A 51,347-nucleotide genomic window follows, 5' to 3' on the forward strand; every position below is an offset into this window, starting at 1 on the left:
CGTTCACCGTCGATCCGTTATTAACGATTTATAAGCGAGCGGCTGGGGCTTCGGAGGCGTTCACCGTCGACCCGTCGTCGACAATTTATAACCGAACGACGTCTCAGACGCTCCCTCGCTCAACACCTTTTCACGCCTCGTACAGACCGAACCTATTCCGGCGTCGCTCCCGTACGTCGACTCGATGAAGGTGGGGCTCATCTCGGACGTCCACGCGAACCTCCCGGCGCTCGAAGCGGTCCTCGACGACATGCCCGCGGTCGACCGGATCGTCTGCGCCGGCGACGTGATCGGGTACAACCCGTGGCCGGCCGAGTGCGTCGAGCGCGTGCGCGAAGTCGCGGCGATGACGGTCAGGGGGAACCACGACCGCACCGTCGAGTCCCCCGAACGCTACCGCGCGAACCGCATGGCCGAGGCCGGGCTCGAACACGCGAAAGCGACGCTCTCCGACGACCAGCTCGCGTGGCTCGACGGGCTCCCGCGCGCCGAGACGTTCGCGGGCGGGCGGTACCTGCTGGTCCACTCGCACCCGGCGGCCGGGCGCGAGGACGCCTACGTCTACCCCGAGGAGTTCCCGAACCTGGACCGCCACATGGGCGACTACGACGGGATCGTCCTCGGGCACACGCACGTGCAGGGGAAGCGGTCGGTCGCCGGCGGCGTCGTCGTCAATCCCGGCAGCGTCGGCCAGCCGCGCGACGGCGACCCGGCCGCCGGGTACGCCGTGCTTGACGCGGCGACGGACGACGTCACGCTCGAACGGGTCCCGTACGACGTCGACCGCGTGAGCGAGGCGATCGCCGACGCCGGGCTCCCGGAGCGCACCGCCGAGCGACTGTATCAGGGGAAGTGAGGTCCGGACGGGCCGGCCGCCCCGGAGGGAGCGCCCCGCGTCACGGCCAGAGCCCGACGAGGAGCAGGACGTTCCGCGCGGCGGTCGCGAGCGAGAGGAGACCGACGCCGGCGCACATCAGCGTCGCGACGAGCCGCCGGGTCCCGCCCGCGACCGCGACGGGGATCCCGATGACGACCATCCCCGCGGCCTTGGTGAGGAGCATCCCGGGAACGAGTCCGAAGGCGGCGATGAGGGCGGCGCCGACCGGGGAGCCCTCGACGTACTGGCCGCCGCCGATCGCGACGTACGTGGACGCCACGTCGGCGGCGACTCCGACGGCGAGGAGGACGAGAGCGGCGGCGAGTCGCGATGGCACTGGCACACCGGAAGCGACGGACGATAATAAGCTTCCGGGAGTCCCGGGTATTCGGGCGACGCGAACCGGGTAAGCGATGCCTACCGGGCTGGCCGCGGACCGCGCACAGCACGACTTCATTTAAACCGACGCGTCGCCTAACACCTGTAATGAGTTCGTCCGACGACGAGTACGAGATCGCTGTGGTCGGCGGCGGGCCGGCCGGGCTGACGACCGCGCTGTACGGGGCCCGACTGGGCCACGAGACGGTGCTCATCGACAGGGGCGGCGGCCGCGCGGCGATGATGGCGGACACCCACAACGTGATCGGGATCACCGAGGAGACCTCCGGCAACGAACTCCTCGCGACCGGCCGCGAGCAGGTCCAGTCGTACGGCGGCACCTTCGAGCGCGGCTTCGTCACCGACGCGGTCGAGACCGACGACGGCCGCTTCCGGCTGACGACGAGCGACGCCGAGATCGTCGCGGACCGCGTCGTCCTCGCGACCGGGTTCTCCGACGAGCGCCCCGACCCGCCGCTCCCGCGGAACGCGAAGGGGCTCCACTGGTGTCTCCACTGCGACGCGTACATGTTCGTCGACGAGCCGGTGTACGTGATGGGCCACGGCGAGGCGGCGGCCCACGTCGCGATGATCATGCTGAACGTGACCGACGACGTGGACCTCCTGACCCGCGGCGCGGAGCCGACGTGGAGCGAGGAGACGGCGGCCCGACTGGAGGCCCACCCGGTTGACGTCGTCCACGAGGACGTCGCCGGCGTCGAGAACGACCCCGACTCCGGCTGGCTGGAGGCGATGGAGTTCGAGGACGGGACCCGCCGCGAGTACCGCGGCGGCTTCCCGATGTACGGCTCCGACTACAACACCGCGCTCGCGGAGGGGCTCGGCTGTGACCTCACGGATGGCGGCGAGGTCGACGTCGACGACCACGGGCGCACGAGCGTCGACGGCGTCTACGCGGTCGGCGACGTGACGCCCGGTCACAATCAGGTCCCCGTCGCGATGGGACAGGGCGCGAAGGCCGGGATCGCGCTCCACAAGGAGCTCCGCGAGTTCCCGCGCTCGACGGAGGAGATCGCCCGCGACGGCCCCGTCGACGCCGACGAGGTACCCGCCATCTCCCCCGACCTCATGGCGACCGCGGTCGCCCACGAGGGACACGCCGGCGGCCCGCGCGAGGACCCGGGCCGCGAGGTCGAGCCCGAGGCGACCGCGGCCGACGACGACTGAGTCGGTTCGGCCGGGGATCCCCGGGGGCGACCGGGGCTCCCCGGAGGTCCCCGAGGCTCCCGTGGCTCCTCGGAGGTTCCCGTGAAGAGTCGTCGCTCGGGATCCCGCGATACCGATCCTTTTTGATCCGCAGCACCGGACGGCCAGTATGGGAACTATCGACGCGGACTTCGCCGACGAGACGGTCGTGGTCACGGGCGGATCGAGCGGCATCGGCCGCGCGGTCGCGACCGCGTTCGGCGACGCGGGCGCGACCGTGATCAACGCCGACGTCCGGAAGGATCCGAAGGACGTCGGCGCCGAGACGCCGACGCACGAGGCCATCGAGGAGCGCGGCGGGATCGCGACGTTCGTCGAGACCGACGTCTCCGACCCCGCCCAGATCGAGACGGTGATCGAGGCGGCCCGCGAGTTCGGCGGGGTCGACGTGATGGTGAACAACGCCGGCGTCCACCGCAGCCGCGAGTTCCTCGACGTCACCCCGGAAGACTTCGATTTCGTCCACGGCGTCAATCTCAAGGGCGCGTTCTTCGGCACGCAACTGGCGGCACGGGACATGATCAATCGCGGCGCCGAGGGAACGATCGTGAACACGTCGTCGACGACGGCCGAGCGCGCGGAGCGCGATCACTCGCACTACGCGGCGACGAAGGGCGGCATACAGATGCTCACCCGAAGCGCGGCGCTCGAACTCGACGGCTACGGGATCAGGGTGAACGCGGTCGCGCCGGGGCCGATCGCCACCGAGATCCGGGAGGGCTGGGCCGACGAGGCGCGCGACATCGACGGATCCGGCGGCCTCCCGTCCCGCGCCGGCACGCCCGCGGACCTGCGTGACGCGTACCTCTACCTCGCCTCCGAGGGGGCGAGCTACGTGACCGGCGAGACGGTCTGGGTCGACGGCGGAGCGAGTCTGTGATCCGCGCCCGAGCGGCGCCGGGTCGACGCGCGGTCGGCGGGCCTCTACCCCGCTCGAATGCCGCCTGACCGCGCGTCTGAGCGGCTCTCGTCCGGCGGCCGTCGACGGGATCAAACTCTTGTCCGGGAGGGTCCAACGCGGAAGTGATGAGCGCCACCTCCCCGCTGTCCGGGCCGCTGCTCTCCACGGAACAGACCCTCTGGGTGCTGATCGCCGCCGGGTGGTTCGTCATCGGCGGCGTCGCCCTAGTCGACGGGCGGCGGCTGTTCGGGGCCGCGTGGCTCCTCCTCGGGCTCGGGAGCGCCTATCGGATCTTCAGGACTGACTGAGCGGGTCGCGTAGACATCGGCAGGTCGCGTAGACATCGGCAGGTCGCGTAGACACCGGCGGGTCGCGGAACACAACGTATAGGCCGATCGCGGTCCGACATCGAGACATGCAGTGGTCCTCCGAGCGCAGCGGTTCCCTCCGGTGGGCGGGGCGGTCGCTCGCCGGACTCGTCGGCGCGATCCTGTGTCTCGACGTGCTGCTCCTGCTGGTCCCGGCGTCCGGCGGAACGGTAGAGGCGGTTCGAGTGATCCTCGCGGTCGCCGCGGCCCTGACGGTGCCGCTCGCCGTGGGGCTCGGCCTCGCGTACAGACCGATCTACGCGATCGGTGGCCTGCTGGCGGCGCCGCTCGTCGCGGTGTACGTCGTGTCCGGGCTGTTGCTCCCGTGGAATCAGCTCGCGTTCTACACGGGTCAGCGGACGCTCGAAGCGTTGCTGGCCGTCCCGGCGGTCGGCGACCGGCTCGCCGCGGCCGCTTTCGGCGGCTTTACACTGTCGCAGCGGTCGCTCCGACTCGCGTTTCGCTACCACTACGCCGTCGTCGGGCTCGCCGCCGCGCTCGGTGGAGGCGTCTACGTCGCGGAAACTCGACGGGCGACCGGCGAGTGAGCGGTTCGACGGCGTCGTCCCTCGAGACGATGCGAGGGAATCGATCGAGAGATATGCGCCCGCGCGAATGACGAGCGTTCCGACGCGTCCGAGAGCGGCGAGCCCGCTCGGTTCGTCGGGTCGACAGCAGCGAGGGTGCGTCCGTTACGGGGCCCGGAAATCCGAACGCATTAATCGCCACGGGGGTCGGATGAGGCGGTCACCCGACCCGTGTACGCGGACCGCCGCGGGCTGTCGTCAGCGCGAGAGGTCGCCGACCGTGTAGTTCACCCTCACTTTCCCCGGATGTCGATGACGCTCGCCGTACCCGGCGCTCACGTCGACTCGTCGCTGAATTTCGACAACACCCGCGAAGCGATCGTATCCAAGGTGACGAGCGCCACGTTCACGTAGAGTCCGACTAAGAACGCGAGGCCGGAAATGAGTCCGGTGGCAGTCGTAGCGCTGTCGGTGAAGAGGAACGAGAACATGTAGAGACCCGCTGCCAGCAACAGCGCCGCGGGCACGCGGATGCCATTCTGCAGGAGGGAGAGGAGACTCCTGTCGAACTCTCTGAACAGCGTCGTGAAGAGGTAGCCCAGCGACCCCAGCAACGCGTACAGGTAGACGTACGACGGAACCGGCTCCGCGACCGGCCCCACGAACGGGAGTACGTTCTCGCCGAGCGATGTGACGACGCCGATAGCGAGCAGCACCAGTCCGAGTCCGAACAACAGGAGACTTCGACGGTCGCGGTACCAACGGGGTTCGTCGGGTCGTCTTCCCGCAGGGAGGATACTGAACGGTTCATCGTCCGTTGTCGCTGCCGACTCGCCGTTGCTTTCCTCGGTCAAGCTAAGCATCTGTTTGGCGACCGTCCCGAGGACCTGATAAACGCGCTCCACGTAGAAGCCCGCAACGAAAGCGAGCCCGGCGAATATCGCGTCCGGTGAAGCGAGAGTAAAGGAGAGTGCGTCGTCCACCGCGCCGTGAGCGAGATAGATCCCCGCGGCCAGACAGAGCGCCCCAACCGGACGGAGTCCCAAGCGCACGACTTGGATCCACGACCGGTGAACGTACGCCACGTCGTCCGTGTCCGGGTCGACGTCGGTGACGAAAGCGAGGAGGGACCTGGCCATCGCTCCGAAGAATCCGTACAGGTACACGTCGAACGGAACGCCGACACCCTCCGCGATCAGGTTCAGGCTCTCTATTGAGGCAGTGACGGCCGAAAGCGTGAGGAAGACGCCGCTCACGACGATCGCTTGTCCGACGGATACACTGTACCACGTGTTCGCGTACGCCTCGACCTTACTCAGTTTGCCCGCCTCTTCGACGTCCTGATCGACTGGTCCGCTCTCCTCGCTCTCGGTCGCGCCGTTCCCCTCAGTATAGGTTGCCATATGCTAACATGTTACGTAATAACATAACAAAGTTCTTCTCGAAAACATGAATGAATTGACGAAGCGACCATCGGCGGTAGCCGGTGGTATGCTGCGGATGGACGCTGCTTCGACTCGTATCGACGTGCGGCCCAGTGTCGTAGAACCGTGGCCAGCGATTGTGAAGAGGGGTTACAAATTAATGATATGAGGTTATTGGTAACAAGTGTTAGTGTCAGCGGACGAGCAACCAGACCGGCTCACAACACGATATGTCGAACGTCACGATTCGGCAGCCCGTCAGGGCGGCCGAGCTCACCGAACTCGATAGCACACCCGAGGACGACGGCGGTCTGACGGAGGCCGAACCCGCCGACGTGTTCCCCCAGTCGGTAGCCAGCGGTGGTCCGACCCCGGAGTCGGTCATCCTCTGGACTCGAATCAATCCCGAGCGATACGACCCGTCGGAATCGCTGTGCCTCGAGGTCGCGACTGACCCGTCTTTCGAAGACGACCCCAGGGTATTCGAGTTCGACGGCCCGGGGGTCAAACCGCCCGACAACTACACCGTTCGCGTCGACCTCGATCACGACGCCGTCGACGCGGACTCGGTCTATTACTACCGGTTCGTCTACCGCGGAGTGCGGAGCAACACCGGTCGGTGTCGGACGCTGCCGGCCGAGGACGGCGAACCCGAATCAGTTCGGTTCGGAGTGCTGAACTGTCAGGACTACCAGAACGGCTACTTCGGCGCGATGGCGCGGCTCGCGGAGACGGACGTCGACTTCGTGTTGCATCTCGGCGACTACATCTACGAACACGTCGCCGAGGGCGACCCGGGGGGCGTCGGTGGCCCGTACCCGGACCGACGGATCGAGCTCCCGGACAGCGGCACGCGCCCGATGAGTCTCGACGACTTCCGGCGCATCTACGAGACGTACAAGACCGATCGCCACCTCCAGCGACTTCACGAGCGCCACACCGTGATTCAGACGTGGGACGATCACGCCATCGCCAACGACCGGTACTGGGACTACGACGCCGGCGCACCGGTGTTCCCCGACCACCCGTGCGGCGACGTCCCGGAGTTCACGCGGTACCTCACCGCCGTCGGGATCCAAGCGTGGTGGGAGTTCGTCCCCGGACGCATCGAGTACGACCCGAGCGCGGACCGCCTTCACGAGTCGTTCGACCTGTATCGGAGCCTGCGGTTCGGCGACCTCGTCACGCTCGCGCTGACGGACGAGCGGCTTTTCAGAAGCGAACCGCGGTCGTGGCCGGCGGAGCTGCTCGACCCGTGGTCCGAGCCGGACACCTCGCGGACGATGCTCGGGGAGGCCCAGCGCGGGTGGCTGCGCGAGACCTTCCGCGAGAGCGAGACGGTGTGGACGGCGTGGGCCAACGCGGTGCTGTTCAAACGACTCTACTTCCTGGGCAAGGGGTTCATCTTCTGGGAAGACGCCTGGAGCGGGTTCGAGTCCGAACGACGGGAGATCGTCGACACCCTCACCGCGGTCCGAGAACGGGGTGACACGAACGTCGTGACGCTGACCGGGGACATGCACATGACGCTGGCCGCTCGCCTCCGGAACGAACGGCAGGGCGACACGCCGGTCGGCGTCGAGTTCATGACGCCGAGCGTGACGAGCGTCAATCCCCGCGAAAGAGCCACCGAGATCGGGCAGCGGGTCGGACTGGGACGCGAGTTCGGACGGTTCGTCTCGTGGCTCGTCAGGAGCGTGTCGACGTCGCGGGCGGCCGACTACCTGTCCGCTACCGGATTCCTCCCGGAGTTCGCGCTCTCCGACGGCTCCCACTGGGGGTTTTCCGTCATCACGTTCTCGCGCGAGTCCTGTCGATGGGACGTGTACTGGGTGGACAAGACGGACGATTCGGCGACCAGCGAGTGCCGGTCGGCCTATCGCGTTTCCGTCCCGGCGGGCGAGTATACGATTCACGAACGTCGTGAAGCGGGTCCAGGTCCTGACGGCGATGCGATCGGTACCGAGCGAAGCAACCCCGACTGATAGGGTTCAAACCCCTTTCGGCGATTTCTCTCACTTCGTTCGAGAAATGCGCCGGCCGGGATTTGAACCCGGGCCATGAGCTTGGAAGGCTCAGGTCCTACCACTAGACCACCGGCGCGCGTGGGTGCGTCCGTCGCTGACGCGTGTAGACGTAGGCCGAACGAATCCAATAAACGTTCCGTGTTCCCGACGCCGGACGGATATCTCGGGGCCCGATGTGGTTCCGAGCGGCAGATAGTACTTAAAACACCACAATATCGCGGGCCGTTCCCGTACGCTTAGAACGCTTTTCAGGGAGTTAGAAGCCGGTTGGGGGAATATACGGGCTTCCACTCAACGTACATCCGTGAGGTGAGCACGATGTCATACCAATCAGGAAATCCACTGGTCGACGAGGTCGAGTTCGCGCTTGACGGTCCGTGGGCGGCGTACTGGATCGCCTTCCTACGCGTGGTGACCGGATGGTGGTTCTTCCACGCCGGCGTCACGAAACTCATCGAGGACGGGCTGTCATACACCTACGGCCCGATGTACATGCAGGAAATGACCGACACCGTGTTGGGCGGCATCCCCGTCTGGATGGGGAGCAACCTCGCGTGGCTCATCGAGCCGGGCGTGCCCCTGTTCGAGACGCTGATCGGGCTGGCGCTGATAGCGGGCGCGTTCACTCGGCTGGCCGCCTTCGGCGGGGTCATCTTCATGGTCCTGTTCTGGGTCGGCAACGCCGGCTTCGGTCACGGGCTGGTCAACAGCGACTTCATGGGGCTGCTGCTGTTCATCACCGTGATCATGCTGTCGGCCGGGCGCTACTACGGCCTCGACGCGCTCATCGAGAAGCTCGACGTCGTCAAGCAACACCCGAAACTCCGCTACCTGCTCGGTTAAGAGGTGACACCCAATGACTGACATCATCGATAAGGCGGCGATGGCGCTGAGCGCGGGACTGATGCTGCTCGGACTCGTCGGCATGGGGATCGTCGAGATCCTCGCCGGCGCGCCCTACAGCCCCGTCCCGATCACTAACGAGGCGGGCGAGGTCGTGGCGACGCCGCTGATCTCGCCGCAGATTCGGACGGGCGTCGTGCTGGCCGGCATCGCGGTGCTCGGCCTCTACGCGGCGTACAAGATCGCGACGCCGCTCGCGGACGACGCGGAGGCCGGCCACGAGACCGTGGCCGACTGAGCCGTGAGCCGAGCGTCGCGGTAACCGGCGCGATTACTCTTCTGCGTTCGCGTTCAACGATCCGTCAACGAGCCCCGGCTCCCTCGCCTCGTCCGTCCCTCCGTCGGCGCTCACCGACTGGCCGGAATCGGTCATCCCGAAGTCGAAGTCGGTGTCGGCGTCGCGGTCGCTGTCGGCGTCGCGGTCGCTGTCGTCGAATACGCCGAGATCGGTCTTCCCGTCGCCGACGTCGCGCTCGCCGTCCACCTCGAACCCCTCGGTCATCCGGCGCAGGTCCCGGGCGCGCTCGGTGAGCGCGTGGGCCTGCTCGGAGACGTCGCCGAGCGTTGCGGCCTGCTCCTCGGCGGTCGACGCGACCGTGGTCGCCTCAGCGGTCGTCTGCTGGCTGACGCCGGCCAAGTCGTCGACGGCGCCGGTGACCTCGTTGACCGACGACGCCTGCGCGTCCATCGCGCCGGAGATCTCCTGGACGCCGTCGTCGGCCTCGGCCACCCGCGTCGCGACCTCGCTCAGGGCGTCGTCCGCGGTCTCGACCGTGTCGACGCCGGCGTCGACCCCCTCGCGGATCCGCGACATCTCCGCGACGCTCTCGTCGGTGCGCTCGCGGAGCCCGTCGATCAGCGTCTCGACCTCGGCCGCGGACGACTGCGTCTCCTCCGCGAGCGCCTTCACCTCCTCGGCGACGACGGCGAAGCCGGAGCCCGCCTCGCCCGCCCGCGCCGCCTCGATCGACGCGTTCAGCGCCAGCAGGTTCGTCTGGTCGGCGATCTCCGAGATCGTCTCGACGATCGCGTCCACCTCCGCCATCTCCGCTTCGAGGCGCTCGATCGTCTCGGTCGCCGACTCCGAGCGCTCCTCGACGTCGTGCAGCTCCGCGACCGCCGCGGCCGTGGCCTCGCGGCCCTCCTCGGTGACCGCGTTCGCCTCTCTGGAGGTGGTCGCGACCTGATCGGCGGAGGCGGCGACCTCCTCGACCGTGGCGGACATGTCCTCCATCTCGCCGGCGACCTCCGAGAGCCGCCGGCTCTGTCGCTCCGCGCCGGCCGAGATCTCGTCGACCGCGTCGCTCGTCTCCCGGCCCGCCGCGGCGACCTCGTCCGCGCCGTCGGTGACCGCCTCGCTCCGGGCCGCGACCTGCCCGGCGAAGGCGTCCACCTCCGCGATGGCCCCCTCCAGCTCGTCCATCGCGTCGTTGAACCCGTCGGCGATGTCGGCGAGCGCGTCCGGATCGTCGGGCTCGACGTCGAGTCGGGCGGTGAGGTCGCCGTCGGCGCAATCGTCCATCGTCGCGCCGAACGCCGCCGCGCGCGACTCCAGCCGCTCCGCGAACGCCTCGCTCTCGGCCTTGGCGTCCTCGGCCCGCCGCTTCTGCGTCTCGGCCGACTCGATCTGCTCGCCGAGCGAGTCGCGCATCGTCGAGAACGCGCCGTAGAGGTCGCCGAACTCGTCGCGGCGCTCGGTGTCGAATCCGACGTCGAGGTCGCCGCTCTCCAGCGCCCGCGCCTTCCGAGTGAGTCGGTTCAGCTCCGCGACGGTGCCGCGGCCGAGCGTCGCGCCCAACAGACCGAGCCCGACGACCGCGACGCCGACGATAAGCAGCAGGTTCCGGCCGATCATCCCGGAGAGCGCGTACGCCTCCGCGAGGGGGACGTGGACGGCGACGTACCAGTCCTCCGAGGGGACCGGTGCGTACGCGACGAAGTACTCGGCGTCGTCGGCGAACTCGAAGGTCGCCGACGACACGTGACCGACCGCGGAGCCGGAGATCATCGCGTCCCGCACCTCGTCGGCGTACGGTTCGGCCACGGTCCCCTCGCGGTCGCTGGCCCCGATCACGCCGTCGGACTGGACGATAGTGGTAAACGAGCCGTCGGTCGGCTGCCGGAGGTCTCCGACGATCGACGCGAGCGACACCTCCATGACGAAGTAGTTGCGCCGCGGCGTGTACGCGACGTACGAGACGTGCCGCTCGTCGTCCACCTCGTACGTCGGCGACGTGTAGGTGTCCTCGCCGATCAGGAGACCGTCGCTGAGCCAGTTCGTCTCGGTGATCGCGGTGCCGCGCTCGTGGTCGGTCGAGGCGATCAGCGTGCCTTCCTGCCGGTTGACGTAGTGGAAGGCGACGATCTCGTCGGGCTGCCACGAGAGCTGCGAGGTGAGATAGCTCTCCACCTCTTCGGGCTCTCTCGTGAACCCGAAGGCGTCGCTGTCGGCCGTCTCTCTGGCGATCGAGCGGTGATCGCTGGTCCACACGTCGATCTCCGTGGCGCTCAACTCAGCGACCGCGGTGTAGTCCTGCTGGGCGTTGGCCTCCAGGCGGTCCGTCGTCTCCGCGTAGGTGACCGCGCCGACGGCGCCGATGGCCAGGACGACGAGGATCACGACGACCGCGAACTTGGCGAGGTAGCTCCGAGTGATCGCGCCTGGACTCAGGCGCCGGAGGAGGCGATCGAGGCGAGTCGAACTCATTGACTCGACGGCCGCGGCACCGATGCTTTAAACCTCTCCCCGCGGTATCCGTCGTGATAATTAGGGGCGAGGTCCCGTGACCACGGCGTAGCAGTTCCCGCTGGAGACGGTCGATTCGACGACTGAGAGCCGGCTGTTATCGATATCGGCGTCGAACTCGTCGGGCGCGTAGACGTGATAATACCGCGGGACCGTCTCGCCGCCGGGGAGCGTCCAGTCGACGGTCGTGTCGAACCCCTCCGTCCGGTCGAAGCGGTCGTGGGCGGTGCTCCACGCGCTCACGAGCGCGACCCCGCCCGGCGCGAGGACCCGCGCGAGTTCGTCGAGGCTTCGAACGCGGGCGGCGCGGGGCGAGAGGTGGTGGAGCGTGGCGACGTACGTGGCGAGCCCGACCGCGTCGTCGGCGATCGGGAGGGCGGCGGCGTCGCCGTGAACGAGGTCCAGCGCGTCGGCGAAGTCGCGCTCGCGGGCCCGCGTCGCCGCCTCGCGCAGGAGCGCTCGGCTCAGGTCGATACCGACGACCGACTCCGCGCGGGCGGCGAGCAGCTCCGCGTGGCGGCCGTTGCCGCAGCCGACGTCGAGCGCGCGCGTCGCCGACCGACCGTCCAGGAACGACTCGACCTCCGGCCACGCGTACTCGCGGGTCTTCGCGAAGTGCGCGGCGATGCGGTCGTACGTCGACTGCGGGTCCGTTTCCATGCCGGTCGGTCGGCGCCGAGCGACATAGCTCCGGTGACTGGCGGTCCGGCGAGAGAGGTCGGTCCGGCGGGGAGACGACCCGGCGAGAGAGGGCTGCCCGACGCGCGTCCCGTCACACCATGCCGATGACGGCGAAGGTGAGGAGCGTCAGCGCGAGGAGGACGACCACGTGTTTCACCCCGTCCCTGACCGAGCCCTCGCCGAGCTGGCCGGCGACGATCCCGGAGCAGACGGCCTGCACGGCCGCGGCGTGGAAGAACAGCTGCTCGTAGGCGAACGCGTCGATGTCGCCGAGACCGTCGGTGATCCCGGTCGGGCCGCTCGGCGCGCCGGGAACGGTGCCCGCCCCGCCGCCGCTCGGGATCGCGGCCTCCTCGATGGCCGGGATGAAGGAGACGGACAGCGCGGTGATGATCCCGAGGAAGACGAGGAAGGAGATGTAGATCACGATGAGGTACGTGAGCATGACCTGCCGGCGCTCCCGCCGGAGTGACCACGTCGCTCGCGACTCGTCGGCCGCGATCCGGAGCACGGGCCCGATGTCGCCGCTCGCGTGCATCGCGTTCGTCACCAGCGCCACGGCCCGGGAGGTCATCGGCGATCGGACCCGGCGCTCCAACCGGCGGAGCGCGGTGCTCACGTCGGCGCCCCAGTCGATGTCGCGGCGGGTGCGCTTCAGGTCGGCCGTCAGCTCCTCGAGGTTCGAGTCGGCGACGCGCCGGACGCTGCCGACGACGGAGGTACCGGCCTCGTTGACGCTCGCGAGGCGGTCGAGGAAGTCGGGCACCGACGACTCGATCCGGCGGACACGCCGCTTCCGGACCTCGTAGACGACCGCGTAGACCGCGAGGACGAACGCCGTCGCGACGACGATCGGCGTCTCGATCTGCGCGACCATCTCGGTCGGCGACCCGAGCGTGACCGGGAAGGCGAAGGCGAGCAGCCCGAGGACCGCGAGCGGCACGGTCAGGAGGAACGACGTCCACGGGGCCTCGACCGCGTTCTCGACTGGCGACGCGGCCCACCGTCGCAGTCGCCGGACTCGGTCGTACGCCCGGAGCCGCTCCCGGCTGACGGCCCAGCGGTCGGCCTCGCCCGCGACGCCGCCGGCGCCGCCCGGGTCGCTCTCGGTCCCCTCGGCGACGCCGCCGTCGGACCGGGCTTCGGCCGTCGCCGCGCTTCCCGCGCCGTCGGTCCCCGTGAGTCGGCCGTCGCTCTGACCGCCGGGAGCGGTTTCGCCGCCCCCGATGTCGCCGGTCACGCCGGTCGCGCTGTCGTCGGCCGGCTCCGAGAGGTCGACGCTCTCCGTTCCGCCTACCCCCTGCGTCACGCTGTCGACGTAGACGACGAACCCGAACGTCGCCAGCGGGACGCCGAGGTAGACGACGACGCGGAGCAGCGGGAGCGTGTCCTCCAGCACGAGGCCGATGACGACGAGGATGGTGATGAAGAAGAGCGGCCCGGCGACGAGGGCCGTGACGTACGCCTCCGCGAACGTCGACAGCAGCTCAAGGTAGCGCTCCTGTTTCGACTCGGCCTCCGCCTGGTACAGCTCGTACTGGTCCGCGAGGAACGCCGAGATCGACTGTCCGGTGCCGAGGACCGAGGCGAGGTTCTCAGAGAAGTCGGCCAGGTCGTCGCTCGGCGTCCGGCGCGCGGTGCGCTGGAGCGCGGTCAGGGCGTCGGTACCGAACGCGTTCATGTCGCGGACGGCGACCGACAGCTCCGTGGCCGCCTCGCCGTACACCGCCTCGTTCTCCGCGAGCGTGTCCATCACACGCGGGAACGCCATCCCCGACCGCGAGAGCGCGTACATGAACGCGACCGTCCGCGGGAGAGTGGCGTCGATCTCGGCGGCTCGGGCGTGCGCCCGTTGGCTCAGCAGCTCCCACCGCCCGTAGTAGGTGCCGGCCGCGAGCGCGGAGCCGAGCGTCGCCGAGGCGAAGGTGAGCAAGAGGAACAGCCCCGGGAGATCGAGCGTCGCCAGCCCCGCGACGCCGGCGAGGAAGGAGAGCGACCCCGGCAGCGCCGCGCGGATCGCCTCCGCGCCGACGTCGAGCGCGGAGAGGAGCGCGGCGGCCGCGTACACCCCGAGCACGCTCCCCGCGACGCCGAGCGCGCCGGCGTACAGCAGCGTCCGAGAGGCGTACGCCCGGTGGGTCCCGGCGACGTGGGCGGCGTGCAACAGGTCGCGCTGGCGCCGTCGCCGGGGGCCGTCCTCCGCGACATAGTCGCCGAACAGCGACAGCGCGACCCGAGTGGCCAACAGGTCGACGCGGCGGGAGACGACCGGTAACAGCAGCGCCGAACAGAGTCCGAGCGCGGCGAACAGCGGGAGCGAAGCGATCATCGCGGCGGGTCTCCGACTCCGGGCGACTCCGTCTCGTCCCCGGCCGGCCCCCGCCCGTCGTCCGGCGTAGTCGTATCGGCCGGCCCACGCCCGTCGTCCGGCGTAGTCGTATCGGCCGGCCCCCGCCCGTCGTCCGGCGCGGTCGCCTCGTCCGGCACGGCGGCGCCCTCGGCGTCCGCCGCCCGCTCCGTTAGCCGGTTCATCACGCGGTCGGGGTCGGCGTAGTACTCGTTGACGAGGGCCGTGAACGTCCGGTAGTCCGTGATGCCGAGCGCGCGGAGCAGCTCCAGGAAGCGCTCGCGGCGCCGGATCTCGCGGAGCAGCTCGGAGCGGGACCAGCCGCGCTCGTCGGCGATCTCGTCCATGAGCGACGAGTCGTTGCGGCGGAACTCGTCGGTCTCGGCGTCCCACTCGAACGCGGAGGAGTAGTCGAGCTCGCCGGTCCGCTGGTCGATGCCGCCGATCTCGCCGATCGTCTTCGCGCGGCGGACCCGCTGGTCGCCCGAGCGGGTCAGCGTCTGGATCGAGAGCATGTCGAGGGACTGCACCATCGCGCGCGGCACGTTGATCGGCTCGTTCTCCAGCCGGTTTATCACCGTCTCGATCGAGTCGGCGTGCATCGTCGAGAAGGTGGTGTGACCCGTGTTCATCGCCTGGAACAGCGTGATCGCCTCGTCGCCGCGCACCTCGCCGACGACGATGTACTCGGGGCGGTGGCGCAGCGCGGACCGGAGCAGGTCGTACATGTCGATGTCGGTCCCCTCGTAGCGGCGCTCGCGGGTGACCGAGGAGAGCCAGTTGTCGTGGTACAAGGAGAGCTCGCGGGTGTCCTCGATGGTGAGCACCTTCGCGCGCGGCGGGACGAACATCGACACCGCGTTCATCGAGGTGGTCTTCCCCGAGGCGGTGCCGCCGGCGAAGATGAGGCTCTTGTTGTGCTCGATACAGAGCCAGAAGTACGCCATCTGCTCGACCGAGAAGGTGCCGTACTCCACGAGGTCGATCGGCGTGAACGGGTCCTCGGCGTACTGGCGGATCGTGAACGCGGAGCCGCGGGGGGTCACCTCCTCGCCGAGCGCGAGCTCGGCGCGGGAGCCGTCCGGCAGCGTCGTCTCCACGATCGGGTCGCCGACGGAGACGTGGCGCCCGGACTGCTGGGCGAGCCGGATGACGTAGTTGTCGAGCTCGCCCTTCGCGAACGAGACGTTCGTCTCGATGTCGGTGTAGTCGTCGTGGTAGACGAAGATCGGGAGGTCGTACCCGTCACAGGAGACGTCCTCGATGTGGCGGTCGTTCAGCAGGGGGTCGACCTTCCCGTAGCCGCGGAAGTCACGGTAGAGGTAGTACGCGAGCGCGTGGAACGTCGCCATGTCGGCCTCGACGCCGTACCCCTCCAACAACGCCTGCAGCTCCTTCCGAAGCGTCTCCTCGTCGGTCTTGCCGGTCCCCTCGCGGTACAGCAGTGGATCGCGGATGTCGTCGACGACGCGGTCGAGGAGGTCGCGCTCGAACTCGTCGAGGTCCGGCTCGACCGCGTAGTACCGGTGCTCGCTCTCGGCGTCGTCGTAGGTGATCACGACGTACGCGTACGGGGCGTTCACCCAGTAGCGGTCGACCTCGCGCTCGCCCTCCGGCACCGTGAAGTCGGCGAGCGGGCCGTCCTCGCCCGGGCGGAAGGAGCGGACGTCGAGTTCCGACCCCCGCAGTATCTCCCACGTTCGAGAGAGCCGCCGCCGGAGGGCCTCGAAGCGGTCTCCGGCGTCGTCGCGAGCGTCACTCGCCATCTCGTTACGGTCCGTATGCGGCGTGGTGGTTTAAATTCCACCGAGCGATTATCAACCGCGAGGCCGGGGGCGAGAGCCCGGCGTCAGCCTCAGTCTCGGCCGTCCGCGCCGGAACCCGCCCGTTACGTTGATACGTACCGACCGCAAACAACAACATAGGCAATGCGGCGTGACTACTTCGAACTGACCGTCGAGGGCGTTGGCGACGGCGCCGACGAGCGGGCGACGCCCGTCGTCCGGATCGATTTCCACGGGCCGGAGGGACTCCTACGCGACCGGCTCTCTGACACTGAGGGCGACCTTCTCGATGCCGCCGAGGTGGACGTGGCGTTCCGTCTCCGAGAACCGCTCTCCGACACTGCCGACCCCGAGGGCGTGGTCGGCGTGACGAACCGATACACCGGGGACTTCGTGCTGGAGCTCAACGAGACCGCGACGGACGTCCTCCCGTTCATCCACGCCGCGCGCGACTCGGCCGACGACGAGGACGCTCGCTACCGCGTCGTGATCGACGTCGAGGGCGAACGGCTCGTCTCCTACGACAAGGACACGTTCCTCGTCTACGACCACGAGGGGAACCTCCTCCGCAGCGAGAGCCTGATCCCCTCCGGCGTGGAGCTGTAGCGCCGGTCCCCGCCGCTCGTTTCTCCCGCGGCCGCCCAGATACTCACGTTGTCCCCCGCGACCGCTCAGATACTCACGTTGTCGCCGACGAGCCGAACCTCGTCGCCCGGCCGCAGCTCGAACGCCCCGTCGCCGCGGCCGTCGTTGACGTCGCACTCCACGTAGCCGTGGCTCCCGATCGTGACGAGTCGGTCGCCCGGATCGACCGCGCCGAACGTCTCCGCGACGGGCGTGAGCTCGCCGTTGACTCGGATCCAGTCGCTGCCGCGGACGAGCTCGCCCGGGACGTTCGTGACGACGTTACCGAACCGGTCGATGACGAGCACCTCGCCGTCGACGGCAACGGGGTCGCCGTCCTCGTCGCGCTCGACGGTCGGCTCGGGGAACGCGATGTCGACCGGGTCGCTCGCGGGCGAGAGGTCGGCCATCGAGTCGAGGGCGGCGGCGACTCCCTCCGGACCCGCGGCCGCGGACCCCTCGTCGAGCCGAGCGCGGACCCGCGCCGCGACCGGCGCGAACACGTCGCGGCCGTGGAACGTCTGGCTCGCGGGGTCGTCGACGTCGACGGCGAACGCCTCCACGTCGGGGGCGTCGCCTCCCGCTTCCGCGCCGGCGCTCTCCGCCGCCGACCGCTCGGCGAGCGCCCTCGCGGGCGGCATCGCGAGCCCGTTGTCGGGCGCCACGAGCACGTGGGCCCCGGCGCGGACGACGAGCGCGTCCCGGTCGGTGCCGACGCCGGGGTCGACGACGGCGCAGTGGACGGCCGGCGGGAACTCCGGGAGGACGAACCGGAGCCAGAACGCGGCCGCCCGCGGGTCGCCGCGCGGGAGGTCGTGGGCGACGTCGATCATCTCGGCGTCCGTGCGGCGTCGGATCACGCCCTTCATCGCGGCGGGGTACGGCGAGCCGAAGTCCGAGGCGAGCGTTATCATACGCGATCCGAACGCCGGCTGATTCCTAAAAGGCGGCGACTACGCGTCCACCGGCGACTACGCGTCCATCGGGGGCTCGCCGTTCGTGTCGGTCTCGGCGATCCGGCGGATGCGCTCGACGCCGTCGATCTCCTCGATCACGCGACTGACGGCCTCCGGGACCAGCGCCTCCCAGTCGGCGCCGTGTATCATCCGCTCGCGGAGCTCCGTCCCTTCCAACACGTCCCGGCGGAACATGGGCGAGCCGCGCACCTCGACGCCGGCCTCCTCGAACAGCCGGACGACGAGCGGGTTGTTCGAGTAGGCCACGTCGAACCGCGGGGTCATGCTCTGGACGTGGCTCACCCACACGGAGTTGCGGTCGAGGTCCTCGATGGGCACGACGTAGGTGGTGACGTCGAGGTGCTCGACGGCCTTCGTCACCATCATCACGCGCTCGCCGGCCGTGAACGGGTTCCGAGTGGTGTGGGAGTCGCCGGCGGAACCGATCCCTAACACGAGCTCGTCGACCTCGCCGGCGATCTCCTCGACCATGTGCCGGTGTCCGTCGTGAAACGGCTGATACCGCCCGATGTAGAACCCGCGCATGGATCCACGTTGGGCGGCCAGTATTTATAAACCCCGTGGGACGCCCCAAACGGAGATATCGGTGCCTATAGCCGCTCATGGACCGTTTTCTCTGTGTCTCAACGGATCGCCCGCGGGGAGAAAGTATATCAGTAGCCGACCCTTCGTTTTTCATAGCGATATCCGATTCTATGAGCAACGAAAAGGACGCGAACGACCCGCCGACCGAGGACCCCGAGAACCCGGACGAAACCGGGTCAGAGGCCTCGGATCCGGCGGGGAACGGCGAGGACGCCCCCGACGACGTCGCTCCCGACGACGGCGCTCGCGCGCCCGGCGAGGCCGACGAGGCCGAGGAGTCGGCGGACCGCGAGGAGCCGGTGGACGGCGAGGAGCCGGACGAGGTCTGGGACGACGGGATCGTCGTCGACGACGACCCGCGCCCGGACGACGCCGAGCCGGGTCACGGGGACGAGACCGGCGTCACCCCCGAGGGTGTCACCGAACAGAGCGAGGACGGCGACATCGACGAGCTCGGGAGCTCAGTCGAGGTCGAGGGTGCCGAGATCGAAGAAGACCCGGACGAGGACGACCTCCTCGGGGGACTCAAGATCGACACCACCGCCGAACTCGAGATCCCCGACCGCCTCGTCGACCAGGTGATCGGGCAGGAGCACGCCCGCGACGTGATCATCAAGGCGGCCAAGCAGCGCCGGCACGTGATGATGATCGGCTCGCCCGGGACCGGGAAGTCGATGCTCGCGAAGGCGATGTCCGAGCTGCTCCCGAAAGAGGAGCTGCAGGACGTCCTCGTCTACCACAACCCGGACGACGGTAACAAGCCGAAGGTCCGGACCGTGCCGGCGGGGAAGGGCGACCAGATCGTCGACGCGCACCGCGAGGAGGCGCGCAAGCGCAACCAGATGCGGTCGCTGCTGATGTGGATCATCATCGCCGTCGTGCTGGGCTACGCGCTCATCATCGTCGGCCAGATCCTCGTCGGCATCATCGCCGCCGGGGTCGTCTACCTCGTCTTCCGCTACCTCAACCGCGGCTCCGACGCGATGATCCCGAACCTGCTGGTGAACAACGGTGACACGAAGACGGCGCCGTTCCGTGACGCGACCGGCGCGCACGCCGGCGCGCTGCTCGGCGACGTCCGGCACGACCCGTTCCAGTCCGGCGGGATGGAGACGCCCAGTCACGACCGCGTCGAGGCCGGGGCCATCCACAAGGCGAACAAGGGCGTGCTGTTCATCGACGAGATCAACACGCTCGACATCCGCAGCCAGCAGCACCTCATGACGGCGATCCAGGAGGGCGAGTTCTCGATAACGGGCCAGTCCGAGCGCTCCTCGGGCGCGATGGTCCAGACCGAGCCCGTCCCGACCGACTTCGTCATGATCGCGGCCGGGAACCTCGACGCGATGGAGAACATGCACCCGGCCCTCCGGAGCCGTATCAAGGGGTACGGCTACGAGGTGTACATGGAGGACACCATCGAGGACACCCCGGAGATGCGCCGGAAGTACGTCCGGTTCATCGCCCAGGAGGTCGCGAAGGACGGCCGCCTGCCGGAGTTCACGGCCGAGGCCGTCGAGGAGATCATCCTCGAGGCAAAGCGCCGGTCCGGCCGGAAGGGCCACCTCACGCTGAAGATGCGGAACCTCGGCGGGATGGTCCGCGTCGCCGGCGACATCGCCCGCGGCGAGGACGCCGAGATGACCTCCCGCGAGCACGTGCTGCAGGCGAAGGGGCGCTCGCGCTCCATCGAACAGCAGCTCGCGGACGACTTCATCGAGCGCCGGAAGGACTACGAGCTCCAGGTCTCCGACGGCTACGTCGTCGGCCGCGTCAACGGGCTCGCCGTGATGGGCGAGGACTCCGGGATCATGCTCCCGGTGATGGCCGAGGTCGCGCCCTCGCAGGGGCCCGGCGAGGTCATCGCCACGGGCCAGCTGAAGGAGATGGCCCAGGAGTCGGTGTCGAACGTCTCCGCGATCATCAAGAAGTTCTCCGACGAGAACATCTCGGAGATGGACATCCACATCCAGTTCGTGCAGGCGGGCCAGCAGGGCGTCGACGGCGACTCCGCGTCCATCACGGTCGCGACCGCCGTCATCTCCGCGTTAGAGAACGTCGGCGTCGACCAGAGCCTCGCGATGACCGGCTCGCTGTCGGTGCGCGGCGACGTGCTCCCCGTCGGCGGCGTGACCCACAAGATCGAGGCGGCCGCGAAGGCCGGCTGCACCCGGGTCATCATCCCGCAGGCGAACGAGCAGGACGTGATGATCGAAGACGAGTACAAGGAGATGGTCGAGATCATCCCGGTCTCGCACATCAGCGAGGTGCTCGACATCGCGCTGGAGGGCGAGGCCGAGAAGGACTCGCTGGTCTCCCGGCTCAAGTCGATCACCGGCTCGGCCCTGAAGGAGGGGAGCGTCTCCGGTCCCTCCAGCCCGAGCCCGCAGTAAGACCGCCTCGACACCGCACCAGATGCCGGACTGGGCGGCGTTCGCGTTCGCGACCGCTGTCCTGACGCTGTCGATTCTCTTTCTGACTCGTCGCTCGGAGCGACTGCTGGAGCGGGCCCGGATCGCCGACTCCCGGGACGAGGTCAGCGACGCTCCGAGCGACGTCGGTGACGCCGGTCGCGACCCCCGAGGGGAAGCCGACGGAAACGCCGCCGACACCGAGAGCGACCCCGACGCTCCCGGCGTCGAGGGAGCCGCCGACACCGGGGCCGGCCCCGCGATCCGCCGGCCAGACGACCGCCCGGTCCTCACGACGCGACTGCTGCTCCTCAACGCCGCCGCGTCGCAGGCGGGCGGGCTCGTCGTCCTCGCCGCGGTCGCGTGGTGGGCCGCGGTGCCGGCGGCGGCGTTCGGCGTCGGCGGGACGCACCCGACGCTCGGCGTCGGGCCAGTCGCGTCGCTGGGGACCCCCGCGCTCGTCGCGGTCGGCGTCACCGCGGGAATCGCTCTCACCACCGGCAACGAGGCGGCCGCCCGACTGGGTTCGCGCGTCGGCCTCGCGCCGTCGGACCGGCTCCGCGCAGCGATGGCTCCCGGGACGGCCGGCGAGTGGGTCCTGCTGCTCATCGTCGCGCTCCCGGTCGTCGCGGTCTTCGAGGAGGCGCTGTTCCGCGGCGCGCTGGTCGGCGCGCTCGCGGCGGGCTTCGCGGTCGACCCGTGGCTCCTCGCGGTCGGCTCGTCGGTCGCCTTCGGCCTCGGCCACGGGGCGCAGGGGCGGTTGGGAATCGTCGTCGCGGGCGCGCTCGGGCTGGCGCTCGCGGGGCTGTTCGTCGCCACGGGGAGCCTGCTCGTCCCGGTCGTCGCCCACTACGTCGTCAACGCCGTCGAGTTCGCTGTTCACGAGCGGTCGTAGCGGGTCCCGCGGTGGGAAGCGCCCCGCCCCCTTTTTATTCCACCGGCACGAACGACGGACGATGAGCGGGAAACCGACCGTCGGCGAGTACATGACCCGCGACGTCGAGACCGTCAGCCCCGACGAGACGGTCGGCGAGGTCGCGCGGCGGATGGCCGAGAGCGACGGTCACAACGGGTTCCCCGTCACGCAGGGGCGGACCGTCGAGGGGTTCGTCTCGGCCGCCGATCTGCTGCTCGCCGACGACGAGGCCCCCGTCTTCACCGTGATGTCCGACGACCTCATCGTCGCGCACCCGGACATGAAGGTGACCGACGCCGCCCGGGTCATCCTCCGCTCCGGGATCCAGCGGCTCCCCGTCGTCGACGACGCCGACAACCTCGTTGGGATCATCTCGAACACGGACGTGGTCCGCTCGCAGATCGAGCGCGCCACGCCCAGCAAGGTCGGGAAGCTGATGCGGACCCTCGAACAGATCCACGGCGTCGCGCTCTCGGAGGAGCGCCGCGAGGTCCGGCTCACCGACCTCATCCCGACGCAGGCTCGGGTGTACGCCGACGAGCTGGAGGGGCGTCAGTACGAGCTGCAGCGCGGGCTCGCGGAGCCGCTGGTCGTCATCGACAACGGCGGCACGCTCCACCTCGCCGACGGCCACCACCGGGTGATGGCCGCCCACGAGGCGGGCATCGAGACGATGGACGCGTACGTGATCGTCCCCGAGCGCGCGGTCGACCTCGGGATGGCCAAGACCGCCGAGAAGGAGGGGTTAGACGACATCACCGACATCGAGATCGTCGACTACGCGCGACACCCCCTCGTGGAGACGACCAAGCGGCTGCAGTGACCGAGGAACGCGGACCGTCGGCGACCGGGGTCGACGACGGGTGGATTTATGTAATTAGACGGAAATGAATCGGCCATGGGATCTCGCATCCGACGCGCACTCTCTCGGGCAACGCTCGCCGCGGTCGGCGGGGCCGCCGGCGCCGCGGTCGGCGGACTGATCAGTCGACAGGCCGCGAGCAGCGGCGCCGCGCTCGGCGCGTTCGCCGGCGCGACCGTCGCCGACGTCCGGTCCGATCCGGGCGGCTTCCTCGCCGCACTGCGGTCGGACGACGAGGACGAAGCGCTCGACGAGGCCGACGACGCGGCGACCGCATAGCGAGGCGACGGGTCGGGCCGCCGAGCGCCCGTGGCCGTTCGGGAACGCCTATACGCCGGGGACGAGTAGCCGCCGGTAATGACCGACACCGACGCCGACGCGGGCTGGTTCGCGGGCCGCGCCGCGGACGAGGCGGCCGGGGGCGACGCGGCCGAGGCCGCCCACGATCGGATCTCGGACGGCGAGGCAGAGGAGCCGCGCGACTGGCCGGCGCTCGCCGTCGGCTCCGGGTTCGCGGAGTCGACCGACGACTACTACGACCGGCTCCACGGGGCGACCGTGGCGGCGACCCGCGCGACCGTCCGCGAGCGCGAGCGCGCAGACGACCGACAGCTGATCCACGCCGTGCGGGCGATGGACGACTGCGAGCGCACCGCCAACGAGCTGGCCGAGCGCGCCGCCGAGTGGGCGGGGAGCCTGTTTGACGACGCGGAGCCGGGTATCGAAGGCGCTCGGGCGGTGGCGGACCGCGAGCCCGAGAGCGAGCTGGAGCGCCGGGCCGTGTCGCTCGCGGAGCGCGTCGTCGGACTCGCCGACGAGCGCGACGCGCTCGCCGCGTCGATCGACCGGATCGCGCCCGTTGTCGCGCCGAACCTCGCCGAGATGGCCGGCCCGGAGCTCGCGGCGCGGCTGATCGCCCTCGCCGGCGGGCTGGAGTCGCTCGCGAAGAAGCCCTCCGGCACGGTGCAGGTGCTCGGCGCGGAGGACGCGCTGTTCGCGCACCTCTCCGGGCGCGCCCCCTCCCCGAAACACGGGATCATCTACACGCACGACTACGTCCGCAACACCCGGCCCGAGGACCGCGGGTCGGCCGCGCGCGCGCTCGCCGGGAAGCTGACGCTCGCGGCCCGCGTCGACCACTACGCCGGGGAGCGCCGGGAGACGCTCCACGCGGAGCTCCGCGAGCGGATGGCGACGATACGGGCGCGGGCGGAGCCGGACGCGGCGGCGGACGACGCCGCCGACGCGGGGGGTGACGCGTGAGCGACCCCTCGCTCCCCGACGGCGTCGAACGCCGCGAGATCGCCGGCGAGACGCGGCTCGCGACGCGCGGCCCGCCCGTGTACGGCGAGCCGACCGCCGACGGCTGGCGGGCGTGGGACCCGGAGCGCTCGAAGCTCGGCGGGATGTTGGAGCTCGGATTCGACACCGGGCTGACCGGCGGGGAAACCGTCCTGTACCTCGGCGCCGCCAGCGGGACGACCGTCAGCCACGTCGCCGACTTCGCGGGGCCGACGTACGCGGTCGAGTTCGCCCCGCGCCCCGCCCGCGACCTCCTCGACGCCGCGGAGCCGCGCGACCGGCTGTTCCCGCTGTTGAAGGACGCCCGGAAGCCGGAGACGTACGCGCACGTCGTCGAGGCCGACGTCGACGCGATCGTCCAAGACGTGGCGACCCGCGGGCAAGCGGCCGTGGCGGCGCGGAACGCGCGGTTCCTCGACGACGACGGTCGGCTCCTGCTCGCGGTGAAGGCGCGGAGCGAGGACGCCACCGCGGCGCCGACCGACGTGTTCGAGGCCGCGCTCGACGAACTCGGAGAGACCTACGAGATCCTGGAGACGCGGCGGCTCGACCGGTACCACGAGGACCACCTCGGCGTCGTGGCGACGCCGCGGTAACGGGCCGTGCCGACGCCGCAGTAACAGGACCGCGCCGATGCGGACGCGGCTACCAAGTCGGCGGCGAGAAGCCGGCGTCCTCTAGGATCGGCTTCCACCGCTTCTGCACGGAGAGCCGAGAGACGTCCATCGCGTCGGCGACGGCGGACTGCGACCGCTCCTGCCCGCGGATCAGCGCGGCGGCGTAGAGGCTGGCGGCGGCGGCGACGCGCTTCCCGCGGTCGTCGTCGGGGGCCCGCGATAAGAAGAGGTCGGTCGCCGTCGAGAGCGCCTCGTCGTCGAGGTCGAGCGTCGCGCACGCGTCGTCGATCCGGTCGATCCACGCCGCGTTGTCGACGCGATCGCTCGCTCGATACATATCCTTACGTTGGGGGGTGCGACATAAAAAGGCCGCGCGGGGAGACGCCGGCTGACGGGGCGCTCGGGCGGCGTCGGTGGAGGCGTTCGTCGGTCCCCGTCCGTCGCCCTGAAGTCGACGCCGCCCGTACGTCTGGTATGTCCACGCAAGCGTGGGACGAGACGCGGGTGCGCGATCTGCACGACGACTTGGTGTCGCTGTACGAGCCGGTGGACAGGGTGGCCGAGCACGGCGCCGACCCGACCGCCGAGCCCGGCGAGGGCGTGCGCCAGCTGGTCACGACGATCCTCTCGCAGAACGTCGCCGACGCGAACACGAGCCGGGCGGCGGCGGCGCTGTTCGACCGCTACGACGACTTCGCGGCGATCGAGGCGGCCGACCACGGCGAGCTGGCGGAGACGATCCGCGTCGCCGGGCTCGCCGACCAGAAGGCCGCCCGGATACAGCGCGCGCTCGCCGCGGTCCGCGAGGAGACCGGCGGCGCCTACTCGCTGGCGTTCCTCGACGCGATGCCGACCGACGACGCGAAGGACTGGCTCACGGCGATCAAGGGGGTCGGTCCGAAGACCGCGAGCGTCGTCCTGAACTTCCACTTCGGCAAGCCGACGATGGCGGTCGACACACACGTCGAGCGCGTCTCGAAGCGCTTCGGGCTCGTCTCGGAGTCGGCCTCGAACCAGGCGGCCCACGACGCCCTCGACGAGCTCGTGCCCGACGAGCTGATCTACCCGCTCCACGTGCTGTTGATCCGCCACGGCCGGACCCACTGTTCGGCGCGCGGCGCCGACTGCGACAACCCCGTCTGCGCGGCCTACTGCGACTGCGAGTTCTGCGCGTGACTGCGAGCCCCCGCAGAAGAACGAGCGCCTATGGTCGTCCGGCCGATAGGGCCGGGCAAGCATGCACGCGCAGATCGGTGCGGTCCTGAGCGCGGTCAGGTGGGTCGACCGCCTCGCGGCCGAGTTCGTCGCCGCCGTCCGCACGCCGTTCCTGACCGAGATGATGACGTCGATGACCGGCCTCGGCTCCGTCACGGCCGGCGTCGTGATCGTCGGCCTGTTCTACCTCGCGGGCTGGCGCGAGGAGTTCGTTAAGAGCGTCGTCGCGCTCTCACTGCTCGGCGTCGTCGTCTGGGGGTTGATGTCGCTCGTCGAGCGCCCGTTCCCGCCGAATCCGGTCTGCGTGACCGAGGGCGGCGGCGGGACCACGAGCTCGTTCCCCTCCGGGCACTCCGCCGCCGTCACGGCGTACGCGGGGATCGCGTGGAACTCCGACGAACTCCCGTTCGCGGCCACCGCGGGCTTCGCCGCCCTCATCTCGTTCTCGCGGATCTACCTCGGCACCCACTACCTCTCGGACACGCTCTTCGGGATCGGACTGGGGATCGCCGCGGTCCTGTTCGCGGAGTGGGTCCTCGACCGCGTCGGCGAGGAAGCGGTCCTCGACCGCCTGCCGTTCGAGGCCGACATCTGAGGGCGCCGGCGCGGTCGACGCCCCCGTAGCGACAACTATTTTTGACCGACTCGGGTACGGTAGTCCGCGCGCGGGTTGCCGAGCCAGGCCAAAGGCGTAGCGCTTAGGACGCTATCCCGTAGGGGTCCGCCGGTTCGAATCCGGTCCCGCGCATGCTTCTCCGAGCAGTTCGCGAGGAGAAGCATCACGACGAGGATTCGAACCCTGCAAGACGCAGCGCGAGCGAAGTGAGCGACCGTCTTGCTCCGGTTCGAATCCGGTCCCGCGCACTGAGGAGCGAAGCGACGAGGGAGCAGGAGCGGTTCGAATCCTCCCAGACGCGCGCAGCGAAGCGAGCACGTCTGGTTCCGGTTCGAATCCGGTCCCGCGCATGCTTCTCCGAGCAGTTCGCGAGGAGAAGCATCACGACGACGATTCGAACCCTGCAAGACGCAGCGCGAACGAAGTGAGCGACCGTCTTGCTCCGGTTCGAATCCGGTCCCGCGCATGCTTCTCCGAGCAGTTCGCGAGGAGAAGCATCGCTATGAGGTGTGTCGGGGACGGGAACCAGGCCGAACGGAGCGACAACGGAACGAACGACCGCTTTGCTCCGGCCGAGGTCACCACTTGAGGGCGACTGTTCGAGAGGCGACGGAACCCCGCGACCGACGCCGGGAGCCCGCGCTCACCACACGCTGCCGCGGTACTCGAGAGACATGTGGTCGATCGTGTCCGGCGGGATCCCCATCTCCTCGAACATGGTACGGAAGACGGCGCGAACGGTCGCCTCCTCGAACGACCGCGACGCGCGCGTCTGCGCGTCGACCTCGACGCCGCCGTGGTAGTCGAGGTGCACGCGGTAGGTGTACCCGTCCGCTTCGTGCGTCACGGTCGCCCGGGAGAGCACGAACTCGACGCTCCCGAGCCGCCCGTCGCCAGCGTAGTACTCGCGCTCGTGCCAGCCGTCGCCGGGCGACGAGGTCGCGTTGACGGTCGCCGCGCTCGCCGTCAGCGCGTCGTACGTGGCTTCGAACGCCACCGGCTCGCCGACCTCGACGCTCGGGGTGCCGGCGCCCGGTTCGGCGGGATCGGTCGTCCTGATCTCGGTTTTGATCTCCTCGACGTACGCCTCCGCGGTGGGCTCGTCCATCTCGAACAGGAGCGTGAGGCGGTCGACGAGCCACTCGTCGGGCGGGAGGTCGTCGACGGTGAAGCCGCCGCGCGCGTCGTCCGCGAAGAGCGTCACGACGGTCGTCCCCTCGTCGGCGTAGAACGTCGCCCACAACCGCTTCGTCTCCGAGTGGTCGAACGTGACTCTGAACGCCTCGTACTCCGGGCCGAGCTCGGCGTCGAGCTCGTCGATGCCCTCGGGGTGGAAACCGCTGGACTCGACGCGCTCGACCGCGTAGCCGGCGGCTCCGGCCCGCGCGAGCGCGTCCTCGTACGCGACGCCCGAGACGGTCACGCCGTCGGAGGAGTACGACGCCACGTCGGACCCGATCAGGACCCCGGCGAACACCGCGTACGCGGCGACGCCGACAACGACGACCCCGACGAGGGCGACCGCGACCCATCTCCATGCCTTCATACTGAATGACACTTCCCGCGAGGGTATAGCTGTGCCGTCGACACCGCCGGGACAGACGGTCTCCGCATCAGGTGCGGAGGTCGACCGCGGTTGCGACCGAGCTCCCGTCAACGCTTGCCGCCGACCGAGCTCCCGTCAACGCTTGCCGCCGACCGCGTCCCTGCACAAACGCGACCGCTATCGCGGAACGCCGACAGCGTTCGCCGTTGTGACCCGCGTTAAACCGATACGAGCAGATGAACGAGTATGGACACTGAATTCGCGTACTGGGTCCCGAACGTCAGCGGCGGGCTGGTCGTGTCGGACTGGGAGACGGAGACGGACTGGACGTACGACTACAATCTCGACCTCGCCCGCACGGCGGAGGACGTCGGCTTCGACTACGCGCTCGCACAGGCGCGCTTCTTCGGCAGCTACGGCGCCGAAAAGCAGCTGGAGGCGCTGTCGATCGCCAACGCGCTCGCGGCGCAGACCGACGAGCTACACGTCATCGGCGCGGTGCATCCGGGGTTGTGGGAGCCCGGCCCGCTGGCGAACTTCATCGCCACCGCCGACCGCATCAGTAACGGCCGCTTCTCGATCAACGTCGTCTCCGGCTGGTTCAAAGGGGAGTTCACCGGGTTCGGTCAGCCGTGGCTCGCGCACGACGAGCGGTACGCCCGTTCGACCGAGTTCATCGAGGTGTTGCAGGCGCTGTGGACCGAAGACCGGGCGACCTACGACGGCCGATTCTACACGATCGGAAAGGACATCGACGGCTTCGAGGGCGCGCCGATGGAACCAAAGCCGGTCCAAGACCCGTACCCGCAGGTGTTCCAGGGCGGGAACTCGCAGGCGGCCCGGGAGATGGCCGCGAAGCACGCCGACGTGCTGTTCATCAACGGGGGAAGCCTCCAAGAGATCCGCGCCGTCATCGAGGACGTCGAGGAGTACGCCGCGGAGTTCGGCACGGAGCCGCCGCGGTTCGCCGCGAACGCGTTCGTCATCCAGCGGGACACCGAGTCCGAGGCCAAGGCGGTCCTCGAGGGGATCATCGAGAACGCCACCGACGAGGCGGTCGACGCGTTCAAACAGCAGGTGAAACAGGCCGGGCAGTCGTCGGCCGAGGGCGACGGGATGTGGTCGGACTCCGAGTTCGAGGACCTCGTCCAGTACAACGACGGGTTCAAGACCGGGCTCATCGGCACCGAGGAGCAGATAATCGAGCGCGTCCGGAAGCTCGACGCGATCGGCGTCGACATCGTCCTCACGGGCTTCCTCGACTTCGAGCCGGAGCTCGAACGCTTCGGCGAGACGATCATCCCGGCGATCGAGGCGGCCGACCCGCTCGATCCGGACGAGATCGAGGCGGTCGACGAGATCGAGGACGTCGGCGGCGCGAAGGTGGCGAAGTGATGGCCGAGCGAACGCTCCTCGGGATCGTCGGCAGCGTCTCCGCCGACTCCCGGACTCGGACCGCGGTCGAGGTCGCGCTGGACGCGGCGGCTGACACGCATGACGTCGACACCGCTGTCCTTCACCTCGCCGACTACGACCTCGCGACCGCCGACGGGCGCGGGATCGACAACCACGAGGGGGACACCGCCGACGCGCTCGAACTGATCGTCGAGGCCGACGCGTACGTCGTCGGCACGCCCGTCTACCGCGGGTCGTACTCGGGCGCGCTGAAGAACCTCTTCGACATGGTGCCCCGCGGGGAGTGGCAGGGCGACGTCGCGCCCTTCGAGAACGCCGCGGTCGGGCTCGTCGCGACGGGCGCGACCGACCACCACTTCCTCGCGGTCGACCAGGAGCTCCGCCCGGCGTTCGCGTTCTTCGGCGCCCACACGGTCGGGGGCGCGACGTACGCGAGCGGCGACGACTTCGCGGACGGAGAGCTCGTCGACGAGGGGGTTGGCGACCGGCTCGCGACCCTCGGCGAGGCCACCGTCGAGCTGGCGGCGGCGATCGACGATGGCGACGCACTCGGGTCGCTCGGACCGGCGGTGTAGCGTCCCCGGGCCCTCGGCGTCACCAGGGTCCGCGAGATCACCGAGACGACGGCCGCGGCGCTCGTCGGATTCCTACGGCGCGGTGCTCGGTGCCAGTCAGAGTTATGTCGCCGCCGGCACGACCGCCGCGTATGACCACCGACACGTCCGGGACGCTCGGAGACCGGTTCTGGCGGCGGCACTCGAACCCCAAGAGCGGCTGGACGCGCGTCCCGCTGGGTCCGGTCATCGTGTACGCCGTCTACCGCCGCGACTGGCGACTGCTCTGTGCCGCGCTCGCGTGGACGACGATCAACCCGCTCCTGTTCTCGCCGCCCGAGACCGACGACGCCTGGATGACCCGAGCGGTGCTCGCCGAGCGGTGGTGGATCGGCGAGGCGGGGAACCGGACGGTCGGGCTCGGCTATCCGAACGTCTGTAACGCCGCCGGAGCGCTCGGCTTCGTTTACGCACTGTCCGCCGCGTGGCGCCGGTCGGCGAGGGGCGCGACGCTCGGCGCCGTCGCCAGCGTCGCCCTGAAGCTCTGGTGGCTCCGCGTGTTGGTGAGGCGGTACGACCGCCGAGACGAGTAGCGTCGCGAACGCGCGTTGGCGTTGTCGCCGAGCGACTCGTTGCGCTGGCTCTGTTAAAATCGTCTTCCTCAGACGTATTCTCGTTTGAAACGCCCGGGCGCTGAGACGTACTAACTGATTGTTACGGATTCTACTAGTTCGAAGAGATGTCCCGACAGTCGTGCGAGATACACAGCGCGTATCGGTCATTCCTCGGTCGGTGGTTCGAGATAGGTTTCGAGTGCGTCGACGACGGTCTGGGCGAACGACTCGCTAAGTCGACCCTGCCGCTGAACAATCGCCGCATGCTTCGGCGACGCTACTGTCCACGGTGAGGCGTAACTCTGGCGGGGCATCCCGCCGTTGACCCAGTCGCCGTCGTCAAGCGGGATGCCCTCGTCGTGGGGCGTCGTTGTCAGCGTGACCGTCATGTACTCCTCGTCGCCGAACGGATGAGTCTCGTTGTTCAAAATCAGCCACGGCCGCGGGTTCTCACCCGACTTGAACGGATTCGGCCCCCAGACGACATCGCCGCGCTGATAGCTCAGTCAGTCTCCTCGTCGTCGACGGCGTGCTCCAGCCACTCCTCCATGTTCTCCTCACCGAAGCGGTCATTCGAGGCGCGCGTGCTCTCAACCATACTCGTGTAGGCGGCCACATCGTCGGCCTCGCCGAGTGCCCAGTAGTTGCCTTTGTGGCGGACAAGTCCACGGTCTTCGAGACGCGAAAGGACGACGCTGATGCTGCCGGCCTTCACGCCAGTTGCTTCCCGAATCTCGCTCTGGGTGAACGCCTGATCGGGATGAGTGGCGAGGAACCGCATCACGCGGTCGGCGTTGGTCTCTCCGCTCTGCTGGAGTCGGTCTTCAGGGGAGGATTCAAACGTCTCGATGTCGATGGGCATATGTATCCTCATGTCGTCAAATGTATTAGTTGTATCGGCGTATTTTTGATCAGTCTGGCTAGCGCATATACTCAGGGTGTCATAGAACAGTTGGCATATCCGTTCTTCGCTCCTCCGATTTGCTCAGTACAGGGAAATCACAAATTACTTGATAAACTTAGTTCGCTGAGTCTGGGTTCCCGTTCGGTCGAAGCACCGTATTAAAGAGAAGCACAAGTCCTGTAAGTACGACTACGCCCCCAATTGAGCGAGCAGCAGTCGATATCCCTGTCGTGTAACCACGTACCGCAACAGCGATATCACCGAGTGCCGCAACTCCAAGCCCGAGCAAAAATACAATTATGAAGAGTAGATAGCGAATCGATTCAAGTAGTTCATCTGTTTTGGAGGGCATCAAAACCAGTTCGAGTGGTGTTTGTGATAACTTTTTTGAAATCGTAAACGACTGATCAGTTCGCAGGCACGTTCTAACGGTTGGTCCAAGCTCCAAACAGAGAAATAACTCAGTCGCCGTGCTGACTACACCCTCTGTATCTCGCACGTCGTTTCTGACACGATGTGGGGGAAAGACTCTGCATTAGTGGTGCGTCTCCTGCCCAAACCGGAATCGACTCAGACCCGATCAACTGCTACGTGTCGTAGGAGCCGTTGCACTGAGAATTCTTCGGGATTCCGGGATACCGAAAGGTCCCGCTCGGAGCGTGAGACGCGGGGGCCGCGAACACTCACTCCTCGCTGAGGCCGGCAACCACCACGTACAGGCCGAACGTCGCCATCACCGTTCCCGCCAGCTGCGTGCCTGCGGTCGGGAGGAAGCCGACGTCGGGGTACAGCAGCGGGGCCAGCATGAACCAGCCGCCGAACGCCGTCGTCAGGACCGCGGGCGGGAGGCTCGGCTCCCCCGTCGCCCGGAGCAGCTGGAGGTTCCGCGCCGCGAACACCAGTCCGAGGAGCCCGCTCGAACCGATGCTCCCCGTGAACGCACGGGAGCTATCGACCGCGAGCGGGAGCACCGCGACGCCGGCACACGTGACAGCGCAGATGGCCGTCGACGCCAAGAGGAACCGCGACGGTCGGTGTTGCACACGATTGCGTTGGGTTCGCGTTCAATAATTCTTCCGTCGCGACCACAGTCGGCGGGGTCGGTCTCGGGATATCACCGCCGCCGAGTGGGCGAAGATCGGAACGAAAACAGATTCCGTGTACACCGTCATTGATTGCTGGTTTCACCACTCATATGTGGGCGTGTCGTATCCGTTGGCACATGGCGGGACCGCCGATCCACGAGTTACACTTCGCGGAGGAACCGAGCGTCGACCGAGTCCCCGGCCCGAACTCGCGGCGCCTGCTCGACAGACAGGACACCATCGACAGCAGCGCGGTCGCGTACCCGAACGACATCCCCCTCGCGTTCGAGGAGGGGAAGGGCGCGACCCTGAAAGACGCGGACGGGAACGTGTTCCTCGACTTCTTCGCCGGCATCGGCGTCTACAACGTCGGCCACGCGAACCCGTACGTCAACGAGGGCGTCCACGAGCAGATCGACAAGCTCACCCACACCGTCGACTTCCCGACCGAGCCCCGCCTCGATCTCATCGACAAGCTCGACGAGATCGCGCCCGGGAGTCTCGCCGGCAACAGCCGGTTCGTCTTCGGCGGTCCCACCGGTAGCGACGCCGTCGAGGCGTCGATCAAGCTCGCGAAGTACAACACGGGCGGCAACGGGCTGCTCGCGTTCCGGAACTCCTACCACGGGGCGACGGCCGGCGCGATGAGCATCACGTCGAACAAGAAGTTCAAGAAGCCGTACGCGCCGCTGTTGCCCGACGTGGTCCACGCGCCGTTCCCGTACCCCTTCCGCGAGGGGCGGAGCCCCGAGGAGTCGGTCGACCGCGCGCTCGAAGAGGTCAGGGCGATCGTCGAGGAGCCGTACGGGGGCCTCACGGACCCGGCCGGCATCTTCGTCGAGCCGATACAGGGCGAGGGCGGCGTCGTCGCCCCGCCGGACGGGTTCCTCTCGGGACTCCGCGCGATCGCCGACGAGAACGACCTCCCGCTGATGTTCGACGAGATCCAGGTCGGGATGGGACGCACCGGCGAGTGGTGGGCGTCCGAACACTACGACGTGACGCCTGACGTGATGACGACCGCGAAGGCGCTCGGCGGGAACGGCCAGCCGCTGTCTGGGACGATGTACCACGAGGACCTGGACACGTGGGGACCGGGCGATCACGCGGGCACCTACCGAGGCCACGTCCCCGCGATGGTCGGCGGTCTGCGCGCGATCGAGTACATCGAGTCGCACGACCTGCTCGACCACGCGACGGAGGTCGGCGCGTGGATCCGCGACCGCCTCCGCGACGCCGGCGACGGCGACCCGGGGCTCGGCCAAGTCCGCGGCAAGGGGCTGTTCGTCGGCGCCGAGTTCGTCGACGCGAACGGCGACCCGGACGACGACCGCGTCGAGGCGATCCAGGAGTACTGCTACGAGCACGGCGTGCTCGTCTGGACGGCGGGCCAGTACGGCAACGTCGTCAGGCTGCTGCCGCCGCTGGTCCTGACCCAGCGGCAGGCGGAGGTCGGCACCGAGGTCATCGCCGACGCGATCGAAGCGACCGCGGAGCTGGCGATCGCGGAGTAGTCGGGCTCCGGCAACGTATCGCGTCCCGGTTCCGGTGGAATCGCGCGCGCTCAGAAACGTCGCCCGCGGCCGGGAAGCGACCTCACGCGGGCAGCGCCGAATCGGGCACCGTCCCGTCCTCGTCCCACCCGCGGTGTTCGTAGTACGATTCGATGGCGTCGTCGAGCCCGGGGAGCTCCTCCTCGTACGGGAGCCGGTCGTCGTCGACGTCGAGCCCTCGCTGATTGTTGAAGTGGCGCTCTAAGGTGACGGTCCGAGCGCCCGCGGCGAGCAGCTCCTCGAAGTCGGCGTCGAAGAGGAGCTCGTAGCGCTCCGGCGTCATGAAGTCCCGGGAGAACTTGCAGACGACGCCGCTGTCGTTGAGCGCCATCAGGTTCTCGCGCTCGACGAGCCGCTCCGCCTTCCCCTCGAACCCCGCGGGCTCCATCGCCTCGCCCTCCTCGACGAGGGGGTACTCCACGGAGTAGAACGTCGCGTACATGTGGTCGGCCCCGCGGTTCGCGACCGCGTACGAGAGCGCCTGCCCGTGGAGGAGCCGCCCCTCGTGGGCCGCGAAGTCCATGTTCTTCACCGACCAGTTGCCGACGCCGAGGTCGTCGTGGATCCGGCCGATCCCCTCCGCGAGCCGGTCGCCCACGCCGTCGCGGTGAGCGATCTGCTCGACGAGGTCCCAGATGAGCTCGCGGTTGCCGAACTCGTCCTCGGCGGCGAGGTACGCGGCGATCGTGTTGCCCGCGGAGATGGCGTCGAGCCCGTACTCGTCGCAGAGCCGGTTCGACTCCATCACGTCGACGATGTCGTCGACGCCGGAGTTCGAGCCGAACGCCATCGCCACCTCGAACTCGGGCCCCTCCGTCTCGACGCCGCGGGCCTCGTCGCGGGTCGGGAGCTTGCAGGCGAACGCGCACGCCGAACACGTCCCCTTCTTGTACTTCTTGTCGGCGACGGCGGCGCCGTTGATTCCCTCGACGCCCTCGAAGGAGCGCTCGGAGAAGTAGTACGACGGCAGCCCGTCCATCTCGTTGGCGAGGTCCATCACGGCCACCGTCCCCTGCTCTTTCATGATGTGGTCCTCGGTGGCGGCCTCGCGGTGGACGTCGTTGGCGGTCGCGTCGATCGAGAGCTCGGGCGCCGAGTCGCCGCCGAACGTGACGGCCTTGACGTTCTTCGAGCCGAGGACCGCGCCCAGCCCGCCGCGGCCGAACGCGCGCTCCTCGGTCGTCATGATCGACGCGAACCGGACCTCGTTCTCGCCCGCGGGCCCGACGGCCGCCGTCCGGTCGCTGGAGATGTCGTGTTCGTCGTCGAGGTAGTCGGCCGTCTCCGAGATGGTCGCCCCGGCGAGCTCCGGCACGGTTTCGAACTCGACGCCGTCGTCGCGCACGTGGACGACGACGAGCTCGTCGCTCGCGCCCGCCAGCTCGATCGCCCCGTACCCCGTCGCCGCGAGGTGGCGCGACACGAAGCCGCCGGCGTTCGACGACAGCAGCCCGTCCGTCAGCGGCGAGAGGGCGGTGCAGTTCGTCCGCCCCGTGAAGCTCATCTGGGAGGCCTGCATCGGCCCGGTGGTGAACACGGCGCGGTTCTCGTCGCCCAGCGGATCCGCGTCGAACGGGATCCGCTCGTGCGCGAGCCGCGTCGCCACGCCCCGTCCGCCGATGTATCGCTCCTGAACCCCCGTGATGTCCGTCTCGGACGTCGTCCGCTCGCCGACGTCGATCGACAGCAGCGGCCCGGTACTGTGTAGCATGTGCGACTATCAGTAGACGCGGTACAAAAAACCGACCCAAACCGCCCGAATTGAGGGTTTCACGCCCTCTCGACCGCGCTCACGAGACAGCTCGCGCGGCGTCTCAGCGACGCTTCGGGGCGAATTCGCGGGATTCGCGGGAGATGCGTACACAGTATCTGTTTTTAATGTACACGATAAATTTATACTCCTGCTGTCTGATCTCCTTCGTAGACGTCCTGTTATCATGCCACGGGAACACATCTTCGACGAGGCGGAGTACGAGCGGCGGGTGGCTCGGACGAAAGAGCGGTTGCGCGAGCGCGACCTCGACGCGATCGTCGTCAGCGACCCGGCGAACATGAACTACCTGACCGGCTACGACGGCTGGTCGTTTTACGTCCATCAGGCGGTCGTGGTGACGCCCGACCGCGACGAGCCGATCTGGATCGGTCGGGACATGGACGGCGACGGCGCGCGGGCGACGACGCACCTCGCCGAGGAGAGCGTCCGCGCGTACAGCGACGACCACGTGCAGTCGCCCCAAGACCTCCACCCGATGGACTACGTCGCCGGCGTCCTCGAGGAGCTGGACGTCGCGGACGGCCGTATCGGCTTAGAGATGGACGCCGCCTACTTCACCGCGAAGTCGTACACCCGACTGCAGGGGAACCTCCCGGACGCCGAGTTCGCGGACGCGACGCTGCTCGTCGGCTGGATCCGGGTCAAGAAGTCCGATCAAGAGCTGGAGTACATGCGGCAGGCCGCCCGCATCTCCGAGAACGCGATGCGGGCCGGCCTCGACGCCGTCGGCGAAGGCGTCCCGGAGTACGAGGTCGCCTCCGCCGTCTACCAGCAGCTGATCGACGGGACCGACGAGTACGGCGGCGACTACCCCGCGATCGTCCCGTTGATGCCGTCGGGCGACCACACGGGGACGCCCCACCTCACGTGGACGGACCGGCGGTACGAGGCGGGCGACCCGGTGATCATCGAGCTCTCCGGCTGTCGGCACCGCTACCACTCGCCGCTGGCGCGGACGACGTTCGTCGGCGAGCCGCCGGCCGAACTGCAAGAGACCGCCGATATCGTCGTCGAGGGGATCGAGGCGGCGCTCGACGCGGTCGAGCCCGGCGTCACGTGCGAGAGCGTCGAGCAGGCGTGGCGCACGACGATCGAGCGGTACGGGCTCGAGAAGGAGGACCGCATCGGCTACTCGATGGGGCTCGGCTACCCGCCGGACTGGGGTGAGCACACCGCGAGCATCCGCCCGGGCGACGACACCGTCCTCGAGGAGAACATGACGTTCCACATGATCCCCGGCATCTGGACCGACGAGATCGGCATGGAGATCAGCGAGACGTTCCGCGTCACGTCCACCGGTGCGGAGACGCTGGCCGATTTCCCCCGAGAGCTGTTCACCGCCTGACCGAGATCGAGCGAACGAGGCCGACCACGTCGCACCGACCGTCCCGCGCTGACCACGCCGCACCGACCGTCCCGCGCTGACCACGCCGCATCAACCGTCCCGCGCCGACCACACGAGCCACGCTACGGCCGACACCACTTATGAGCACGACACCCACCGTCGACGACGAAGAAGCAGAGACAGAGTCCGAATCGACCCTCGCGACCGCCCGGAAGCAGCTCCAGCGCGCCGCGACCAACGTCGAGGTCGATCCGGCGATCATCGAACGCCTCAAACACCCGACGCGGGTCCAGCAGGTCTCCGTGCCGCTCGAACGAGAGGAGGGCGGCGTCGACGTCTTCACCGGCTACCGCGCCCAGCACGACGACGTCCGCGGCCCGTACAAGGGCGGGCTCCGGTATCACCCGGAGGTCACCGCCGACGAGTGCACCGGCCTCTCGATGTGGATGACCTGGAAGTGCGCCGTGATGGACCTCCCCTTCGGCGGCGGGAAGGGCGGGATCGCGGTCGATCCCAAATCGCTGACCGACGACGAGCGCGAGCGGCTCACCCGGCGGTTCGCGGAGGAACTGCGCGACGTCGTCGGGCCGACGAAGGACGTTCCCGCGCCCGACATGGGGACCGACGCCCAGACGATGGCGTGGTTCATGGACGCCTACTCGATGCAGCAGGGCGAGACGATCCCGGGCGTCGTCACCGGGAAGCCCCCCGTCATCGGGGGGTCGTACGGCCGCGAGGCGGCGCCCGGCCGGTCGACGGCCATCATCACGCGCGAGGCCGTCGACTACTACGACCGCGAGATCGCCGACGCGACCGTCGCGGTGCAGGGGTTCGGCTCCGTCGGCGCCAACGCGGCCCGCCTCCTCGACGACTGGGGCGCGACCGTCGTCGCCGTCAGCGACGTGAACGGGGCGATCTACGATCCGGACGGCCTCGACACGCGCGCGGTCCCAACCCACGAGGAGGAGCCCGAAGCGGTGCTCACCCACGAGGCGCCGGAGACGCTGTCGAACGAGGCGGTCCTCGAACTCGACGTGGACGTGCTGATCCCCGCGGCCGTCGGCAACGTGATCACCGCGGGCAACGCCGACGCCGTCGACGCCGACATCGTCGTCGAGGGGGCGAACGGGCCGACGACGTTCGCCGCCGACGCGATCCTCGCCGAGCGCGACGTGGCGGTGATCCCGGACATCCTCGCGAACGCCGGCGGCGTCACGGTGTCGTACTTCGAGTGGCTCCAGGACATCAACCGGCGGACGTGGTCGCTGGAGCGCGTCAACGAGGAGTTAGAAGAACAGATGCTGTCCGCGTGGCGCGACGTGCGCGACGAGGTCGACGCGCGCGACCTGACGTGGCGCGACGCCGCCTACGTGGTCGCGCTGTCCCGGGTCGCCGAGGCGAAGGGTGCGCGCGGGCTCTGGCCCTGACGGGTCGCGGGCGCTGAGGCGCCGCGCCCGGCGCCTGTCACCGCGCGATACGGATCCGCCCGATCAGTCGTCCGCGTCCGGCGTGACGACCGCGTTCTCCAACTCGCCGCCCTCCTCGAGCGTCGCGACGTTGGTCGCGACGATGTCGGCCAACCGGTCCCAGTGCTTTGGCGTGTGGCCGCCCGTGTGCGGAGTGATGAGGCAGTTCTCTAAGTCCCAGAGGACGTGGTCCGACGGGAGCGGCTCGGGGTCGGTGACGTCGAGGGCGGCGCCGCGGATGCCCTCGGTCTGCAGCGCGGACACCAAGGCGTCGGTGTCGACGAGGCCGCCGCGGGCCGCGTTGACGACGACCGCCTCGGGCGGGAGCGTCGCCAGCTCCGCCTCCCCGACCATCCCGCGGGTCAGGTCGTTGAGCGGACACGCGAGCACGACGTAGTCGCTCCGTGCGAACGCCGCGTGGATGTCCTCGTCGTCGAACCCGAGCACCTCGTCGGTGGGGCCGCCCTTCTCCGGCGTGTAGCGGATCCCGATCGTCTCCACCTCGAACCCGGCGAGCCGCTGGACGACCGCCTGTCCGATCGAGCCGAGCCCCACGACTGTGACCGTGCTGTCGGTGAACTCGCGCGACTGGAAGTGGCGCCACTCGCCGTTCGTCTTCCGGCGGAACCCCTCGTGGAGGTCGCGCGCGAAGACGAGCATGTTGGCGATCGACTGCTCGGCGATTCCGGGGGCGTGGATGCCCCCCGCGTTCGTCACGCAAACCCCGTGATCGCGGAGCGCGTCGGTCGGGACGTGGTCGGTGCCGGCGAAGGTGCACGCGAACAGCTCAAGTCGGTCGGCGCGCTCGAGGAGGTCGGCGTCGAGCGTGATGCCGGTCGCGACGCGGGCCCGCGGCACGAGGTCGCGCTCCTCGGCGGGCGTCCGCGCGAGCGCGACCGTGCGGTCCGGGAGCCGCTCGCGGAGCGCGTCCGCGTACGACGCCATCGACAGTCCTTCCGTTCCCTCCCGCAGCACGACGACGTCCGGATCGGCGGTCTGGTGTGAACTCATGAGCGGTGGGCGCGTCGGAACGACGCGTTGGCGGATCAACGCGAGGGGGTTTCTTAGCTTTTTGTGTATCCTACGTACACGACAATTGTGTACGATCAACTACTCTTAAGACGGTCGAGTGAGAGAGCCACTCGCATGAACGAACCGATCCGCGATCGGCTCGCCAGCGTCCGCCGACGATTCCACCGCCACCCGGAGCCGGCGTGGCGCGAGTTCCTCACGACGGCGACGCTCGCCGAGGAGATCCGGGCGATCGGCGTCGACGAGCTCGCGATCGGCCCGGACGCGTACGACCCGGCCGACCGCATGGCCGTCCCCGAGGCGGACCTGGGCCCGTGGGTCGAGCGCGCCCGCGAACGCGGCGCGGACCCGGAGCTACTCGACCGCATGACCGGCGGAAACACCGGCGCCGTCGCCGTGCTCGACCGCGGCGACGGGCCCGTAATCGGGCTCCGCGTCGACATCGACGGGCTGTTCATCGAGGAGTCGACCGACCCCGACCACGACCCCGTCGACGAGGGGTTCCGCTCCGAGATCGACGGCACGATGCACGCCTGCGGCCACGACGTCCACATGACGTGGGGGCTCGCGGTCCTCGAAGCCATCGCCGAGAGCGACTTCGCCGGGCGGCTGGTCGTCTTCTTCCAGCCGGCCGAGGAGACCGGGGGCGGCGGTCACCCGATGGCGGAGAGCCGGTTCGCGGACGACCTCGACTACCTGCTCGCGGTCCACGTCGGCCTCGATCACCCGACCGGCGAGGTGGTCGCCGGGATCGAGAAGCCGCTGGCGATGGCGCACTTAGACGCGACGATCGAGGGCACGTCGGCGCACGCGGGGAAGGCGCCGAACGAGGGCGACAACGCGATGCAGGCGATGGGGACGGCGATCGTGAACGCGTACGGGATCGCCCGCCACGCCGACGGGATGACGCGCGTGAACGTCGGGAAGGCGGAGGCCGGCACCGCGAGCAACGTCATCGCCGAGCGCGCTCGGATGGAGGCCGAGGCGCGCGGCGAGACGACCGCGCTGATGGAGTACATGAAACACCGCTTCGAGACCACCGTGCGCGCCGCCGCGGCGATGCACGGCTGTCGCGGGACCGTCGACGTGGTGAGCGAGTCGCCGCGCGCGGACAGCGACCCGGAGCTGCAGGCGCTGGTGACGGACGTGGCCGGGGGGGTCGACGGGATCGACACCGTGCTCCCGGCGGCGGACTTCGGCGCGAGCGAGGACGCGACGTTCCTGATGGAGCGCGTTCAGGAGGCGGACGGGCTCGCCTCGTACCTCATCGTCGGCACGGACCACCCGACGAGCCACCACACCCCGACGTTCGACGTCGACGAGCGGAGCATCGGTCACGGCGTGGACGTGCTCGTCGGCGCGATCCGCGACCTCGAACGGCGACACCCGGTTCCGCGCGCCGAGACGCCCGGAGACGCGCGTCCGACCACCGAATGACCGAGGGCGATCCCGACGACCGCGACCGCGCTGACAGCGACCCGGACCCCGGGGAGCCGGACGCGTCGGCGACCGTCACGCGCGCCGACGTCGAGGACGCACGCGACCGGCTCGCCGGCGTCGCGCATCGGACGCCGCTCGACACCTCGCGCACCTTCGCCGAGATGAGCGGGGCGGATTCGCTGGGGCTCAAGCTCGAACAGCTCCAGCGGACCGGCTCGTTCAAGATCCGCGGGGCGTACAACGCCATGGCGCGGCTGTCCCCGGCCGAGCGGGAGAAGGTCGTCGCCGAGGCGCGGCTCGCGCTCGCGTCGTGGCCGGCGCGGGTCGGCGAGGTCGTCGACGCCGTGACGGCCGAGGGCGCCGAACTCGACGCCCTCGAACGGGCGCGCCGCACGGCGGTCGCCGAGGTCAACGGGGTGTCGGTCGTCGAGCGATCGGTCGTCGACGGGAGCTGAGAGGGGGGCAACGGAGACCGGAGGACTCTACCAGTTCAGAGAGGCGTTTCGATAGCCGTGCGAGAGATTATTACACTTTGCTCTGTAGTAGTTACATGACCGTCCTAGCCGAGTTCTCCATAGAGGCTGACCAGTTTCTACTGGGGAGGATCATCGCGAACTTCCCTGATGTCGCCGTAGAAATAGAGCGGGTCGTCCCGACTGGGAACCGAATCATGCCGTATATCTGGGGATACGGTGACGATTTGGACGAGTTCGTTACGGCGATGCGAGAGCATCCGAACGTCGAGTCGATTACCGCCGTGGATCGGGTCGACAACCAGGCGTTGTACAAAATCGAGTGGGAAGACCCTACGGAACGGCTCATCGCGGGGCTCGCAGAGACGACGGCGACGATTCTCAAGGCACAGAGTGACGACACGTGGACCTTCGAGATACGCTTCGAGGATAACGGGGGGCTGGCCGCGTTCAGCGAGTACTGTGCCTCACACGGTATCGAGTATCGGCTCAAGCGCGTCTCGGCGTTGACCGACTCGGAGTATTTTCAAAAAAGCTACGCCTTCACAGAACCCCAATACGAAGCGCTATCACTGGCAGTCGAACGCGGCTATTTCGAAATTCCGCGAGAAGTCACGTACGAGCAACTGGCTGGTCAACTCGGCGTCTCTGAGCAGGCGGTGTCGGAGCGCGTCCGCCGCGCGACGAACAAGGTGATGAGAGCCGCTATGGCTGGGCAACCGTCGTTTGATCTCTGAGCGGCCAGAAACGCAGGCCAGCTGTAACATTAATCGGCTTTACTGTACAAGGGTTCAAGTTTAGATAACACACACTAATAACTAATGTAGCGATGATCGAGCCAATACCGCTATCGCGACTCAGCGAGGACGAACTGTTGGATACGCTGTACAAAGCCTTGGCCAACCGGAAGCGGCGGAGAATGCTCCGGTATTTGGCCGATCATCCGGAACCGATCCCGACCACACAGCTAGCGACTGAAATGTCGGCCCTCGAGTACGGTTCCGAATCGTCAGCCGTCCCGACCGAACAGCAGTCAGATACGCACGTCTCCCTCTCCCACGTCCACCTCCCGATGCTCAACGAGGCCGGAATGGTGAGTTGGGATAGAGATAACGACACCATTGCGATCGCTCCCGCTCTACGGGAACTGGTCGTTACGACGACCGGCGACATCCTCGGCGTTTCGGCTTCTGTAAACGAATTATTATGAATAGCGACGCGTTTTGCCCGGATTTGTAGCAGACGCAATATGAGCAAATACAGCGTTCAGATTGTGCGCAGAGTCGCCGAGAAAGAAGGTGTCCACCCGACCGAGTTGGATGATACGCTGGGTGACGTAATCGATCCTGATGCGCTAGATCAGTTGATGATGTCTTTGGAAAGGAACCAGCGAGATTCGGTCGGTGCTCTCAGGTTCGAATTCTGTGGATACACGGTGCGTGTGTCTGCAGCAGGTGACATCGATATCCAGTGAAATGCGAAGCAGACCCGCCTTTACCGACGTCTCACGCGGGAGATAGTAGCAGAGCACACGGGTCCGGAGGAGACACTCGAGCGTGTCCAAGTGCCTCCAGAGCGAGAGCGCGTGCGACAGCCCGAACGCGCCGCAAACGTGAGTTGACGCGTCCCCGACCGCAGAACCATCCGTGTCTCGCGAGGCGTTCCTGACGGAAGCGATAGCGGACCGAATCCGGTCCGCAGGTGATCCGTACTGATCGAAACGAGCCGGACTGTTTCTCCGAGTGAGTGATTTAACACGCGCCGCACTGCCGGGTTCAGTTCCTCAGTTCGCCGCCGCGCTCGCGCTGACGGCGTCGATCGCGTCGAGGAAGAGCCCCGTACCGAGCGCGATCTCGCGTTCGGTCGCGTCGAGCGGGGGAAGGAGTCGGATCGTCTTCGTCCCGCAGCCGAGCGTCAGGAGCCCGCGGTCGAGCGAGGCCTCGACGACCGCCGAGCGCCGCTCCGCCGTGTCGAACTCCACCGCCAGCATCAACCCCTTGCCGCGGACGTCGACGACGGTGTCTGGCGCGTCGTCGCGGAGGAGCTCCCTCGCCTGCCGCCCCCTCCGGGTCGCGTTGTCGAGCAGGTCGTGTTCCTCGATCGCCTCCAGCGTGAACGCCCCCATCATCGAGCCGAGGAGGTCGCCGCCGCCGAACGTCGAGCCGAGGCGGTTCTTCTCCGACGGGAACACCTCCGACCGGGAGATCGTCGCGCCGACGCGCAGCGCCTTCGCGGCCGCGATCACGTCCGGCTCGATGGCGTAGTGGTCCGCCGCCCAGATCTCCCCCGTGCGGCCCATCCCCGACTGGATCTCGTCGACGACGAGCGGGATGTCGTACTCGTCGGTGACGGCCGCGACCTCGTTCATGAACGCCTCGCTGGGGAAGCGGTAGCCGCCGACGCCCTGGATCGGTTCGAGCGTCAGGAAGGCGATCTCCGCGGGGTCGACGTGCCCGCCCTCGGGCGCGAGCATGTTCCGGAGCCGCGAGCCGCCGCCGGCAAAGAAGCCGCAGTCGCAGGTCGCGGCGTCGCAACCGCGGTCAGCGCAGAACGGCACCGTCTCGATGCCGCTGATCTCCGGGTAGTGCCGGGTGTACACGTCCTTCGACTTCGTCAGCGAGAGCGTTCCGAGGGTGCGGCCGTGGAAGCTCCCGTCGAAGGCGACGCCGTACTTCGCCGGCGACCGGTGGTCGTGCGTGATCTTCATCGCGTTTTCCATCGCCTCGGCGCCGGAGTTCGAGAGGAAGACGGTGTCCATCCCGTACTGGCTGGAGACGTCGGTCAGCCGGTCCATGAGGTGGCTCGACCCCGGGAAGTCGGCCTCCTCCGGGCTCGGTCCGGAGCCGAAGTACATGTCCTGGCCGGCGATCTTCATCGGCTCGACGAGGTCGAACTCGCGGAGCTTCGAGAGCACCTTCTCGTTGTTGTAGCCGAGCGGGGCCGCGCCGATGTGACAGGTGAAGTCTAAGAGGACGTTGCCGTCGACGTCGGTGACGAAGGGTCCGTCGGCCTCGCGGGTCACGTCCCAGACGAACTCGTGGGAGTACTCGCTGGGCGCGGAGTGCGACTGGTGGAACTCGACCCAACGCTTCGCGTTCGGGCCGGGGAGCGCGTCCGCGGCGGGTTCAGCCGTATCCCTATCCATACACAGATTATGTATACGCCGTACATTAAAACTTGGTATAAACGAGGGTAAAACGGAACGCGAGCCGTCAGTCGTCGTCGGATCCGGCGGACTCGAACGAGGCCGACCGGGAGTCGCTCTCCTTGGACCCCCCGTACAGCACGGTCTCGTCCTGCAGTAACACCCGACCGTAGTTCGAACTGAACTCTCTGATGAGCGAGAGCATCGCGAGGAAGCAGACGAAGGCGAACGGCGCGCCGGTGATGATGACCGCGTCCTGCAGCGCCCCCGCTCCGCCCGCGCCGCCGATGATCATGAGGATGGCCGCGGTCATCCCGAGCACGACGCCCCAGAAGACCCGGTTGATCGTCGAGGGCCGCGCCTTCCCGCCGGTCGTCATCATCGAGACGGCGAGCGTCGAGGAGTCGGCCGAGGTGATGAAGAACGTCGTCACGAGGATCATGAACGCGATCATGAACACCGTTCCGAAGGGGAAGGCGCTGAAGAGGATGAAGCCCGAGATCTCCGGGGTGAAGTTGTTGATCACGGGAGCGAAGTCGGCAACGCCGGTGTGGTGGTACTGCAGCGCGGTGCCGCCGACGAACGTGAACCACGGGATGGTCGCCGCCGATGTCGCCATGATACCGGTGAACGCGACCTCGCGGACGGTCCGACCCTTGGAGATGCGGGCGATGAACAGGCCCGCGAACGGGGACCAGGAGAGCGCCCAGGCCCAGTAGAACACCGTCCACGCGTTGACCCATCCGGTGCCGCCCTCGGTCCCGACGCCGGCGAAGAGGCTCATCGAGGTGAAGTCGGCGATCATGCCGCCCACCGCCTGCGACCCCAGCGTGAGCAGGAACAGGGTCGGGCCGAGGATGAACGTCGCGAGCATGAGCGCGACGAAGAGGATCATGTTGAAGTTCGACAGCCGCCGGATACCCCTGTCGACTCCGAGCACCATCGAGATCGTGAACAACAGCGTCATCGTGGTCACCACGAGGAGGATACCGACGTTCCCCAAGTCGATCCCCCACTGGTAGTTGAGGCCGGCGATGAACTGGCTTCCGATGAACCCGAGCGACGTCGCCACGCCGCCGATCGTCGCGAAGACCGCGAGGATGTCGATGACCTTCGCGGCCGGGCCGTCGAGGTTGTCAGCGCCGAGGACGGGCGTCAGCGCCGACGAGACGCGCAGCGGCACGTTCTCGTAATTGTACGCGAAGTAGGCGATCGCGAGCCCCATGATCGTGAAGACCGCCAGCTGGGGCAGTGCCCAGTGGAACAGCGTCTGCTGGATCGCGATCGGAACCGCTTCCGCCGTCCCGCCTTCGATGCCGAACAGCGGCGACGGGCTGTCGTAGTAGAACAGCGCCTCGGTCGGTCCCCAGAACACGACGCCGGCCGCGAACCCTGCCGAGTACAGCATCGCGAAGAACGAAAGGAAGCTGTACTCCGGATCCGTGTCTCCCATCTTGATCTTCCCCCAGGGGCCCACGATCAGGAACAGCAGGAAGACGACGATCAGGAACACGATCACCAGCAGCGCCCAGTTGAGATAGGCGAGAACCTGCGACTGGACGGTCGCGATTCCGCTGGAGACGAACTCTTGATCGATGAAGAACGCCGCGATCACGCCGACCGTCAACAGCGCGCCGAACGCGAAGACGACGGGGTCGATCTCGTCGAGGAACTCCTCGACCATCCCCCGGTCCGCACCGCTCATACGGGGCCACCCCGACGACCGTGACCACTAGTTGGCCCGCGATCCCTCCGCCGGTCGAGTACCATGCCACGTGCTGGCATGGGATGTCGATCGAAGGTATACACAATAAGTGTTTCTCAATGTCCGAAAGTATAACCGTATTATGTAATCCGTATATGTGTTCAACGTATTCTGAAATGAGCGGTTGACTCACCGCTATTGGCATATCTATCTGAAATAATTGAACGTTTGAATAGAAAAAGCGCATCTACCCGAAACACCGGCTGGAATCACGTCGGAATCTGGACGGGGGCATCCCGATCTCCGACGGCCCGGCACGCGGGCGATCCCGGGGCGGGCAGCGAGGTGTCATCGATATCCGTTACCGGCGGAAATCAGTCGGTACGCGGCAGCGGATCATCGGTCGGGTAGCGTGCCGAGGTGGAGAAGGCGGCGGGAGCGAGCGAGTCGCCGACCCGTTCAGTTCGTCAGCTCTTCGAGCGTGCGCTCGTGAGAGGTCGCGCTCTCCGTCAGCTTCTCGGCGAACTCGTCGACGCGATCTTTGATCTCCTCGCCGGCCTCCTCCGGCGAGAACGACTCCGACATGGTCAGCAGGCGGACGAACGCGCGAAGCTCCTCGTCGGTGAGCTCCGCGAACTCGTCGTTCTCGAGCTTTTCGACCACCTCGTCGACGTCGATCTGGCCGACCGGCTCGACGTTGAACTCCACGTTGACCATGCGGTAGTTCGACCCGGCGAGCCGCTGTTCCGCCTTCCCGACGCCCTCGGAGAGCATGTCCTTGAACGGGGTGTGGTATCCCATCGTGCCGAGATGGAGGAACGCGAGCATGTCGGTGATCCCCTGCGTGTACGCCTCGCGGTCCTCGCCGTCAGGGTCGAACACCGTCTTTCGGTCCCGCTCTTCCAGACACTCGAAGAGGATGCTGAAATCGAGGATCGCGTTCCGGACGCGGCGGCGGATTCGGTTCCGCTTCTGTTTCCGCGAGTGGTCCGTGTAGTCCGTCTTCCGTCCGAGCAGAAAGTCACGGTCGGAGGGCGTGAGGATACCGCGAGGCCGGTCCGACTCGGCCGCCGCCTCCAGCGACTCCGGCACGTCGTTCTGGCTCATGGCGTAAATACCGAGGGCCAGCGGATTAACGGTACTGGTCGTGCCAACGGGTCCCGCCCGTCGACCGATCCGACGCCTCCCGCCGGCGCCCCGTTACGGGCGCCGCCGGGAGAGCTCGACGAACGCTTCCGTTAGCAAGTCGACGCCGATCGCGAGGCTCGCCTCGTCGACGTCGAACGTCGGCGTGTGGTGGCTCGTCGGGTGGTCCGTGCCGATGAGCAAGTACGAGGCGAGCCCGTCCGCCTCTTGGACCTGCCGCATCAGGTACGTGGCGTCCTCGCTCACACCGAACTCCTCGGACGGGATCACGCGCTCGACGCCGTCGACGTCCCACGCGACGTTGCCGACGACCTCCCGGAGCGCCGGGTGGCTGTCGACGCACGGCGACTCGCTGATCACGCGCGGGGCGACGTCGCAGTCGTGGAGCTCGGCAGCGGCGTAGAGGATCCGCTCGAGCTCGGTGCGCGCGTACGTCATCAGCGCGGTCGTCTCGCCGCGGACCTCCGCCTCGATGGTCACTTCCTCGGCGATGACGTTGCTCGCGGAGCCGCCCTCGATCTTGCCGACGTTCACCCGCGTCGCCCCGTCGCGATGGCGCGGGATCCCGTACGCGTTCTGGATCGCGGTCGCGGCGGCCTGCATGGCGTTCGCCCCCTCGTTCGGCGCCTTTCCCGCGTGGGCGCTCGCCCCCTCGAAGGTGGCCGTCAGGTGCGCCATCGCCAAGGGGCTCTCCACGCCGGCGACGATCTCGCCGGTCGGGTGGCCGAGCCCGACGTGGAGCGCGAACAGGTAGTCGACATCGTCGAGGTGGCCGCTCTCGGCCATCGCCTTCCCGCCGCCGGAGATCTCCTCCGCCGGCTGGAAGAACATCTTGAGGGTCCCCTCGAACGCGCTCTCTCTGATCGCCTCGATCGTGCCGAGCGCGATCGCGAGGTGCGCGTCGTGACCGCAGGCGTGCATGTAGCCGTCGTGTTCGGACCGGAACCCCTCCGCCGTCGGCCGGTGGTCGGGGTCCTCGGACTCGTGGATCGAGATCGCGTCGAGGTCGACGCGCAGGCCGATACACGGCCCCTCGCCCTGCGAGAGCGTCGCGACGACGCCCGTGTGGCCGCCCGCGGTGCGCTCGAGGAGGTCGTCGCTGACCCCGGCCCGACGGGCGCGGTCGAGCCACGGGCGTATCTCGTCGTCGTCGGGGACGGCCATCCGCGCGTCGGTCGCGAGGGCGTCGCGGCCGACGGCGACCTCGTCGACGCCGATCCGTTCGAGCTCCTCGACGACGCGCGCCGTCGTCCGGAACTCGCGCCACCCCGGCTCCGGGTGGCGGTGGAGCGCCCGCCGGAGGTCGCTCAGTCTCGCTCGCGCGTCGTGGGACATCTGTTCGGAGCGAAAGCGGTCAGGCTACTTAAGAATAGTCGATACCTCATCTCTCCGGTCGCCGTCGACGACGTCCGCCGCGAGGGTCGGTCCGCGTCGCCCGCGGCCGACATCGCCCGCGGTTTCGGCCGAGCCGTCGGTCGTCCGCGTCGGCGAGCCGGCGTCGACCGGGCTACAGTTCGACCTCGGTACCGTCGCCCGCCTCGACCGCCCGCCGGTAGACCGCCTCGCCCGCCGCGGCGTCCAGCGTCGCGGACCCGACGCTCACGACCGCCAACACCCCGTCGGGCGACTCCCTGACGTACCCGTCCGCGAGGGGGACGCCGAGTTCGACCAGGTCGTCGGCGTCGAGGTCGCTCGCGAGGAGGTCGCCGGTCTCGGCGGACTCTTCGGGCACGTCCGCGAACACCCGCTCGGCGCGGTCGAGCACGCGGGGATCGAGCTCCTGTGTCTCCGCCGTGAACGCGCCGACCGCGACGACGAGGGTCCCCTCGTTGAGCGCGTCGGGCGGGAAGACGGGCTCGGTCGCGGTCGTCGCGGTCACGACCACGTCAGCGCCCGCGACCGCCTCGCCGGGCGTGTCGACCGCGCGCGCCGGGACCCCCTCGTCGCGCAGGTCCGCCGCACACGCCTCTCGCGAGTCGCTCGGCGAGTGGACCCGCACGTCCGACAGCGCCGCGATCGTCGCGATGGCCCGCGTCTGCCAGCGCGCCTGTGCGCCGGCCCCCACGACGCCGAGAGTGAGCCCCTCGCCGTCCGGCTCCGGAGCCAACGCCCGGACCGAGACCGCCCCGATACAGCCGGTTCGGGCGTTCGTGATCGCCGTCCCCGCGATGAACGCCTTCGGGAGACCCGTTCGGGCCTCCGTGAGCACGATCTGCGCGTTGATCGTCGGGAGCCCGCGCTCCGCGTTCCCCTCGTGAACGCCGACGAGCTTCGTCGCGTAGTGGTCCGCGCCGTGGACGTACGCCGGCATCGCGATGCCGGTTCCGAGGGGGTCATCGCCGTCGAGGCCCGCGCCGACCGAGAAATGCGGCCGATGCGGCCGTTCGACCTCGCCGGCGGCCTGCTTGACTAACGCGTCGTCCACCACGTCGACGAGCGACGCCAGGTCGAGGCGGCGGTCGACCGCCTCCGCGGAGAGTGCGAGCACCATGCCCGGGTCGTCGCACCACGGCGACTTAGCCCGTTCGTCGGGGGATCCGTTCGGGCCGGCTCGCTCTCCGAGCGACGGCGAGGTCGCGAGGGGAGCCGACCGGCGTCGGAGGTTTATGATCTCCGGGGCCGATCGAGAGGTATGGACACACTGGTCGTCGGCGGGGGCGTCGTCGGGCTCTCGGCCGCGTACGCCTTGGCCGACCGCGGCGCGAACGTGACCCTCGTCGAGAAGGGGTCGCTCGGGAACGCCAGCACCGCCCGCTCGGCCGGCGGGATCCGGTCGCAGTTCTCTTCGCGCGTGAACGTCGAGCTCTCACTCGCCAGCAAGGAGGTGTGGGACGCCTTCGAGGAGCGGTTCGGCGTCGACATCGGGCTGCGGAAGACCGGCTACCTGCTCCTGGCTCGGACGGAGGCGGTCGCGGAGGGGTTCCGCGCGAACGTCGACATGCAGTGCTCGCTCGGCGCGGAGAGCGAACTGCTCACGCCGGCGGCGGCGACCGAACGCTGTCCGGGCCTCGACCCGGAGCCGTTCGTCGCGGCCGCGTACAACCCCGACGACGGGTTCGCCGACCCGAACCTCGCCGTCCAGGGATACGCCGCGGCCGCCCGCGAACTGGGCGTCGACGTCCGGACGAAGACGGCCGTCACGGGCCTCCACCGCGAGGGCGACCGCGTCGTCGGCGCGGACGTCCGCGCGGCCGGCGCGACGGACACCGAGCGCCGCGAGGTCGACCGCGTCGTCAACGCCGCGGGCGCGTGGGCCGCGACGGTCGGCGCGATGGCCGGCGTCGACCTCCCGATATCGCCCCGGCGCCGACAGATCGCCGTGGTCGACCCCGCGCCGCCGGTCCCCGAGTCGGTCCCGCTGACGATCGACCTCGAGACGGGCTCGTACTTCCGCCCCGAGCGGGACGGGGCGGCGCTCGTCGGGGGCCACTTCGACGAGGCGGACCCCGCGCGAGACCCCGACGCCTACGACGAGGGGATGGACGTCGAGTGGGCGGCGCGCGCGGTCGAGCACGCCGCCGACTACGCCGAGTACTTCGGCCCCGACACGCGGATCAAGCGCGGCTGGGCCGGGCTGTACGCGGTCACGCCCGATCACCACCCGATCGTCGAGGAGACGCTCCCCGGCCTCGTGACCGTCGCCGGGTTCTCCGGCCACGGCTTCCAACACGCGCCCGCCGCGGGCCGGATCGCCGCCGACCTCGCCGTCGACGGGGAGACGGCCCTCCTCGACGCCTCGCCGCTGTCGCTGGACCGGTTCGAGCGCGGAGAGACGCTCAGCGAGCGACACGTCGCCTGAACGGCCGCGGGGCGGCAGTGAGAGCGGGAGGGGGC

Annotated in this window: 48 protein-coding genes, 2 tRNA genes and 1 pseudogene; 30 read left to right on the forward strand and 21 right to left on the reverse strand. The window is 68.7% G+C overall.

What is annotated here, in order from left to right; all coding sequences use genetic code 11:
• Window positions 1-184 precede the first annotated feature (184 nt).
• Window positions 185-856: a metallophosphoesterase gene (locus DJ81_RS14395; RefSeq protein WP_094523862.1), complete on the forward strand. Its 672-nt coding sequence runs from the start codon at window positions 185-187 to the stop codon at window positions 854-856.
• Window positions 857-896: 40 nt separating this feature from the next.
• On the opposite strand, the gene DJ81_RS14400 is transcribed toward DJ81_RS14395, so the two are convergent.
• Window positions 897-1,214 carry a hypothetical protein gene (locus tag DJ81_RS14400; RefSeq protein WP_094523863.1) on the reverse strand — a complete coding sequence of 106 codons (318 nt, stop codon included), beginning with the start codon at window positions 1,212-1,214 and terminating at the stop codon, window positions 897-899.
• A gap of 149 nt (window positions 1,215-1,363) precedes the next feature.
• Between DJ81_RS14400 and DJ81_RS14405 the strand changes: the two genes are divergently transcribed.
• The 4 genes from DJ81_RS14405 (at window position 1,364) to DJ81_RS14420 (ending at window position 4,299) form a co-directional block, all read left to right on the forward strand.
• Window positions 1,364-2,443 (forward strand): NAD(P)/FAD-dependent oxidoreductase, encoded by a 1,080-nt coding sequence (locus DJ81_RS14405; RefSeq protein WP_094523864.1) that lies wholly within the window; start codon window positions 1,364-1,366, stop codon window positions 2,441-2,443.
• A 148-nt stretch (window positions 2,444-2,591) separates the two neighbouring features.
• Window positions 2,592-3,362 (forward strand): SDR family NAD(P)-dependent oxidoreductase, encoded by a 771-nt coding sequence (locus DJ81_RS14410; protein WP_094590281.1) that lies wholly within the window; start codon window positions 2,592-2,594, stop codon window positions 3,360-3,362.
• A gap of 146 nt (window positions 3,363-3,508) precedes the next feature.
• On the forward strand, window positions 3,509-3,691 hold the full coding sequence (locus DJ81_RS14415) for a hypothetical protein (protein ID WP_094526946.1): 183 nt from the start codon (window positions 3,509-3,511) through the stop codon (window positions 3,689-3,691).
• A gap of 107 nt (window positions 3,692-3,798) precedes the next feature.
• Window positions 3,799-4,299: a hypothetical protein gene (locus tag DJ81_RS14420; protein ID WP_094526945.1), complete on the forward strand. Its 501-nt coding sequence runs from the start codon at window positions 3,799-3,801 to the stop codon at window positions 4,297-4,299.
• A gap of 314 nt (window positions 4,300-4,613) precedes the next feature.
• On the opposite strand, the gene DJ81_RS14425 is transcribed toward DJ81_RS14420, so the two are convergent.
• On the reverse strand, window positions 4,614-5,681 hold the full coding sequence (locus DJ81_RS14425) for a hypothetical protein (RefSeq protein ID WP_094526944.1): 1,068 nt from the start codon (window positions 5,679-5,681) through the stop codon (window positions 4,614-4,616).
• Window positions 5,682-5,932: 251 nt separating this feature from the next.
• Here DJ81_RS14425 and DJ81_RS14430 point away from each other — a divergent pair, with 251 nt between their 5' ends.
• Window positions 5,933-7,687: an alkaline phosphatase gene (locus DJ81_RS14430; protein WP_094526943.1), complete on the forward strand. Its 1,755-nt coding sequence runs from the start codon at window positions 5,933-5,935 to the stop codon at window positions 7,685-7,687.
• A 47-nt stretch (window positions 7,688-7,734) separates the two neighbouring features.
• Here the strand turns inward: DJ81_RS14430 and DJ81_RS14435 are convergent.
• Window positions 7,735-7,805, reverse strand: a tRNA-Gly gene (locus DJ81_RS14435).
• 242 nt (window positions 7,806-8,047) lie between these two features.
• Here DJ81_RS14435 and DJ81_RS14440 point away from each other — a divergent pair.
• A complete protein-coding gene (locus tag DJ81_RS14440) occupies window positions 8,048-8,572 on the forward strand; it encodes a DoxX family protein (protein ID WP_094523870.1) in 525 nt (174 codons plus the stop codon).
• 13 nt (window positions 8,573-8,585) lie between these two features.
• Entirely contained in the window at window positions 8,586-8,870 is a 285-nt protein-coding gene (locus tag DJ81_RS14445) for a hypothetical protein (protein ID WP_094523871.1), read from the forward strand.
• A gap of 33 nt (window positions 8,871-8,903) precedes the next feature.
• On the opposite strand, the gene DJ81_RS14450 is transcribed toward DJ81_RS14445, so the two are convergent.
• The 4 genes from DJ81_RS14450 to DJ81_RS14465 all read right to left on the reverse strand — a co-directional run bounded on the left by DJ81_RS14450 (window position 8,904) and on the right by DJ81_RS14465 (window position 16,172).
• Window positions 8,904-11,339, reverse strand: coding sequence for a methyl-accepting chemotaxis protein (locus DJ81_RS14450; protein ID WP_094590283.1), 2,436 nt, complete (start codon window positions 11,337-11,339; stop codon window positions 8,904-8,906).
• Window positions 11,340-11,399: 60 nt separating this feature from the next.
• On the reverse strand, window positions 11,400-12,038 hold the full coding sequence (locus tag DJ81_RS14455; RefSeq protein ID WP_094558318.1) for a class I SAM-dependent methyltransferase: 639 nt from the start codon (window positions 12,036-12,038) through the stop codon (window positions 11,400-11,402).
• Between the two features lie 112 nt (window positions 12,039-12,150).
• A complete protein-coding gene (locus tag DJ81_RS14460) occupies window positions 12,151-14,388 on the reverse strand; it encodes a type II secretion system F family protein (protein ID WP_094590285.1) in 2,238 nt (745 codons plus the stop codon).
• Window positions 14,385-16,172: a type II/IV secretion system ATPase subunit gene (locus tag DJ81_RS14465; RefSeq protein ID WP_094523875.1), complete on the reverse strand. Its 1,788-nt coding sequence runs from the start codon at window positions 16,170-16,172 to the stop codon at window positions 14,385-14,387. Before DJ81_RS14465 ends, DJ81_RS14460 begins: the two co-directional genes overlap by 4 nt.
• 162 nt (window positions 16,173-16,334) lie before the next feature.
• Here DJ81_RS14465 and DJ81_RS14470 point away from each other — a divergent pair, with 162 nt between their 5' ends.
• Window positions 16,335-16,796 carry a DUF5793 family protein gene (locus DJ81_RS14470; RefSeq protein ID WP_094526938.1) on the forward strand — a complete coding sequence of 154 codons (462 nt, stop codon included), beginning with the start codon at window positions 16,335-16,337 and terminating at the stop codon, window positions 16,794-16,796.
• 65 nt (window positions 16,797-16,861) lie between these two features.
• Here the strand turns inward: DJ81_RS14470 and DJ81_RS14475 are convergent, their stop codons facing one another.
• The gene (locus tag DJ81_RS14475) at window positions 16,862-17,728 is read right to left on the reverse strand and encodes an S-adenosyl-l-methionine hydroxide adenosyltransferase family protein (protein WP_094523877.1); all 867 of its coding nucleotides are present in this window, start codon (window positions 17,726-17,728) and stop codon (window positions 16,862-16,864) included.
• 57 nt (window positions 17,729-17,785) lie between these two features.
• Complete coding sequence (locus DJ81_RS14480) at window positions 17,786-18,316, reverse strand: nicotinamide-nucleotide adenylyltransferase (RefSeq protein WP_094523878.1); 531 nt, start codon at window positions 18,314-18,316, stop codon at window positions 17,786-17,788.
• A gap of 170 nt (window positions 18,317-18,486) precedes the next feature.
• Here DJ81_RS14480 and lonB point away from each other — a divergent pair, with 170 nt between their 5' ends.
• The 6 genes from lonB (at window position 18,487) to DJ81_RS14510 (ending at window position 24,463) form a co-directional block, all read left to right on the forward strand.
• The gene (lonB, locus tag DJ81_RS14485; protein ID WP_094526937.1) at window positions 18,487-20,769 is read left to right on the forward strand and encodes an ATP-dependent protease LonB; all 2,283 of its coding nucleotides are present in this window, start codon (window positions 18,487-18,489) and stop codon (window positions 20,767-20,769) included.
• A 22-nt stretch (window positions 20,770-20,791) separates the two neighbouring features.
• The gene (locus DJ81_RS14490; protein ID WP_094590287.1) at window positions 20,792-21,682 is read left to right on the forward strand and encodes a CPBP family intramembrane glutamic endopeptidase; all 891 of its coding nucleotides are present in this window, start codon (window positions 20,792-20,794) and stop codon (window positions 21,680-21,682) included.
• Between the two features lie 61 nt (window positions 21,683-21,743).
• Window positions 21,744-22,526: a CBS domain-containing protein gene (locus tag DJ81_RS14495; RefSeq protein ID WP_094523881.1), complete on the forward strand. Its 783-nt coding sequence runs from the start codon at window positions 21,744-21,746 to the stop codon at window positions 22,524-22,526.
• 75 nt (window positions 22,527-22,601) lie between these two features.
• On the forward strand, window positions 22,602-22,844 hold the full coding sequence (locus DJ81_RS14500) for a hypothetical protein (RefSeq protein ID WP_094523882.1): 243 nt from the start codon (window positions 22,602-22,604) through the stop codon (window positions 22,842-22,844).
• A 78-nt stretch (window positions 22,845-22,922) separates the two neighbouring features.
• Window positions 22,923-23,828, forward strand: coding sequence for an NOP5/NOP56 family protein (locus DJ81_RS14505; RefSeq protein WP_094526935.1), 906 nt, complete (start codon window positions 22,923-22,925; stop codon window positions 23,826-23,828).
• Complete coding sequence (locus DJ81_RS14510; RefSeq protein WP_094526934.1) at window positions 23,825-24,463, forward strand: fibrillarin-like rRNA/tRNA 2'-O-methyltransferase; 639 nt, start codon at window positions 23,825-23,827, stop codon at window positions 24,461-24,463. The genes DJ81_RS14505 and DJ81_RS14510 overlap by 4 nt, the downstream gene beginning before the upstream one ends.
• Before the next feature lie 49 nt (window positions 24,464-24,512).
• Here DJ81_RS14510 and DJ81_RS14515 read toward each other — a convergent pair whose 3' ends face one another.
• Window positions 24,513-24,821: a cyclin gene (locus DJ81_RS14515; RefSeq protein WP_094523885.1), complete on the reverse strand. Its 309-nt coding sequence runs from the start codon at window positions 24,819-24,821 to the stop codon at window positions 24,513-24,515.
• A gap of 137 nt (window positions 24,822-24,958) precedes the next feature.
• Between DJ81_RS14515 and nth the strand changes: the two genes are divergently transcribed.
• The 3 genes from nth to DJ81_RS14530 all read left to right on the forward strand — a co-directional run bounded on the left by nth (window position 24,959) and on the right by DJ81_RS14530 (window position 26,447).
• Window positions 24,959-25,660 carry an endonuclease III gene (gene nth / locus DJ81_RS14520; protein WP_094590289.1) on the forward strand — a complete coding sequence of 234 codons (702 nt, stop codon included), beginning with the start codon at window positions 24,959-24,961 and terminating at the stop codon, window positions 25,658-25,660.
• 61 nt (window positions 25,661-25,721) lie between these two features.
• Window positions 25,722-26,294, forward strand: a complete 573-nt coding sequence (locus tag DJ81_RS14525) for a phosphatase PAP2 family protein (RefSeq protein ID WP_094590291.1) — start codon at window positions 25,722-25,724, stop codon at window positions 26,292-26,294.
• Window positions 26,295-26,362: 68 nt separating this feature from the next.
• Window positions 26,363-26,447 (forward strand) — tRNA-Leu (locus DJ81_RS14530).
• 511 nt (window positions 26,448-26,958) lie between these two features.
• Here DJ81_RS14530 and DJ81_RS14535 read toward each other — a convergent pair.
• Complete coding sequence (locus tag DJ81_RS14535; RefSeq protein ID WP_094590293.1) at window positions 26,959-27,861, reverse strand: hypothetical protein; 903 nt, start codon at window positions 27,859-27,861, stop codon at window positions 26,959-26,961.
• 246 nt (window positions 27,862-28,107) lie between these two features.
• Between DJ81_RS14535 and sfnG the strand changes: the two genes are divergently transcribed.
• From sfnG to DJ81_RS14550, 3 genes are all read left to right on the forward strand, one after another.
• Window positions 28,108-29,256 (forward strand): dimethylsulfone monooxygenase SfnG, encoded by a 1,149-nt coding sequence (sfnG, locus tag DJ81_RS14540; protein WP_094590295.1) that lies wholly within the window; start codon window positions 28,108-28,110, stop codon window positions 29,254-29,256.
• On the forward strand, window positions 29,256-29,852 hold the full coding sequence (locus DJ81_RS14545; RefSeq protein WP_094526929.1) for an NADPH-dependent FMN reductase: 597 nt from the start codon (window positions 29,256-29,258) through the stop codon (window positions 29,850-29,852). The genes sfnG and DJ81_RS14545 overlap by 1 nt, the downstream gene beginning before the upstream one ends.
• A 131-nt stretch (window positions 29,853-29,983) precedes the next feature.
• Entirely contained in the window at window positions 29,984-30,424 is a 441-nt protein-coding gene (locus DJ81_RS14550; protein WP_094590297.1) for a DUF6653 family protein, read from the forward strand.
• Window positions 30,425-30,609: 185 nt separating this feature from the next.
• On the opposite strand, the gene DJ81_RS14555 is transcribed toward DJ81_RS14550, so the two are convergent.
• The 3 genes from DJ81_RS14555 to DJ81_RS14570 all read right to left on the reverse strand — a co-directional run bounded on the left by DJ81_RS14555 (window position 30,610) and on the right by DJ81_RS14570 (window position 32,392).
• The gene (locus DJ81_RS14555) at window positions 30,610-30,951 is read right to left on the reverse strand and encodes a type II toxin-antitoxin system PemK/MazF family toxin (RefSeq protein ID WP_094590299.1); all 342 of its coding nucleotides are present in this window, start codon (window positions 30,949-30,951) and stop codon (window positions 30,610-30,612) included.
• Window positions 30,948-31,307 (reverse strand): helix-turn-helix domain-containing protein, encoded by a 360-nt coding sequence (locus DJ81_RS14560; RefSeq protein ID WP_094590319.1) that lies wholly within the window; start codon window positions 31,305-31,307, stop codon window positions 30,948-30,950. Before DJ81_RS14560 ends, DJ81_RS14555 begins: the two co-directional genes overlap by 4 nt.
• Window positions 31,308-32,032: 725 nt before the next feature.
• The gene (locus tag DJ81_RS14570; RefSeq protein ID WP_198948055.1) at window positions 32,033-32,392 is read right to left on the reverse strand and encodes a hypothetical protein; all 360 of its coding nucleotides are present in this window, start codon (window positions 32,390-32,392) and stop codon (window positions 32,033-32,035) included.
• A 179-nt stretch (window positions 32,393-32,571) separates the two neighbouring features.
• Here DJ81_RS14570 and DJ81_RS14575 point away from each other — a divergent pair, with 179 nt between their 5' ends.
• On the forward strand, window positions 32,572-33,948 hold the full coding sequence (locus DJ81_RS14575) for an aspartate aminotransferase family protein (RefSeq protein ID WP_094526003.1): 1,377 nt from the start codon (window positions 32,572-32,574) through the stop codon (window positions 33,946-33,948).
• A gap of 82 nt (window positions 33,949-34,030) precedes the next feature.
• Here DJ81_RS14575 and DJ81_RS14580 read toward each other — a convergent pair whose 3' ends face one another.
• Entirely contained in the window at window positions 34,031-35,698 is a 1,668-nt protein-coding gene (locus tag DJ81_RS14580; protein ID WP_094524932.1) for an aldehyde ferredoxin oxidoreductase family protein, read from the reverse strand.
• Window positions 35,699-35,924: 226 nt separating this feature from the next.
• Here DJ81_RS14580 and DJ81_RS14585 point away from each other — a divergent pair, with 226 nt between their 5' ends.
• Both DJ81_RS14585 and gdhB read left to right on the forward strand, forming a co-directional pair.
• On the forward strand, window positions 35,925-37,106 hold the full coding sequence (locus tag DJ81_RS14585; protein WP_094526001.1) for a M24 family metallopeptidase: 1,182 nt from the start codon (window positions 35,925-35,927) through the stop codon (window positions 37,104-37,106).
• 140 nt (window positions 37,107-37,246) lie between these two features.
• Entirely contained in the window at window positions 37,247-38,533 is a 1,287-nt protein-coding gene (gene gdhB / locus DJ81_RS14590; protein ID WP_094590301.1) for a glutamate dehydrogenase GdhB, read from the forward strand.
• A 63-nt stretch (window positions 38,534-38,596) separates the two neighbouring features.
• Here the strand turns inward: gdhB and DJ81_RS14595 are convergent, their stop codons facing one another.
• Entirely contained in the window at window positions 38,597-39,583 is a 987-nt protein-coding gene (locus DJ81_RS14595; protein ID WP_094525999.1) for a D-2-hydroxyacid dehydrogenase, read from the reverse strand.
• A gap of 135 nt (window positions 39,584-39,718) precedes the next feature.
• Here DJ81_RS14595 and DJ81_RS14600 point away from each other — a divergent pair, with 135 nt between their 5' ends.
• From DJ81_RS14600 to DJ81_RS14620, 5 genes and pseudogenes are all read left to right on the forward strand, one after another.
• A complete protein-coding gene (locus DJ81_RS14600; RefSeq protein ID WP_094581816.1) occupies window positions 39,719-41,041 on the forward strand; it encodes an amidohydrolase in 1,323 nt (440 codons plus the stop codon).
• Window positions 41,038-41,326: pseudogene (locus DJ81_RS18875) on the forward strand (pyridoxal-phosphate dependent enzyme); the annotation flags it as partial. The gene DJ81_RS14600 and the pseudogene DJ81_RS18875, both read left to right, overlap by 4 nt.
• Window positions 41,327-41,594: 268 nt before the next feature.
• Complete coding sequence (locus tag DJ81_RS14610; RefSeq protein ID WP_094590305.1) at window positions 41,595-42,254, forward strand: helix-turn-helix domain-containing protein; 660 nt, start codon at window positions 41,595-41,597, stop codon at window positions 42,252-42,254.
• Between the two features lie 92 nt (window positions 42,255-42,346).
• The gene (locus DJ81_RS14615; RefSeq protein WP_094590307.1) at window positions 42,347-42,727 is read left to right on the forward strand and encodes a hypothetical protein; all 381 of its coding nucleotides are present in this window, start codon (window positions 42,347-42,349) and stop codon (window positions 42,725-42,727) included.
• A 39-nt stretch (window positions 42,728-42,766) separates the two neighbouring features.
• Complete coding sequence (locus DJ81_RS14620; RefSeq protein ID WP_094558335.1) at window positions 42,767-42,991, forward strand: HalOD1 output domain-containing protein; 225 nt, start codon at window positions 42,767-42,769, stop codon at window positions 42,989-42,991.
• 309 nt (window positions 42,992-43,300) lie between these two features.
• Here the strand turns inward: DJ81_RS14620 and DJ81_RS14625 are convergent, their stop codons facing one another.
• The 5 genes from DJ81_RS14625 to DJ81_RS14645 form a co-directional block, all read right to left on the reverse strand.
• A complete protein-coding gene (locus tag DJ81_RS14625; protein WP_094590309.1) occupies window positions 43,301-44,662 on the reverse strand; it encodes an aminotransferase class III-fold pyridoxal phosphate-dependent enzyme in 1,362 nt (453 codons plus the stop codon).
• Window positions 44,663-44,729: 67 nt separating this feature from the next.
• Window positions 44,730-46,367 (reverse strand): BCCT family transporter, encoded by a 1,638-nt coding sequence (locus tag DJ81_RS14630; RefSeq protein WP_094590311.1) that lies wholly within the window; start codon window positions 46,365-46,367, stop codon window positions 44,730-44,732.
• A 459-nt stretch (window positions 46,368-46,826) separates the two neighbouring features.
• A complete protein-coding gene (locus DJ81_RS14635; RefSeq protein WP_094524942.1) occupies window positions 46,827-47,474 on the reverse strand; it encodes a hypothetical protein in 648 nt (215 codons plus the stop codon).
• A 93-nt stretch (window positions 47,475-47,567) separates the two neighbouring features.
• Window positions 47,568-48,848: an amidohydrolase gene (locus DJ81_RS14640; protein ID WP_094590313.1), complete on the reverse strand. Its 1,281-nt coding sequence runs from the start codon at window positions 48,846-48,848 to the stop codon at window positions 47,568-47,570.
• A 172-nt stretch (window positions 48,849-49,020) separates the two neighbouring features.
• Entirely contained in the window at window positions 49,021-50,004 is a 984-nt protein-coding gene (locus DJ81_RS14645) for an ornithine cyclodeaminase family protein (RefSeq protein WP_094590315.1), read from the reverse strand.
• A 141-nt stretch (window positions 50,005-50,145) separates the two neighbouring features.
• Here DJ81_RS14645 and DJ81_RS14650 point away from each other — a divergent pair, with 141 nt between their 5' ends.
• Window positions 50,146-51,312 carry an FAD-binding oxidoreductase gene (locus DJ81_RS14650; RefSeq protein WP_094590317.1) on the forward strand — a complete coding sequence of 389 codons (1,167 nt, stop codon included), beginning with the start codon at window positions 50,146-50,148 and terminating at the stop codon, window positions 51,310-51,312.
• Window positions 51,313-51,347 lie beyond the last annotated feature (35 nt).

It is taken from the genome of Halorubrum sp. Hd13, assembly GCF_002252755.1.
Classification (GTDB): Archaea; Halobacteriota; Halobacteria; order Halobacteriales; family Haloferacaceae; genus Halorubrum.

Excerpts from the sequence above, each read along its gene's own strand:
- sfnG (WP_094590295.1), top strand. The coding sequence starts at position 28,108 with ATGGACACTGAATTCGCGTACTGGGTCCCGAACGTCAGCGGCGGGCTG.
- DJ81_RS14470 (WP_094526938.1), top strand. The coding sequence starts at position 16,335 with ATGCGGCGTGACTACTTCGAACTGACCGTCGAGGGCGTTGGCGACGGC.
- DJ81_RS14580 (WP_094524932.1), bottom strand. The coding sequence starts at position 35,698 with ATGCTACACAGTACCGGGCCGCTGCTGTCGATCGACGTCGGCGAGCGG.
- DJ81_RS14460 (WP_094590285.1), bottom strand. The coding sequence starts at position 14,388 with ATGATCGCTTCGCTCCCGCTGTTCGCCGCGCTCGGACTCTGTTCGGCG.
- DJ81_RS14420 (WP_094526945.1), top strand. The coding sequence starts at position 3,799 with ATGCAGTGGTCCTCCGAGCGCAGCGGTTCCCTCCGGTGGGCGGGGCGG.
- DJ81_RS14600 (WP_094581816.1), top strand. The coding sequence starts at position 39,719 with ATGAACGAACCGATCCGCGATCGGCTCGCCAGCGTCCGCCGACGATTC.
- DJ81_RS14525 (WP_094590291.1), top strand. The coding sequence starts at position 25,722 with ATGCACGCGCAGATCGGTGCGGTCCTGAGCGCGGTCAGGTGGGTCGAC.
- DJ81_RS14405 (WP_094523864.1), top strand. The coding sequence starts at position 1,364 with ATGAGTTCGTCCGACGACGAGTACGAGATCGCTGTGGTCGGCGGCGGG.
- DJ81_RS14610 (WP_094590305.1), top strand. The coding sequence starts at position 41,595 with ATGACCGTCCTAGCCGAGTTCTCCATAGAGGCTGACCAGTTTCTACTG.
- DJ81_RS14620 (WP_094558335.1), top strand. The coding sequence starts at position 42,767 with ATGAGCAAATACAGCGTTCAGATTGTGCGCAGAGTCGCCGAGAAAGAA.
- DJ81_RS14480 (WP_094523878.1), bottom strand. The coding sequence starts at position 18,316 with ATGCGCGGGTTCTACATCGGGCGGTATCAGCCGTTTCACGACGGACAC.
- DJ81_RS14625 (WP_094590309.1), bottom strand. The coding sequence starts at position 44,662 with ATGGATAGGGATACGGCTGAACCCGCCGCGGACGCGCTCCCCGGCCCG.
- DJ81_RS14535 (WP_094590293.1), bottom strand. The coding sequence starts at position 27,861 with ATGAAGGCATGGAGATGGGTCGCGGTCGCCCTCGTCGGGGTCGTCGTT.
- DJ81_RS14450 (WP_094590283.1), bottom strand. The coding sequence starts at position 11,339 with ATGAGTTCGACTCGCCTCGATCGCCTCCTCCGGCGCCTGAGTCCAGGC.
- DJ81_RS14560 (WP_094590319.1), bottom strand. The coding sequence starts at position 31,307 with ATGCCCATCGACATCGAGACGTTTGAATCCTCCCCTGAAGACCGACTC.
- DJ81_RS14415 (WP_094526946.1), top strand. The coding sequence starts at position 3,509 with ATGAGCGCCACCTCCCCGCTGTCCGGGCCGCTGCTCTCCACGGAACAG.
- DJ81_RS14645 (WP_094590315.1), bottom strand. The coding sequence starts at position 50,004 with ATGGTGCTCGCACTCTCCGCGGAGGCGGTCGACCGCCGCCTCGACCTG.
- DJ81_RS14545 (WP_094526929.1), top strand. The coding sequence starts at position 29,256 with ATGGCCGAGCGAACGCTCCTCGGGATCGTCGGCAGCGTCTCCGCCGAC.
- DJ81_RS14550 (WP_094590297.1), top strand. The coding sequence starts at position 29,984 with ATGACCACCGACACGTCCGGGACGCTCGGAGACCGGTTCTGGCGGCGG.
- DJ81_RS14465 (WP_094523875.1), bottom strand. The coding sequence starts at position 16,172 with ATGGCGAGTGACGCTCGCGACGACGCCGGAGACCGCTTCGAGGCCCTC.
- DJ81_RS14440 (WP_094523870.1), top strand. The coding sequence starts at position 8,048 with ATGTCATACCAATCAGGAAATCCACTGGTCGACGAGGTCGAGTTCGCG.
- lonB (WP_094526937.1), top strand. The coding sequence starts at position 18,487 with ATGAGCAACGAAAAGGACGCGAACGACCCGCCGACCGAGGACCCCGAG.
- DJ81_RS14505 (WP_094526935.1), top strand. The coding sequence starts at position 22,923 with ATGACCGACACCGACGCCGACGCGGGCTGGTTCGCGGGCCGCGCCGCG.
- DJ81_RS14635 (WP_094524942.1), bottom strand. The coding sequence starts at position 47,474 with ATGAGCCAGAACGACGTGCCGGAGTCGCTGGAGGCGGCGGCCGAGTCG.
- DJ81_RS14495 (WP_094523881.1), top strand. The coding sequence starts at position 21,744 with ATGAGCGGGAAACCGACCGTCGGCGAGTACATGACCCGCGACGTCGAG.
- DJ81_RS14650 (WP_094590317.1), top strand. The coding sequence starts at position 50,146 with ATGGACACACTGGTCGTCGGCGGGGGCGTCGTCGGGCTCTCGGCCGCG.
- DJ81_RS14585 (WP_094526001.1), top strand. The coding sequence starts at position 35,925 with ATGCCACGGGAACACATCTTCGACGAGGCGGAGTACGAGCGGCGGGTG.
- DJ81_RS14410 (WP_094590281.1), top strand. The coding sequence starts at position 2,592 with ATGGGAACTATCGACGCGGACTTCGCCGACGAGACGGTCGTGGTCACG.
- DJ81_RS14425 (WP_094526944.1), bottom strand. The coding sequence starts at position 5,681 with ATGGCAACCTATACTGAGGGGAACGGCGCGACCGAGAGCGAGGAGAGC.
- DJ81_RS14615 (WP_094590307.1), top strand. The coding sequence starts at position 42,347 with ATGATCGAGCCAATACCGCTATCGCGACTCAGCGAGGACGAACTGTTG.
- DJ81_RS14395 (WP_094523862.1), top strand. The coding sequence starts at position 185 with ATGAAGGTGGGGCTCATCTCGGACGTCCACGCGAACCTCCCGGCGCTC.
- DJ81_RS14640 (WP_094590313.1), bottom strand. The coding sequence starts at position 48,848 with ATGTCCCACGACGCGCGAGCGAGACTGAGCGACCTCCGGCGGGCGCTC.
- DJ81_RS14515 (WP_094523885.1), bottom strand. The coding sequence starts at position 24,821 with ATGTATCGAGCGAGCGATCGCGTCGACAACGCGGCGTGGATCGACCGG.
- DJ81_RS14595 (WP_094525999.1), bottom strand. The coding sequence starts at position 39,583 with ATGAGTTCACACCAGACCGCCGATCCGGACGTCGTCGTGCTGCGGGAG.
- DJ81_RS14475 (WP_094523877.1), bottom strand. The coding sequence starts at position 17,728 with ATGATAACGCTCGCCTCGGACTTCGGCTCGCCGTACCCCGCCGCGATG.
- DJ81_RS14500 (WP_094523882.1), top strand. The coding sequence starts at position 22,602 with ATGGGATCTCGCATCCGACGCGCACTCTCTCGGGCAACGCTCGCCGCG.
- DJ81_RS14490 (WP_094590287.1), top strand. The coding sequence starts at position 20,792 with ATGCCGGACTGGGCGGCGTTCGCGTTCGCGACCGCTGTCCTGACGCTG.
- DJ81_RS14455 (WP_094558318.1), bottom strand. The coding sequence starts at position 12,038 with ATGGAAACGGACCCGCAGTCGACGTACGACCGCATCGCCGCGCACTTC.
- gdhB (WP_094590301.1), top strand. The coding sequence starts at position 37,247 with ATGAGCACGACACCCACCGTCGACGACGAAGAAGCAGAGACAGAGTCC.
- DJ81_RS14430 (WP_094526943.1), top strand. The coding sequence starts at position 5,933 with ATGTCGAACGTCACGATTCGGCAGCCCGTCAGGGCGGCCGAGCTCACC.
- nth (WP_094590289.1), top strand. The coding sequence starts at position 24,959 with ATGTCCACGCAAGCGTGGGACGAGACGCGGGTGCGCGATCTGCACGAC.
- DJ81_RS14575 (WP_094526003.1), top strand. The coding sequence starts at position 32,572 with ATGGCGGGACCGCCGATCCACGAGTTACACTTCGCGGAGGAACCGAGC.
- DJ81_RS14445 (WP_094523871.1), top strand. The coding sequence starts at position 8,586 with ATGACTGACATCATCGATAAGGCGGCGATGGCGCTGAGCGCGGGACTG.
- DJ81_RS14630 (WP_094590311.1), bottom strand. The coding sequence starts at position 46,367 with ATGAGCGGTGCGGACCGGGGGATGGTCGAGGAGTTCCTCGACGAGATC.